The following is a 46,065-nucleotide window of genomic DNA, read 5'->3' on the forward strand; positions in this document are numbered from 1 at the left end:
GGCATGACCGCCCACCGCGTTGAGTTCGGCCCGCGCGGTACCGCGCTGTGCGCGCAGCGCCTCGGTGACCTCCGGTACGGGCGACCCGTCGAGCCAGGCCAGTGCCTCATCCTCGGGGTGGTGCGGCGTGTGCAGATGCACGTGATGACCCAGCACGCGCAGCGTGCCCGGATGCCGCTCGGCGCTCAGGGCGGACCGCAGCGAGGCGGCGATCGTCAGGACGTTGCCCGTCCCGCAGAACACCGGTAGGCCGAGCGCGTCCAGGACGGGATTGACCGCGTCGGGGAAGCAGGCGTTCACCAGCAGGGCCTGTGGACTCACCTCGGCGATCGCCTCCGCCAGGGTGAGGGCGGGCACCGACTGCAGCGGCAGGGTCACGCCGAACCCGGCGCGGGCCACGAGATCGCTCCACGCCGACGGGGCGCGGGTCCCCTCCCACGGCGACTGGTGCGAGGCGCAGTTGAGGACCACGGCGGGCTGGACGCGTGCCAGCACGTCACGGAACACCTCGGCGGAGTACTCCGGCGCCGGCAGCGCGCGGAACCGCGTTCCGGTCCCGCTCAGCGCGGCGCGGGTGTTCGCGATGTAGCAGACCTCCGCCGCGTTGCGCGGTGTGCCGGACAGCAGCGTCACGGTGCACCGCTCCGCGGCGGTCGTGGCGAGGGACGAGCAGATCGCCCGGGTGAGCGATCCGACTCCGACGATCAGGATGTCGCGACTGGCCAATGGAATTCCTCGGGGATCGGCCCGCGCCCGGGCGGGCGCGGGCCCCGGACCCACGACGAGCGGGGTCCGGGGCCCGCACGGCGGTTCCTAGTGCCGCTGCACTAGCGTGCGGCGGGGTGCGGAGCGGAGGGGTGCGGTTCCTTCAGCTGGTCGCCGCGGAAGGTGCCCGTTCCCTCGGGAGCGGCGGCAGGGTCGGTTCCCTCGTGAATGATCTTGTTCGAGCCGTCGACGAAGAGGACCCGGGGCTCGTGTGTCTTGGTCTCCTCCTCGGTGACGCTGGCGTACGCCATGACGATCACGAGGTCGCCGGGCAGCGCGAGCCGGGTGGTGGGGCCGTTGATCCCGACGACACCGCTGCCGCGGGGGCCGGGAAGGGCGTAGGTCGTCCAGCGCGCGCCGTTGTTGAGGACGACGACGTCCACCTTCTCGTGCGGCAGGATGTCCGCCTTCTCCATGAGGTCCGGGTCGAGAGTGATCGAGCCGATGTAGTGCAGGTCCGCCTGGGTCACGGTCGCCCGGTGGATCTTCGACTTCAGCAGTTCACGCTTCATGGTCGTCAACTCCTTCTTCGTTTCCCGTCCGAGGGGTTCTTCGTCGAGAAGCTCTGCGTCCAGTGGTTCTTGGCCCAGTGGTTCTTGGCCAGTGGTTCCTCGTCCAGCGGTTCTTCGCGAGACGGCGGGGGAGGGGTCAGCGGGCGGCCTCGGAGACCAGCCGGGCCATGTGCGGGGCGTCGGTCACCACCTGTACCTGGTCCGGTCGTACGCCTTCGTCCGTGGGCCGGTGGTAGACCCCGGAGCCGTGGACCACGAGGTCGTCGAAGTCATCGGCCAGCTTCCGGTCGACGGCGTTGAAGACACCGGTGAGCGCCATGACCAGCGACCACTCCCCGAGCGTGCGCGGGTCGTCGGGCAGCTCGCAGCCCGTGCCGCGCAGGTGCCGCCGCACCTCGCCGTAGCGGGCCAGGCACTCGTGCAGCGACACGATGACGCCCGAGCCGCCGTGCGCCTTCATCAGCCCCGTCATCTCGGGCGCGGTGGGGGGCTCCTTGGTGTAGAACGTGGGCTCCAGGTTCTCCCGCTCGGACCAGGTGGTCCGCGGGAAGTGGGGCGAGACGTCCTGTTCCAGCAGTCCGGTGCGGCTGTTGTGCCGGTACTCGACGCGGGGCTCCTGGCCCGTCCGGGCGCGCAGGAAGTGCCGCACCATGTCGCTGGTCGCGGAGTGCTGCACCAGCAGGAAGCCGGGCTGACGCACCGGCAGGCCCAGGCCCGCCAGCAGGTCGAGGCCGCGCTGGTAGCCGAGCAGTCCGTAGGCGCTGGACACCGAGTGGGCGTGCAGCCGCCGGCCCGGACCGCCACCGAACTCGTACTCGAAGAAGGCACGGCAGCAGTCCGCGGCCTGGTAGTTGGCGATGTTCAGGGACTGCCAGACACGCCACGGCCCGCGCCCGGGGAGGGACACGATGCGCGCGAACTCCGCGCCGATCCTCTTCACCGCGGCAGGCTCGTCGCCGTCGTACACCATCAGCGGGTTCAGCCGCCGCAGCTCGTCGGAGTCGATGAGCGGGTCGCGGCGGAACTTGTAGAGCGTCTCACGCGGGGTCAGCGTCACGATGCGCAGTTCGTCGGGGTCCGCGAGCCCCAGCCGCAGGGCCCGCCCGACCGCGTCGCGCAGGGCGATCGCCTTGTTCCCCGACGACGGCGTGAAGAGCAGGACCGGCTCGCCGGTGCGCCGGATGTGGTGGACGGCCCGCGCCACCATCAACAGCGAGGCGGGGGTCTTGCCGGTGCGGGTCGCCGGATTCCCCGTCAGGTCGAGCAGCGTCAGCCGCTTGTCGCCGTAGTCGTCGAGCCCGGTCCAGGAGGCCCGCGCGACACCGAAGAACTCCTCCCAGGTGTCGTTCAGCTCCGGGTAGTCGAACGCCGGGGCGAAGGTGTCGCCGGACACCGTGTCGCGCAGCCTCTCCGACACCAGCCGGATCCCGCGGTAGTACCGCACGATCAGACTGTCCGACGAGGTGGTCCTGATCTCCGAGTCGAACAGCGCGTCCGACGTGAGGGCGGTCGTCATGCCTCCACCTTTCGTGGACCGGTCATCCAGGCGCGGAAGCGCAGGAAGTTGGCCGCGGGATCCACTGTGATCCGCGGACTGCTCCCCGCGGGCGCTGGCTCCGTGGGGACGTACACCAGATGCGGGCCCCGGGGCGCGTGCATGAGCTCTGGTAGCCGCCGACGCAGATCCACCGGGTCGTCGATCCGCGTGCACGCGCGGTAGCCCATGGTCATGGCCATCAGGGGGATGTCGAACAGGGCGCTGGACGACTCCTGGCCGCCGGTCGACTCGTAGCCGCCGTTGTCGAGGACCAGGTGGAGCAGGTTCTCCGGCCGGTACTGCTTCACGACCATCAGCGCCCCGGGGTTCATGAGGAAGGCGCCGTCCCCGTCGACCACCACCGTCGTCCGGTCCGTCCGCCGGGCGATCCCCACACCGATCACCGAGGCCATCCCCATGGAGCCCGTCATGTACAGGTGATTGGGCGCGTCGCCCACGGCGAAGGCCTCCCGGCACGTGTAGCCCGTCGTGAACACGAGAGGGCTGTCGTGGCCGTGCTCGACGACCGTCTCCAGGACGTCCGACCGCCGGGTCACCGGGCCGCGCTCCAGCCGAAGGACTCCGGCGGCACCAGCAGGGCCACGGGCCCCGTCCGGTCGGCCAGCATGGTCTCGAACCACGCCACCGCGTCGCGGTCGCCGTCAGTTCCGAGCATGCGCCAGGGCACCCCCAGACGGTCGAGCACGGGCACGGTGACCTCGCCCATGCCGCGGTTCTCCCGGGTGCCGTCGACCCCGGTGCCGCGCATGCTGACGACCAGTCCGAGCGGCACGTCGAAGGGCTCGACCAGGGACGCCATGACGTTGACCGACTGTCCGAAGCCCGAGTTCTGCATGAGCACGGCGCCGCGCCCGCCGGCCAGGGCGGTGCCCACGGCCAGCGCGACGGCGTTGTCCTCACGATGGACGTACCGGAACTGCGGGTGGTGCTCCTCCAGTCGGCCGAGCAGCGGAGCCAGCACACCGCACGGGGTCGCCGCGCACAGGTCGGGACACCACGTGGTCAGCACGGACGCGAGGTCCGCGACGCGACGGCCGGGGGAGTTCAGCCGGTCCGGTTCCAGGGGTGTGCTCGTGTTCACTGTCATGTGTCTTCTTTCTCTCGGATCGAGGCACCGCGCCGGGACTCGCGGGGGAACGCGGTCGTGCGAGCGGTGGGAACGCGGCGGTGAGAGCGGAGAGGGAAGTCCGTGGGGCGGCGTCGACGGGCGATGTCCTCCACGGCACACCAGACTTCCCGCCTCCCGGTGCCGGGGACGAGGTGTGAGGGACACACCCCTGTGGCCCGGTCGTGGTGGCCCGGTCACCACCCGGGGCCGGCCCGGGACACGGCAACCGCCCGAACCGGGCGGCCGGAGGGTGACCGGGCCACCACCCCTCGGCCCTGACGCCCCGGCCGGTGCCCCGGTGAGAGACTGTCCACCACGTACCGGCACCGGATCTCTCCGGTCGTCCATGCCTGGTGAGGGCGGGAAGGAACCGACCGTTGCACGACTGGGAATTGCCCGAGGCCTTCGAGAGCAGGTCGGGGACGGTCCGCTGGAACCGGCTGGGCCCGCACGACGGTGCCCCCGTCGTGCTGCTGCACGGCACCCCGTTCTCCTCGTACGTGTGGCAGGAGATCGCCACCGCGCTCGCCGACCGGGGCCACCAGGTGTTCGTCTGGGACATGCCCGGCTACGGCGCGTCCGAGAAGACCGAGGGACAGGACGTCTCCCTCGCGGCGCAGGGCGAGGTCTTCGCCGAGCTGATGGCGCACTGGCGGCTGTCGGACCCGTCCGTGGTCGCCCACGACTTCGGTGGCTGTGTCTCTCTGCGGGCCCATCTGCTGCACGGCGTCCCCTACCGGCGCCTGGCCCTCGTCGACCCGGTGGCCCTCGCGCCGTGGGGCTCGCCGTTCTTCCGGCTGGTCGGCGAGTACGCCCATGTCTTCGAGCAGTTGCCGCCCGCGCTGCACCGGGCGCTCGTCCACGAGTACATCGCCTCGGCGAGCCACACGGGGCTGCGCCCCGAGGCGGCCGAGGCCCTGGCCCGGCCCTGGACGGACGGGACGGGGCAGGCTGCGTTCTACCGGCAGATCGCCCAGGCCGACCAGCGCCACACCGACGAGATCCAGGGGCTGTACCGGGACATCGAGGTCCCCGTCACCGTGTGCTGGGGCGAGGAGGACTCCTGGATCCCCGTCGCCAAGGCCCACGAACTGGCGTCACTGATCCCCGGTGCGCGGCTGCGGCTCATCCCCGGCGCGGGCCATCTGGTGCCGCTCGACGCGACCACGCCGCTGCTCACCGCGCTGGTGGCGTTCCTCGGGGAGGACGGCCGTGGCGCGGCGGCCCCGCATGGTGGCCCGGCCACCACCTCGCCGCCCGATTCGGGTGGTTGACGGGCCCCTGACCGGCGCCCGGTGGTGACCTGAGCACCGTGGGCGGGCGACAGCGGTGTGTTCCTCTCACCTCGTCCTCGGCACCGAGGACGAGAAGCCTGGTGTGTCATGGAAGACATCGCCACCGAGCTGTGCGCCGTCCTGTTCACGGAGTTCCGCCGCTACGACCAGCGCATCCGGGCACGGCAGTACGTGGACGGGCTGCTGAGTGCCGACGGACGCAAGTCCATCGCCAACATCGCGTCGGCGGTCGGCGTGCCCCGTGACACCCAGCGGCTGCACCACTTCGTCAGCAGCTCGCGGTGGGAGTGGACTCCGCTGCGCCGGGCCCTGGCCCGTTTCCTGGAGACGACGGGGCCCGCGTCCGCCTGGGTGCTGAAACCGGTGTCGATCCGCAAGACGGGCGAACACAGTGTGGGGGTGGGCCGGCACTTCTCGCCCGACACCCGTCAGCTCGTGAACGGCCAGCAGGCGTACGGCATGTGGTTCGCGTCCCCGCGGGTGACCGCGCCGGTCAGCTGGCGCCTCCGGCTGACCGGGCGGTGGTGCGACGAGGCGGCGGCGGACGCCGGTCCGCGCGACAGTGTGGCCGGGCTCCTGGAGGACGTACGGCGCTGGGGCGATCCGCTGCGGCCCGCACTGCTCGACGTACGCGGCGTTCCGGAGGAAGAGCGTCTCGTGGCACGGCATCTGGCGGACGGGTTCCCGCTCGTGACGCGGATCGGCGGCCGTGTGAGGGTCACGGCGGATCATCCGGCGCTGGGAGGTCACGGCCGGCGCGCCGCCCCCGCGCAGCGGATCCTCGACAGGGCGCTGCGGCTGCGTCACACCCGGCCGGCCACGGGGGCGGGCGGGCCGGAGACGGCGTTCGTGACCGCCCCCGTGCGTCTGGCCGGCCAGGGGCCGGGCGGCGGGCGGCCGCTCACCGCCCTCGGCGTGTGGCACGACCTGCGCCGCCCGCCCGCGCAGGTGTGGCTGACCAATGTGCGCGCCCTCTCCGCGCCAGCGTTCCTGAACCTCACCCGGCTCTCCGGGAGGGTCGAGCAGGGCTGGCGCACCCGTGGCGAGGCGGTCGGGCTGCGCGACTTCGAGGGCCGGTCGCTGGAGGGCTGGCACCGGCACATGACGCTGGCCTCCTGTGCGTACGCGATCTCCGCGCTGAGGTCGGTGAGCGCCGTCGGTCAGCCGGTGTACGGCGAGGGCCCGGAGGTGTGCGGGCTGTCCGCCTGAGGGGAGGGCTCCGTCGTCCGGCCGGTCCGCCGCTGGTGGCGCAGTACGTGGTTCGTCCGGTGGAGCCGCAGAGCCAGCTGCACGTCGAGTGCCTTCTCCGGCTTCGACCAGTCGGCACCGAGGAGTTCGGCCACGCGTTCCAGGCGCCGGGAGACCGTGTTGGGGTGCACGTGCAGCAGTTCGGCCGCGTTGGTCGGGCTGGCGCCCGAGGCGAAGAACGCGTCCAGCGTTCTCGTCAGATCGGTCAGCCGCTGTGCGTCGTAGTCGAGCACGGGCCCGATCGTCGCGTCGACGAAGGCGGCCACGTCGCGGTCGTCCGAGAGCAGCACGCCGAGAAAGCCAAGGTCCGCCGCCGACGCGCTGGCTCCCACGTTGCCCAGCGCGACGAGCGCCTCCATGCAGCGCATGGCCTCCTGATGGGCCTTGCGCACCCGCCCCAGGCCCTGGACCGGTCCGCCCGCGCCCACGGTCGCCGGGTGCCCCAGCAGTCCGTCCAGCTGGTCGGAGACCGACCGGGCGAACGAGCTCGCTCCCCAGCCGGGTTCGGGAGCGGCCGACATCGGCAACAGCAGGGAGACGCATCCGCTCTGGATGCTCCTGAGCCCGCCCACGCGGTGCGCGTACGAGGCCGCCCAGCTGGCGGCGCGCCCGGCGGTAGCGCCCTCGGGACGCACGACCACCACGACGAACGACTGGTCGTGGGCGATGCCCAGCCTGCTCGCCCGCAGTTCGAGCTGTTTGAGCGGTCGCCGCTCCAGGGCCAGGAGGTCGTCGAACAGCTCGTCACGGAAGGGGCTCGCCGCCGTCGCCTCGCTGCGCTGCACCTGGAGCAGCACGGCGACGGCCTGAGCCGCCAGCCGCATCCGGCGTACCCCGGCGTCGTCCAGAGGCTGCCGCGGGTGCAGCAGCAGTACCGCGAGTTCCTCGCTGCCCGCCATGACCGGGGTGGCCCACACCCCCCTGCCGTCACGGCCCACGCGCCGCGCGCCGGCCGTGGCGGGGGCCTGGACCGCGGCCCGTGCCTCGTCCTCGTCCGTCTCGGGCATCGTTCCGACGGAGGCGAGCGAGCGGTGTTCCATGTCCCGTATGAGCACGGCCCCGCCCAGGACCTCGGCCACCTCGGCGGCCAGGGTCTGCAGCCCGGTGCCCGTGAGGGCGAGGTCGACCAGTCTGCTGTGCGTCTCCCCGAGGCGGCGGAAGTCGGTGAGGCCGGCGACGTCGGCGTGACTGCGCTCCAGGGCGCGGGTCTTGTCTATGGCCACGGCCGCCAGGCCGCCGAGCGAACTCATCAGGGCGACGTCGTTGACGCTGAAGTGGCGTACGTTCCGGTCGGCCGCGTACAGCACGCCGAAGGTGTTGCCGCCGACCGACAGCGGAGCGGCGATGATCGCCCGGATCCCCTCCGCGCGCACCACCTCGTCGAGGACGCCGGTGTGCCGGAAACTGTCGTCGGAGAGGTAGTCGGGGGTCCAGATGGGGACGCCCTTCTCGGTGGCCGCCCGGCCGAGACCCGATTCGTCCGGCACCCGGTAGCCGACGGTGAGGGCGGAGGCGTGTCCGTCCGCGCTCTGTACGAAACTCTCGTTCCCGCCGTCGTCATGGAAGCTGACGTATGACATATCCATGCCAAGCAGGCTGCGGGTGCGTCGGGTGACGGTCTCCATGAGGGTGTCGAGCTCGTAGGGCAACGTCAGGTCGCGTGCCGTGTCGACGAGGGCGGACAGCTCCGCCTCCCGCTGCTGACGGCGGGCGAACAGCGAGTGCACCTGGAGCGCCAGGCTCTCGGCCCGCTCCAGTCGCAGGACGGCCTCGCGATCCGGCCTCGGGTCGCGGCGGCCGAAACCTCTCACGAGTTCCCGTACCCGGGCCGGCGGCGCCTCCGCCGCGAGCAGTTCGAGGACGGAGAGCATGTGCGCGGACTCGTCCGGGTGCCCGCCTTCGGATATCGGTAACTCGTCTGCGCTCACGCACTCCCCCAACCGCACCGGATCCGCTCCTTCTGCCCACGGCGGTGGGCCCGCCGTCCCGGCTGAGGCCGCCCCCGCGCACTCGCACGCCTGCCCCGCATGTGGCACACCCAACCCTGTGGCCGAGCCACCACCGAGGCGGCCGGGGCTGTCACTGGATCACCTTCCGGGGCGCGGGCCCCATCGAGAAGGGTGAGGGGAGATCGGCTCGCCGGAGCACCCCACACCTCGCCTGGAGGCCTCCATGTCGGACGTCCGCAGTCACCTCAAGTCGCTCGAACGCAGCCACCGCTCGCTGACCCGGCCGGACAGGCCCCGGGAGTTCACCCTCCTGGGCCGACGCTGGGACCTGCTCGGCGAGGTCTTCGCCCCCCTGTACTCCCCCTCGACACGCATCGGCGCCGAATTCCTCGGGCTGACCGGCACCGTCCCGCACCGGCCGCCCGCCTCCCTGCTGGAGATCGGCTGCGGCGCCGGCGTCATCGCGGTCCAGGCGGCACTCGCCGGCTGGGGCTCCGTGGTCGCGACGGACATCAACGAGCGGGCCGTGGAGAACACCCGTCTCAACGCGGAACGGCACCGGGTCACCGACCGGGTCACCGCACTGCACAGCGACCTGTTCTCCGCCCTCGACCCCGGCGCCCGGTTCGACCGGATCTTCTGGAGCTCCAACTACGTGATGGCGCCGGCCGACTACACGTACCGCAGTGTCCACGAGCGGGCCTACGTCGACCCCGGCTACCGCACCCACGGCCGGTACCTGTCCGAGGTCCTGCACCATCTGACCGACGACGGGGTCGCCCTCCTGCACTTCAGCGACCGGGGAGACCTCGGAGCCCTGCGGGAGATCGCCGCCGGATGCGGCCGGGAACTGCGCACGCTCCGGACCCGCACCGTCCACGAAGGATCCGACCCGGTGGAACACATGCTGCTGGAGATACGCCCGGCCCGGGAACGCGGGGCGCGGACCGGAACGGGCCTCGACCTCGTCCACGCCTGACGGCACCGTTCACGGGAAGGGCGCTGCCCACGTATGCGCACACTGCTCGTCGACAACCACGACTCCTTCACCTACAACCTCTTCCACCACCTGGCCGAACTGAGCGGCCGGGAACCGACCGTCGTCGGCAACGACGACCCGCACTGGCGGTCCGCCCACCTCTCGGCCTTCGACAACGTGGTCCTCTCGCCCGGACCCGGACACCCGGGCCGCGCGGGCGACTTCGGCCTCTGCCGCGAGATCGTCGAAACCGCCGGCATCCCCCTCCTGGGTGTGTGTCTGGGCCACCAGGGCATAGCCGTGGCGGGCGGGGGAGTGGTGGACCGGGCACCGGAGCCGCGCCACGGCCGTGCCTCACCCGTCCTCCACACGGGCCGGGAGATCTTCGCCGGTCTGCCGAGCCCCTTCGACGCCGTGCGGTACCACTCCCTCGCCGTCCACACCCTCCCCGCCGCCCTCGAAGCGACAGCCTGGACACCGGACGGCACACTCATGGGACTGCGCCACCGGCACCGGCCCCTGTGGGGAGTCCAGTTCCACCCGGAGTCCATCGGCACGCCGCACGGCCACCGGCTCCTGCGCAACTTCCTGCAGCGGAGCGGCACTCGGCGCCGCGGTGCCGCACCGGCGCTCGCGCCGAAACGGCCGCCGGCGAGGCCCCGGCGACGCCGACTCACCGTCCACGCGCGGCAGTTGCCGACCCGGTGGAACGCGGAAGTGGTCTTCGAGCACCTCTACGGGGCCGCCACCCACGCGTTCTGGCTCGACAGCAGCCGCACCGACGACGACTCCGGCCGCTTCTCCTACATGGGCGACGCGTCGGGCCCGCTCGCGCGCGTCGCCACCGCCGACGTGCACAGCCGCACGGTCCGGATCACCGGCCGGGACGGCCTGCGGCTGGTCACCGGCGGCTTCCTCGACTGGCTCGACGAGGACCTGCGCTCGATCCGGGTCGACGCACCGGACCTGCCGTTCGACTTCGCACTCGGCTGGGTCGGCAGCCTGGGCTACGAACTGGGGGCCGAGTGCGGCGGCCGGCCGACCCACCAGTCCGCCGAACCGGACGCGACCATGCTGTTCGTGGACCGCGCGGTGGTGTTCGACCACCACACCGGCACCACCCACCTGCTGGCGCTGACGGAGGACGACACGACGTCCACCGCGACCTCCTGGCTCGACGACACGACCGCACGACTGACCCACCTGGCGGGCAGGGAGCCGGGACCGGTGCCCGCCGCGCCCGCAGGCGCCCAGGCCGGCCGGATCGAGTTGCGCCACGACCGGGACGCCTACCTGGAACTGATCCGGCGCTGCCAGGAACAGATCGCCGCCGGCGAGTCGTACGAGATCTGCCTCACCAACATGGCCGAGGCACGCACCGCGCTGGACCCCTGGCAGGGCTACCGCCGACTGCGCCGGATCAGCCCCAGCGCCCACGGCTCCCTGCTGCGGTTCGGCGACCTGTCCGTGCTGAGCAGCTCGCCCGAGCGCTTCCTGCGGGTGAGAGCCGACGGCACGGCCGAGTCCAAACCCATCAAGGGCACCCGTCCCCGCGGAAGCACTCCCGCTCACGACCGCGCCCTTGCCGAGGAACTGCGCGCGGACGAGAAGGAACGCGCCGAGAACCTGATGATCGTCGACCTGGTCCGCAACGACCTCGGCCGCGTCTGCGAGATCGGCTCGGTCACCGCGTCCGAGGTCTTCACCGTGGAGACGCACGCCACCGTGCACCAACTGGTCAGCACCGTACGCGGCACCCTCCGGGCGGACGGCGGCGCGGTCCGCTGCGTGCGCGCCGCGTTCCCCGGCGGCTCCATGACCGGTGCCCCGAAGGAACGGACCATGCGGATCATCGACGACCTGGAGGGCGGGGCCCGCGGCGTCTACTCCGGCGCGATCGGCTACTTCTCCCTGCTCGGCACCGCTGACCTGTCCATCGTCATCCGTACGGCCGTCGTCACACCGGACCGTGTGCGGTACGGCATCGGCGGGGCGATCACGGCGCTGTCGGATCCCGAGGCCGAGTTCGAGGAGACGGCGGTGAAGGCCGCCCCGCTGCTCGCGCTGGTCGGCGGGGAGTTCCCGGGCCGACGGCCGGCGCTCATGGAGGCGGGCCTCACAGGTACTCCCTGACGCAGGGGGTGTCCCGCACGGCGTCGAGCAGTTCCGCACGGTCCCGCACCCGCTGCCGCAGCCGCAGCCGGTCCAGGTCCGCGCCCAGACGGCCGAGGTCGATGCCCCGTCGCCGCAGCGCCGCCACGGTGTCGTGGGCCGCCGGCGCCTCCCCGGACAGGGAGTCGCCGCGCGGCCTCGCACGGCGAGCCGCCTCCGCCACGGCCCGGGGCGACAGCAGGTGGGTCGTCCGCCAGGCCACGATCTCCTCCACGTGGCGCACGCCGGTGTCCGGCTCGTCGGAGTCCACGTCGTCGCCCCTGCTCGCGCCGGACCAGACGAGCCGCTGGGGCCGGGCGCCGGCGTGGCGCAGCGTGCGCCAGCGGCAGGAGTCGAGCCCGCGCTCATGGAGGTCGTAGGCGACACGGGCCAGAGCCAGTGCCGTGCGGCCCCGCAGGCCGGCGGCGTCCGGCGAGTCGTCCGGCCCGCCGAGCCGCCGGTCCACCGCCGCCTCCACCGCCGCCACGTCCAGGGCGGCCACACAGGCGCCCCGGACCGTCCGCCCGGCGCGATGTGCCCGCTCCAGGCCCTCCCAACCGGCGTCGAGCACCTCCCCGTAGCGCTCCACCGAGTGCAGGGGAGCCACGTACACCCCGATGCCTTCGGCCGCGCACGCGCGCACCACGTCCAGACCGGCGTCGGTCGCGGCGACGGTCACCAGCAGGTTCGGGCGGTTGACCGCCAGGGCGAGGGCGCGCACCTCTTCGAGCGTGGACGGGCCGTCGTCCGCGAGTCGCGCGTCGAGTTCCGCGCAGACCCAGCCGTCCAGGCCCTCGGCGGCCTCGTGCACGGGGGCGAGGAGGTCGCACGCCCAGCGCGCGTCGTACGCGGACAGGGCACGCACGATCTCCTCGGGCGAGGCACGCCGCCGGGCGAGGAGGCCCAGCTGTTCGAGGTACGCGTGGTCGCCGTGCCGCCGGAGCTCACGTGTCATCGCCGACGCGGACAGCACCACCCCGGTGATGTACGCGTCGGCGACCCATGTCCTCAGCGAGCCGTCGACCAGCTCCGGCCGGCCCACCCCCGCGAGCCAGACGGACACGCCCTCCGCGGCGAGGCTCCGCAGCACCGAGCCGTCCCCGGGGACGTCGGTGCCACGGCGTTCGTCTCCCATCGGTTCTCCCGTGGTCAGCGTGTCCACCGCGGTCACCGACAGGTGGCTCGCGCCAGACGGGGGGCGAGCAGCGAGGCGACCTCGCCGCCGTACGCGGCCCCGACACGCTCCAGCAGCTCCGTCGGCGACACCGCGTACTGCTGCGGGCCGAGGGCCTCCAACGCAGTCGTGGCCAGGGCGCAGCCCAGGGGGACGGCGGCCCGCAGAGGCAGGCCCCAGCTCCGTGCGGCGAGGAAACCCGCCCGGAAGGCGTCGCCCGCGCCGGTGGGGTCCACGACCCGCGTCGTCGGCACGGCCGGGAAGTACCGCGGCTCCGCGTCCGCCGTGTCGATCCTGACGCCCTCCGCTCCCCGGGTGGTGATCCACATCCCCGTCCGGACCAGCACCTCCTCGCGCGTCCAGCCGCTCAGGCCCAGCAGCATGGAGGCCTCGTACTCGTTGGTGAAGAGCCACCCGGCGCCGCCGACGAGCCGGCGGACCGCGTCGCGGTCCAGGCGGGCCAGCTGCTGCGAGGGGTCCGCGGCGAAGGGGATCCCGAGCTCCCGGCACTGCTCGGTGTGGCGCAGCATCGCCGTCGGATCGTTCGGGGAGACCACGACCAGATCGATCGCCCCGCCGCGTTCGGCCACTCGCGCGAGATCGATGCGGGAGGCCTCGGTCATGGCCCCCGCGTAGAACGAGGCGATCTGGTTCTGGTCGGCGTCGGTCGTGCACATGAAGCGCGCGGTCTGGCGCGTGTCCGACACATGGACGTGACCGGTGTCGACGCCGTACTCCTTGAGCCGGACCTCGTACTCGTCGAAGTCGGCTCCCACCGCGCCCACGAGGAGCGGCGTCAGACCGAGTGAGCCGAGGCCGAACGCGATGTTGGCGGCGGCGCCGCCACGGCGTACGTCGAGATCGTCGACGAGGAAGGAGAGCGACACGCTGTCGAGCCGGCCTTCGATCAACTGGTCGGCGAACCTTCCGGGAAAGGTGGCCAGATGGTCGGTGGCGATGGAACCTGTCACGGCGATGCGCATCGTGTCGCTCTCCAGCCGTACTCGGGGGCGGGCGGTCGGTGGGGGACCCGGCCGGGCTCGACGTTCCGGTGGATCTCCAGGGTCGCGGTGGACTTGTTGAGGGTGATGTAGTGCAGACCCGGCGCGCCCTCGTCCAGCAGCCGTGAGGCCATCGCGGTGGCGTACGCGACCCCGATGCGGTGCCCCTCGGCGGGGTCGTCGCGCGCGGCCTCCAGACGATGGGCGAGGTCCTCGGGGAAGGCGGCGTCGCTGAGCGCGGCGAAGCGACGGATCTGCCGGACGTCGGTGGCGGGCATGATCTCCGGGATGATCGGTGTGTCGCAGCCCGCCGCCGTGATCCGGTCCCGCAGGCGCAGGAAGTCGTCGACGTGGAAGAACATCTGCGTGATGGCGTAGTCGGCGCCGGCCCGGCACTTGGCGACGAAGTGCCGGATGTCGCTCTCCCAGTCGGGCGAGCGGGGATGACGCTCGGGGAAGGCGGCCACTCCCACGGAGAAGTCCCCCAGGGAGCGCACCAGTTCGACGAGTTGGTGGGCGTGACGCAGACCCTGCGGGTGGGGCACCCAGGGACCGCGCGGATCTCCGGGCGGGTCACCGCGCAGGACCAGGACGTCCCGTACGCCCGCGTCCGCGTACTGGCCGATGACGCCCCGCAGTTCGGCGACCGAGTGCCCGACGGCCGTCAGATGGGCGACGGGCCGCAGCGTGGTGTCGGCGGCGATCCGCCTGGTGACCTCGACGGTGCGGTGGCGGGACGAACCGCCGGCGCCGTAGGTGACGGAGACGAACGCCGGCGACAGCGCCTCGACGCGGCGGACCGCTTCCCACAGGGTGCGGGCGCCCGCTGCCGTCTTCGGGGGGAAGAACTCGAAGGAGAAACTGGGCCGTCGGCGGTCCGCGGGGCCGCCCGGCAGACGCGGGCTCCCTGTCCCGCTCCTCTCCAGGGTGCCCACCGCGCGCCCGCTCGCACCGGTCACCGTGCGAGGAGCGCACGGCGCCGGAGCTCGTCCGCGCGGTCGGTGCGTTCCCAGGTGAAGTCCGGGTGCGTACGGCCGAAGTGCCCGTACGCCGCCGTCCCCGAGTAGATCGGTCGGAGCAGGTCCAGGTCACGCACGAGGGCGGCCGGGCGGAGGTCGAAGACCTCGGTGATGGCGCGTTCGATGAGTTCGGCGTCGACGGTGTTCGTGCCGAAGGTCTCCACGAACAGACCGACCGGCTGGGCCTTGCCGATGGCGTAGGCGACCTGGACCTCGCAACGACGCGCCAGACCGGCCGCGACGACGTTCTTCGCCACCCAGCGCATCGCGTACGCCGCCGAGCGGTCCACCTTGGAGGGGTCCTTGCCGGAGAAGGCGCCGCCGCCGTGGCGGGCCATGCCTCCGTACGTGTCGATGATGATCTTCCGCCCGGTCAGGCCCGCGTCCCCCATGGGCCCGCCGATCTCGAAACGGCCGGTCGGGTTCACCAGCAGCCGGTAGCCCTCGGTGTCCAGCTTGACGCCGTCGTCGGCGAGCCCGGCGAGGACCTGCTCCACGACGTGTTCCCGCAGGTCGGGGGCGAGAAGGGCATCCAGGTCGATGTCCCGCGCGTGCTGCGAGGAGACGACGACGGTGTCGAGGCGGACCGGCCGGTCCGCCTCGTACTCGATGGTGACCTGGGTCTTGCCGTCCGGACGGAGATAGGGCATCGTCCCGTCCTTCCTGACGTCGGACAGCCGCCGGGAGAGCCGGTGCGCGAGATGGATCGGCAGCGGCATCAGCTCGGGCGTCTCGTCGGTCGCGTAGCCGAACATCAGGCCCTGGTCGCCCGCGCCCTGCGCGTCGAGCCCGTCGTCCTCCCCACCCGCGGCCGCTCCTTCGACGCGCTTCTCGTACGCGGTGTCCACGCCCTGGGCGATGTCCGGCGACTGCGAGCCGATCGACACCGAGACCCCGCACGAGGCCCCGTCGAAGCCCTTCGCCGACGAGTCGTAGCCGATGCGGAGGATCGTCTCGCGCACGAGTGCGGCGATCGGGGCGTACGCCCGTGTCGTCACCTCGCCCGCCACGTGGACGTGGCCCGTGGTGATGAGCGTCTCCACCGCGACGCGCGACAGGGGGTCCTCGCGCAGCAGGGCGTCCAGGACGGCGTCGCTGATCTGGTCGGCGATCTTGTCGGGGTGGCCTTCGGTGACCGACTCCGACGTGAACAGGCGGCGGGACATGGGCTCTCCTTCGGGCAGCGGGGGCAGCGGGGGCGAAAGTCGCGCAAGGGGGTCGGGCGGAGGATCAGACGGGCTGGTTCTCCTCGCTCGGGTCGCGGGGCGGCACCCCGTACGGCGCACTCGACCTCGACAGCGACAGGCCGCTGGTCTCCGGGGCCCAGGCCACCGACACCAGCGCACCCACCAGGGACAGGGCGCAGCCGCAGAGCACCACGGCGCTCACCCCCCACTCCTGAAGGCCGACGGGGACGAGGAACGTGCCGACCGCGCCACCGACGCGGCTGGTGGCGGCGGCGAAGCCGATGCCGGTGGCCCGGATCTCGGTCGGGAACACCTCGCTGGGGTAGACCGCCTGGAGCGTGCTGGACGCCGCGTGGAACAGCGCGAAGACGGCGAAGCAGCCGGCGATCGCCCACTGCGGGCCGTGCGGCCACAGGCCCAGCACCAGCAGGGCTCCGGCGGTGACCAGGAACGGGTGGATGAGCAGGTGCCTCCGGCCGACCCGGTCCATCAGCCAGACCCCGCTCACACAACCGAGCAGCAGGAACAGATTGAGCGCCACCTCGCTGGTGCCGTCGTCGCCCGCGCCGAGAGAGGCCAGCACCTGCGGGGCGAAGGTGGAGATGGCGAAGAACGGGGTGATCTGGCAGAGCCAGAAGAGGCTGGTGAACGCGGTCCTGCGCCGGTAAGGGCGGGAGAACAGTGTCGCGAGGCCGGTCCGTGCGGCCGGCGTCCGCTCCGCCCCCGTTCCGTCGTGGCCCGTGCCGAGCCATCGCCGGCTGATCGCGTCGGCCTCGGCGTACCGGCCCTTGCTCGCCAGCCAGTGAGGTGACTCGGGGGTGCCCAGCCGGGCCAGCAGCACCACGAGCGAGGGCACGGCGCTGCTGGCGAGGATCCAGCGCCACAGGGAGGGGTCGGTGCTCCAGGAGGAGAGGGCGAGGCCGACGGTCGCCGCGAGCGTGTAGCCCACGTACCAGAACGCGATGAGCGAGGCCAGCAGCCGCCCTCGTCGCGCGGGTGGGGCGAACTCCGCGACGAGCGCCCCCGCGATGGCGTAGTCGGCGCCCACGGCGACACCCATGAGCAGCCGTACGGCGAAGAGCTGCGGGGCGCTGTCGACGACGAGTTGGAGCACCGAGCCCACGAGGAAGACCAGCAGGTCGAACAGGTACATCTTCTGGCGTCCGAACCTGTCGGTGAGCCGGCCGAAGACGATCCCCCCGAAGAAGATGCCGATCAGGGTGGCGGCGCCGATCAGCCCGGTCTGGAGCGAGGTGAGGGCGAGGTCGGCGCGGGCGAGCGGCAGGGCGGTGCCCACGACGCCGAGGATCCATCCGTCGCACACCTCGCCGCCTCCGGCGCAGACCGCGATACGGGTCTGGAAGCGGTGGACGCGGCGTTCCTCGGGAGTGGTCGGGGCGGAGGAGGCACGGGGGCGGGGGGCCGGCATCGCTGACTCTTCTCTCGTGGGTGCGGCGGCTCTCGCTTGCGTGGGTCGGCTGTCTCGCGGTCGGTCGCTCTCTCGCGGGTATGGGCGTTTCTCGCGAGTGGGTCGTCTCTCGTGGCCGCGCGGGCGGACGGTCCGTCAGCGGCTGGCGACGAGATCCAGGGAGAGCCGCAGGTTCTGCGGGGGCCGCACATCCAGTTCCGCGTTCTCCGTCAGCACGGCGGTCTGCAGCTTGCGCAGCTTGTGCGACGGCTCGATGCCCAACTCGTCGGCGAGATGGCGGCTCAGCAGGTGGAAGACCTCCAGGGCGTGCGCGGTGCGCCCGCACCGGTAGAGGGCGATCATGTACTGGGCGTGCAGGTTCTCGTGCATCGGATACCGGGAGACGAGCAGTCCCAGCTCGGACAGCAACTGGTGGTGGAGACCGAGCCTCAGCTCGGCGTCCAGGCACTGTTCGAGGACCGTCATCCGCATGCCCTCGAGGCGGGCGACCTGCGCCTGGATGTGCGGGCCGGCCTGGACGTCGACGAGGGTCCGGCCGCGCCACAGCCCGAGTGCCGAGCGCAGCGAGGTGGCGAGGAGCATGTCGTCGTCGAACGCCTGGGCGCGGCGGGCCTCGGCCAGGTGACCCTCCAGCGCGTGGAGGTCCAGGCCGCCCTGGCGCACGCGCAGTACATAGCCCTGGTAGCGCGTCTCCAGGACGCGCTTCGCGGCCTCGGCGGAACCCACGGACGGCCACGCCGCGAGTGCCCGGCGCAGTTGGAAGACCCGGGTGTGCACGCTCTGCACCGCGCTGCGCGGTGAGTCGTCGCCCCACAGCTCCTGCACGCAGGTGTCGAGCGAGACCTGGTCGCCCGCGTGCAGGAGCAGCAGCGCGAGCAACTGCCGTGTCTTGGGCGCGGACGGCAACCGGCCCCCGATGTCGCGCGGACCCTCGCCCGCCGCGGCGCGGGCCGGGGAAATCACCGTCGAATCCGTCACGGAAAGCGGGCCGAGAACTCCGAACTCCATAGGAATTCCTCTCGTGTCGAAGTTTCCGGTGCTCCAGAACGTAACTCGGACACCACAACCGCTCCACGTTCCGACCCGAATCACTCAGGACTCTGTCAACCGCGCCCGATTTCACCCTCTTTGGCCGCGCTGATCCCCGTGATATCCAACGAGGAGTGAATCGTGAGACGGCCGTGGTGCTCTGGGATTCGTTCGCATCTCGACGAAAGGCCCTGGCCGTGGAAAAGAGTCTGGTCATCTTCGACTGCGACGGCGTGCTGGTGGACAGCGAGAAGCTCAGCTCACAGGCCATGCTGGAGATGGCGGCCGACGAGGGCCTCGCCCTCACGCCGGCCGCCGCGCTCGCCTTCATCCGTGGCCGCAAGGTCGCCACCTGGGTCTCCGAGCTCGAAACGGAACTCGGCAGGCCGCTGGCACCCGACTTCGTGCCGGAGTTCCGCCGGCGGGCGGCCGCCCTGTTCACCGTCGCCCTGCGGCCGGTGCCCCAGGTGCCGCAGATGCTCGACCAGCTGACCGTGCCGATCTGCACGGCCTCCAGCGCACCCCGCGACAAGATCGAGCACACGCTCGGACTGACCGGCCTGCTGCCGCGGTTCGCGGGCCGCATCTACAGCGCGTACGAGGTCGGCGCCTGGAAGCCCGACCCGGGGCTGTTTCTGCACGCCGCGCGTGATCTGGGCGTTCCGGCCGACCGGTGCGTCGTCGTGGAGGACAGCCTGGTCGGCGTGCAGGCCGCGGTCGCCGCCGGCATGACCGTGTTCGGCTACGCGCCGCCCGAGAACGGCACGGCCACCGCTCTCACGGCGGCCGGCGCGGTCACCTTCGAGTCGATGGACGCGCTTCCCGCTCTGCTCGCGACGGGGCCGGCGGGACGGCCCGTGAGCGGTTCGATATCGGCTCGCTAGAACGGCCTGCTTCAGTATGTGTGCCGTCTTTCCCCGGGTTCGGGGATCAGACCGGAAGGTACTCCTCACATGCCCATCGTTCTCGAAGAACTGCAGCGCGTCAGCCCTGCCGCCGAAATCTGGTGGGACTCCTCACCGCTCGATTTCCCCCGGTGGCGGAAGCATTTCCTGGACGGCGCGCCGGACAAGGAATCGCGCTACCGCTGGAGTCGTCAACTCGACCGTTTTCTCTGTCCGGAGGAACCCGGCACCTCGCTGGTCCGCGGAATCACGACCAACCCCTCACTGGTGGCGAAGAGCATTCTCGCCTCGCCCGAGATGTGGCGGGCGGAGATCAGGGAGACGATCCGCAGCCAGAGCCTCCCCGACGTGGAGAGCACCTTCCGTCTGGTGTACGAGGAGGCCCTGCGCCGAGCGGCCGCGCGGATGCTGCCGATGTGGGAGGCCAGCGAGGGCCGGTACGGCTGGGTCTCCGGCCAGCTCGATCCACGGCTGATGTTCAACGCCGACCCGATGCTCGAACAGGCACTGCGGATCGCGCGGATAGCACCCAACCTGATGGTGAAGGTCCCCGGCTCCGCGGCCGGCTACGAGGTGATCCGGAAGCTGGTGGCCCGCGGGACCTCCGTCAACAACACGCTCTCGTACACCGTTCCGCAGTTCCTCGCCTGCGCCGAAGCCGTCGAGTCCGGGCTCGCCGAGGCTCGCCGCCGGGGCATCGCGACCGACCGGTGGCGTGCCGTCTTCACCCACATGACCGGGCGCTTCGGCGCCAACACCGATCTCCGGTGCGAGGCCGCCATCCGCGGCATGGACCTCACCTCGAGCGAGATCCGCTGGGCCGAGGTCGCCATCCTCAAACGTGTCCACCGCCGGATCGCGGAACACGGCCACCCGGTGAAGCTGCTGCTGTCCAGCCTGGAGGTCGAGGACCCGGCAGCGGGTTCCGGGGCGCTGAGCATGCACCTGGAGGAGAGCGCGGGCGGAGCGATCGCCTACACCTGCAAGCCGCGGTTCGTGGCCGATGTGATGCGCCGTGACCACGAGCTGCCGGCCTTCGCCGCCGACGCCATCGAGCGCGAGGTCCCGGCGCGGGTGCTGGAGAAGCTGATGTGGCTCCCCTCCTTCCACCGGGCCTACGACCCGCAGGGCATGGGCGTGGACGAGTTCTCGCACTACGGCTCGTTCATCGAGACCTACGCCGAAGTCCTCGGCAACACCAGGAAGTTGCTCGACTTCATCGCCCACCAGCTGCAGACGATGTCCGACTCCGCGCAGCCGCTGCTGCTGTCCGGAAGCACCCGCTGACACGGCCCGAGGAGAGTGAGCCCCCATGCACCCGTCCATCGCGCTGTGGAGTCATCCCAGGTCGATGTCTACGGCGCTCGAACGGTCCTTCATCGAGCGTGGCGACTTCAAGGTCTTCCACGAGGAGTTCGCCTACGTCTTCTTCATGCACGAGAAACGCGCCGCGATCCCCCACAAGAATCCCCAGCCGGGACACCCGCTCACCTACCCCGAGATCAAGAGGGCGATGGAGGAGGCGCGGCGGGAACAGCCCGTGTTCCACAAGGACTTCCCCTACCACTGCCTGGACCACCTGCTGGCCGACCCCGCCTACCTGCGGAGCCAGGTCAACACCTTCCTGATCCGGGACCCGGAGGAAGCGGTCCTCTCCCATGCCACCGTGCACCCCGACGTCACGCGCGACGTACTGGGCTACGAGGAACTCGCCCGGCTCTTCGACCACGTGAGGGAACTGACGGGCACCGTACCGCTCGTCCTCAACGCCGCGGACCTGGCCGACCGGCCGACGCAGACCATCGCCGCCTACTGCGAGGCGATCGGCGTGCCCTTCCTGCCCGAAGCCCTCCGCTGGTCGGCGGGGGAGCGGCCGGAGTGGACCACCTGGAGCGGATGGCACACCGACGTCTCGGCGAGCAGCGGCATCCGGGCCCCCAGCCGTAACTACCGGTTCGGCTACGCCGACATGCCACACCTGCGGGAGTTCGTGCGCCACTGCGTGCCCTTCTACGAACACCTGGACCAGTTCCGGCTCCGGCCGGCGAAGGAGGTGGCGCTGTGAGCGCCCACACCGTGATCGTCACCGGCGGAGCCGGAGGAGTGGGCCGGGCCCTGGTGGGCCGGCTCCTCGACGAGGGCAGGACGGTCGTCACCTGCGACATCGACGAGGCCGGACTGAAGTCCCTCGCCGACGAACACGACGGCCGACCACTGGAGACGCACGTCCGCGACATCGCCTCGCACGAGGACTGCGACGCGTTCATGGACGCGGTCCTCGCGGCCCACCCGGACGTCGACGGGCTCGTCAACAACGCCGGCCTCTACCTCGGACAACCGGTGTGGGAGTACGACGACGAGACGATCGACCGGGTCATCGGCGTCAACATCAAGGGCCCGGTGTGGCTCTCGCGCCGCTTCGCCGGCCATCTCCTGCCCGCCGAGCGGCGCGGCGCGATCGTGAACCTGGCCTCGGTCGCCGGAGAGGTGGGCAGCTCCGACGCGCTGTACGGCACGGTCAAGGCGGGCGTCATCGGGCTCACCAAGTCCAACGCCATGAACTTCGCCCCCTACATCAGGGTCAACGTGGTCTCGCCCGGGCTGATCGTCCGTACGGCCATCGCGGACCGCATCCCCGACTACCGGTACGCCGAGTACAAGCGGCAGGAGCTGCTCGACGGCGACATCCTGCCCGAGTACGTCGCCGACGTGTGCGCCTACCTGCTGAGCGACCGGTCACGGACCCTGACCGGTGCCCTGCTGCGCGCCGACAACGGCTGCTACCCGCGCTGACCGCTGACCGCTGACCGCTGACCGAGAAAGGCTGAAGACGGTGAGCCGACACTCCCGCACCCGGGGCACGGCGCAGAGCCCCGCGAAGAAACCCCTCATCATGCTCGTCGGCATGGGGGACCTCTCGGCCAAGGTCCTCACCATGCTGCTCGCCGACCCGGCGACCGACCGGGTCGTGCTGGCGGGGCGAGACACCGAGACCATCCGCAGGCGGGGCAACCTCGCCCTGTTCACCGCGACCAACCTGGGCCGGCACGGCAGCGTCGACACCGTGCACATGGACCTGAGGAACGTCGAGGCCACGGCCGAGACCCTCGCACGCGTGCGCCCGGACATCGTCTTCATGGGCGGCTCCCTCCAGTCGTGGCGGGTCATCACCCAACTGCCCAAGCAGACGTTCGAGGAGCTGGACGAGGCCCAGTTCGGGCCCTGGCTGCCCATGCATCTGACGCTCAACCACCTGCTGATGCGGGCCGTGCGGGAGTCCGGCGTCGAGACGAGGGTGGTGAACGCCGCCTTCCCGGACGCCGTGGGTCCCGTGCTCGACAAGGTCGGCCTCGCTCCGACCATCGGCGTGGGAAACGTCGCCAACATCGTGCCCGCCCTCACCCACGGGGCCGCGCATCTCCTCGGCGAGCACCCGGCCGACGTTGAGCTGCGGCTGGTGGCCCAGCACTACTTCAGCCACTACGTCCCCCGCTTCGGCGACGCGGGCAAGGGCGCGTACCACCTGGACGTGCGCGTCGACGGCGGCGACACCCGAGCCGAGATCGACCACCACGCGCTGTTCGCCCAGCTCGACCACCGGCTCAAGCGGCTGGGCGGCATCGACGGCCAACTGCTCACCGCGTCCTCCGCCGTGCGGGTCCTCCACGGCATGGCGACGGACAGCGGCGTCCTCGCGCACGCCCCCGCGCCCGGCGGGCTTCCCGGCGGATACCCGGTCCGCGTCCACCGGGACGGCGGGACGCTCGACCTGCCGGACGGGCTCACCCGTGAGGAGGCCGTCCGGCTCAACGAGGACTGCCAGCGGGCGGACGGCATCGACCGGATCGACGACGACGGAACCGTGCACTTCACCGAGGCGGAGATGTCCGTCATGAACCGGCTGCTCGGATACGACTGCCCCAGCATGAAGCTCGGGGACTGCGCCGACTGGGCCGACGAACTGGGCCGCAAGTACGCCGCCTTCGCCGCCGGGTTCCGCTGAACCCGCCGCCCCGAGGTGCGCGCCCCGGGGCGATCGATCCCCCTCACACCGACAGACGACCGGGGAGACACGCATGACCACCGACACCGCCCCCTCGGCGGACGACTTCGCCGGCCAGTACGTCCGCACGCTCGTGGACCACTGGGACGACCTCATCGACTGGGACCGCCGCAGGGAGTCCGAACAGGGCTTCTTCGTCGACATCCTGGCAGGGGCCGGAGCCCGTCGGGTCCTGGACGTCGCGGCCGGCACCGGCTACCACGCCGTGACGCTGGCCCAGGCCGGCTTCGACGTCACCGCGGTCGACGGCAGCGCGGAGATGATCGAACGCACCCGTCTCAACGCCGCCCGCCACGGCAGGACGTTCCCCATCGTGCGGTCGGACTGGCGACGACTGCGGGAGAACATCGACGGCCGCTACGACGCGATCGTCTGCCTCGGGAGCTCCTTCCCCCATCTCTTCCGGGAGTCCGAGCGCCGAGCGGTCCTCGCCGAGTTCCACGAGGCGTTGAACCCCGGTGGTGTGCTCGTCGTCGACCACCGCAACTTCGACGCCATCCGCCGCCACCGGTACCGCAGCAGCGGCAACTACTACTACTGCGGTGCGGGGGCCTCGGTCTCGGTCGCGCACATCGACGACCGACTGTGCCGTTTCCGGTACGAGTTCCCCAGCGGCGACACCCACCATCTGGAGGTGTACCCGATCCTGTCCGCCGAGCTGTCGAACCTGCTCGTCGACTCCGGATTCGCCTCGGTCGAGGAATTCGGCGACTTCGACCGGGACTTCGACGAGGACGCCACCGATTTCATCATCCACGTCGCCAGGAAGCCCTGACACGACCGGCCCCCACCACGGTCGGACCGGTAGAGAAAGGCAGCGGTTGTGGCACCCGAGACATCGCCACCCACACCACGCTCACGACTCGTCGCGGCGTTCGTCATCACGGCGCTCCTGACCAGTTTCGTGGCGGCCACCTACGGATTCGGGTTCTATCTCTTCGCGCAGATCGTCACGGACATGCGCAAGGATCTCGGGTTCGGCTACACCGTGGTCGGCACGGTCACGGCGTCCGGCCAGCTCGGATTCCTGCTGTTCGCGCTGCTCGGCACCTGGCTGTCGACCCGCGTGGGCGGCGGCCAGGTGACCATCGGCTCGGCCGCCCTGTGCGGTCTGTGCCTGGTCCTCATACCGCTGACGGACAGCATCGTCGTCATCGGTGTGCTGCTGACGATCATGGGCGGTACGGCGGCCTCCGTCTATGTGCCGCTGGTCGAGATCGTCGGCAGGACCATCGACTACGAACACCGCGGCAAGGTGCTGGGACTGATCTCCAGCGGCACCAGCTACGGCGTCTTCGTCAACAGCCTCCTGGTCCCCTCGTTCGTCGGCGGGGGCAACTGGCGCGGCCTCTGGTACTGCGTCGGCCTCGGCACCCTGACCTCCACCGCGATCGCGGCCTTCGCCTTCCACCGGCTGGGGCTGTTCCGGAGCGAGCGGAACCTCGAGCAGGCACAGGACCCACAGGACGCACAGGACCCCGGAACCCCGCGGACCGCGGACCGCGACGACAGCGCGCGAGCGGGCTGGCGCATGGTGCTCGTCCGGTGGGTCGTCATCGTCTGGGTGATGAAGTTCCTCAACGGGTTCGCCTGTATGCCGTTCCAGAACTATCTCTCGCCCTACCTGCGGGAGGGACTCGGCTTCGACATCGGGTTCGCGGCACAGGTGTGGGGCGTCATCGGCGTCATCGGCATGTTCGCGGGATTCGCCGTCGGCTGGCTCTCCGACCGGATCGGCGTACGCACGTCGCTGGTCCTGTGCTACGGCATGTTCTTCGTCTCGGCGGTCCTGCTCGTGGTGGCGCCGATCGGCTATCTCCCCATGGTCTCCGGAATCCTCTTCGCCCTCGCCTTCTATCCCATCTACGGCCTCGTTCCCGCCTATGTGTCGAAAACCGCCTCCGGCGCCGCCGCGACCGTCATCTTCGGCGTCACGAACGTGACGCAGGGGCTCGGCGGAATCGTCGGGAACTACACGGCGGGCTTCCTCAAGTCATGGACCGGGGACTTCACCTGGTACTACGTCGTGATCGCCGTGACCACCCTGGTCCTGGGCGCGCTGACTCTGCAGCTCCCCCACGAGGGGTCACCCGAGAGCGCCATCGGCCGCACCGGCCCGCCGCCCACCAGCGACAAGGACCTCTCCCATGCCTAGCAGCACGATGAAGACCGACGCCCGGACCACCCCAGGCATCTACTGCACCTGCCGGCCGGGCGCGACGATATGGCTGACCGGTCTGCCCAGCGCCGGCAAGACGACGATCGCCCGCGAACTGGCGCTTCTGCTGCGCTCCCGGAGCCGCCGCGTGGAAGTGCTGGACGGCGATGAGATCCGCCGCTTCCTCTCCGCCGGCCTGGGCTTCTCCCGCGCGGACCGCAACACCAACGTGCAGCGCATCGGCCTGGTCGCCGAGGTCCTCGCCCGCAACGGGGTGCTGGCAGTGGTGCCGGTGATCGCGCCGTACGCGGACAGCCGCGCCGCCGTCCGGGAGCGTCACCGGGCGAGCGGGACGCCGTACGTCGAGGTGCATGTGGCGACGCCGGTCGAGGTGTGTTCCGTGCGCGATGTGAAGGGGCTGTACGCCAGGCAGGCCGCGGGGCAGATCTCCGGGCTCACCGGTGTCGACGACCCCTACGAGGAACCGGAGTCGCCCGATCTCCGGATCGACTCGCAGCACCAGTCCGTGCGGGAGTCCGCGACGGCGCTGTACGCGCTGCTCACCGAGAGGGGTCTGGCATGACGACCGTCACCCGTGTCTCCGGGAAGACCGACAGTCCGTACACCCTGTCGCACCTGGACGCGTTGGAGTCCGAGGCGGTGCACATCTTCCGCGAGGTGGCGGGCGAGTTCGAACGGCCGGTGATCCTCTTCTCCGGCGGCAAGGACTCCATCGTCATGCTGCACCTGGCACTGAAGGCCTTCGCCCCCGCGGCGGTCCCCTTCTCCCTGCTGCACGTCGACACCGGACACAACTTCCCCGAGGTGCTGGCGTATCGCGATCGCACCGTGGCCGCGCACGGGCTGCGGCTGCACGTGGCCTCCGTCCAGGACTACATCGACCGCGGCGTCCTGCGCGAACGCCCCGACGGCACCCGCAACCCCCTGCAGACCGTGCCGCTGACCGAGAAGATCCAGGCGGAGAAGTTCGACGCCGTCTTCGGCGGAGGCCGCCGCGACGAGGAGAAGGCGCGCGCCAAGGAGCGGGTGTTCTCGCTGCGGGACGAGTTCTCCCAGTGGGACCCGCGCCGCCAGCGCCCCGAGCTGTGGAACCTCTACAACGGCCGCCACACACCGGGCGAGCACGTCCGCGTCTTCCCGCTCTCCAACTGGACCGAGCTGGACGTCTGGCAGTACATCGCCCGCGAGGGCATCGAACTGCCGGAGATCTACTTCGCCCACGAGCGCGAGGTGTTCCGGCGGGCCGGGATGTGGCTGACGGCCGGTGAGTGGGGCGGCCCGAAGGAGGGGGAGACCGTCGAGAAGCGCCAGGTGCGGTACCGGACGGTCGGCGACATGTCCTGCACGGGCGCGGTCGACTCGGACGCGACCACGCTGGACGCCGTGATCACCGAGATCGCCGCCTCCCGGCTCACCGAGCGGGGTGCCACGCGCGCGGACGACAAACTGTCCGAGGCCGCGATGGAAGACCGCAAACGGGAGGGGTACTTCTAGCCATGAGCACCACCACCATCGACACGCTGCGGTTCGCCACGGCCGGGTCGGTCGACGACGGCAAGTCCACCCTGGTGGGCCGCCTGCTGCACGACTCCAAGTCGATCCTCACCGACCAACTGGCTGCCGTCACACAGGCATCCGCCACCGCCACCCCGGATCTCGCCCTGCTGACCGACGGCCTGCGGGCCGAGCGCGAACAGGGCATCACCATCGACGTCGCCTACCGCTACTTCGCCACGCCCCACCGCCGCTTCATCCTCGCCGACACCCCCGGCCACGTGCAGTACACCCGCAACATGGTCACCGGCGCCTCCACCGCCGACCTCGCCGTGGTCCTCGTCGACGCCCGCAACGGCGTCGTCGAGCAGACCCGCCGCCACGCCGCCGTCACCGCGCTGCTGCGGGTCCCGCACATCGTGCTCGCCGTCAACAAGATGGACCTCGTCGACCACCAGGAGTCCGTCTTCGCCGCGATCGCCGAGGAGTTCACGGCCTACGCCCGCGCTCTCGGCGCCGACGAGGTCACCACCATCCCGATCTCCGCGCTGGCGGGCGACAACGTGGTGGAGCCGTCCGCGAACATGGACTGGTACGGCGGCCCCACCCTCCTCGAACACCTCGCCTCGGTCCCCGTGGAGCGGGACACGGCACGCGAACCCGCCCGTCTTCCGGTGCAGTACGTGATCCGTCCGCGGACCGACGAACACCCCGACTACCGCGGCTACGCGGGCCAGATCGCCCGCGGCACGCTGCGCGTCGGCGACCGCGTGACCGTCCTGCCCGCCGGCCGTACCTCGACCGTGAGGGCCATCGACGAACTGGGCGGGCCGGCCGAGGTCGCCTGGGCACCCCAGTCGGTGACCGTTCTGCTGGAGGACGACATCGACATCGCGCGCGGTGACCTGATCGTGGCGAGCGAGCAGGCGCCCGCCCTCACCCGGAGCGTCGAGGCGACCGTCTGTCACGTCGCCGACCAGCCACTCACCGTCGGTCGGCGCGTCCTGCTCAAGCACACCACCCGCACGGTCAGGGCGATCGTCGAGGAGATCCCGTCGCGGCTCACCCTCGACACTCTCGCGCAGCACCCCGCCCCCGGCAGTCTGGTCGCCAACGACATCGGGCGCGTCAGGATCCGCACCGCCGAACCGGTCGCTCTCGACTCCTACGCCGACTCCCGCCGCACCGGCTCCTTCCTCCTCATCGACCCGTCCGACGGCACGACGTTCGCGGCCGGCATGGCGGACCCGCGCTGACTGGACCGACCGGTAGTGCTGTGCACCCGTCAGACGTCGAAGCGACGGCGGGCTGCCTCGATGTGACCGAGGTACTGGTGGGTCCAGTCGCACATGCCATCGACCGTGGCGCGCAGAGCTCGGCCCGGCTCGGTGAGGGTGTACTCCACCCGCGGCGGCACGGTGGGGTGCACCCTCCGCTCGACCAGTCCGTAGCGCTCCAGCATGCGCAGGTTCTGGGTCAGCATCTTGTGGCTGATGCCCTCGACCTCGTTGCGCAACTCACTGAAGCGCAGGGTGCGTTCTCCGAGCCCCTCGATGATCAGGAGCGCCCACTTGTTGGCGACGTCCGAGAAGATCTCTCGCGCCAGCGAGTCCGCGCGCCTCAGGTCCGCGTCTTCGGGCGAGCCCGTGTACTGCTTGGCCACCATCAGGTTCCCCAGTCACTGAAAAGTGCGTTCTTCCAGGTCAATGCCACTCCCTTAAAGTTTCATAGTAACCACGAGAGAGCGCGTGGGTCCTGGTTCCGCGGAAGCGAACCGACGCCGACCCCCGCGAGCGGAAATCGAGGTGCCGGTACCGGAGGCGCGTCCCTACCCTCGTCCCCATGCGCCACGAATCCGCCCTGCTGAACGTCATCGATGTGGAAGCCACTTGCTGGGACGGACAACCACCGCCCGGCTCCGTGAACGAGATCATCGAGATCGGTCTCACCGTCGTGGACGTGTCGAGGCGGCGCCGTCTGTCCCGGCACCGTGTCCTGGTCCGCCCCGCGAGGTCGGCGGTGAGCGACTTCTGCACGGAACTGACCGGCCTGACCCAGGCAGAGGTGGAACGGGGCGTCACCTTCGCCGAGGCATGCCGGATCCTCGTCGAGGAGTACGGGGCGGGGGAGCGCCCCTGGGCGAGCTGGGGCGAGTACGACCGCCGGCAGTTCGCTCGCCAGAGCCAGGCCGACAGGGTGGCCTACCCGTTCGGCTATCCGACGGAACGCACCCACACCAATGCCAAGGCCGTGTTCACCGCGGCGTACGGGCTGCGCAGGAAACCCGGCATGAGCCACGCCCTACGCATCGCCGGACTGCCGCTCGAAGGACGCCATCACCGCGGTGAGGACGACGCGTGGAACATCGCGGCACTCGTCCTCGAACTGTCGGCCCGCGGGGCATGGCCCTCACCGCCACAGGTGTCCAGACCGAGCGACCATCGTGAGCCGTAGCGGGCGCACGCGACCACCCCGTACCCCGCAGCCCGAGACGGCGGTACTTGTAGAGGCGCCCGAGACCCCACCGACGATCGGCGCCCGGAACGACAACCGGAACGGACACCATGGACACGGCCCTCACCGAAGGCCATTCACCCTCCTGCCGGGACCTGGTCGGTCTCCTCGCCCAGACCGACCGGCGCGCCGCCTACGCGGCCCTCGCCCTCGGCGCGACCTCCGTGGCGGAGGTCGCCGAACTGACCAAGCTCCGCCCACCGGCCGCCGCCGCGGCGCTGCGGAAGCTGACGGACGGCCGGATCGCCGCCTACGACAGCGAGAAGCGCACGTACACGCTGCTCGACGACACTTTCCGGCTCGCGGTCCAGGCCGAGGTCAACGTCTCCGGTCGCGGCAGCGGAGACGGGGCGGGCTCCTACTTCCGCCGAGGTCGGCTCACGTCCATTCCGGGCAAGGCGGAGGTACGCAGCCGGGTTCTGGCCGTGGTGCAGGACTCCTTCGAGCCGGGCGTGACGTACTCCGAGGCCAAGGTCAACGCGATCTGCGGCGAATGGTTCGACGACTGGGTGAGCCTGCGCCGTGCCCTGGTGGACGAGGGTCTGTTGCGCAGAAACGAGTCGGGCACTGCCTATCGACGAGTCTGACGGTCGAGGGCGGGTCCGCGTCGCGGTGACGGCGCCCGTCGGCGGCTCCCCCTACACCGGCGGCCTCGCTCCGACGGATCGTGGTCACCGGCCGCGCGGACAGACGCCTCGCCCGTGAAGTGGCGGGCTCCGGCTTCAGCGTTCCGAGTCCAGGGCGCTGAGTAGCGGAGGCCCCGGGGAGGTAATTCGCGGCTCAGTGCCAGGGACCGGAGCCGAGCTGTGACCCGTCGGTCACGGCTCTGGACGGCCGGAGGGGCATCCGTGTCCCGCCATCGGTCCGGAGTCCCCGATGGCCGTGCCGCCGTGGGCGGTGATCAGCCCCTCGGCCACGGCCGGCCAGATGCCGCCGCCGTCTCCGGGACGAGCGCGGGCCCCGTGCCACAGACGGGCGAAGGCGTACGGCAGTTCGTCGGCAGGAGCGCCGGGGCCGGTGTCGGGCCCCTCGGCCAGCGCTTCGGAACGCGCGGCGGAGGTGTGACGGGTGACGGCGTCGCCCGGGGCGGCAGTGGCGGGTGGCGTTGCTCAGCGCGTCGCCGAGGGCCTGGTGCCGCCGGTCGGCGTCGGTGCGGACCGGCAGGGGAGCGAGGCCGGGGACGGTGCGTACGCTCAACCCGGCGGCGCGGAGCTCGGCCCGGCGCTCGGCGACGGCGGCGCCGGTCAGAGTGGTCGCCTCCACCTCGACCACGTGCAGCCCCGCCGGCGACGAGGCCGGGGGGCTGCGCGGTTCATGGGCGACGTCGGCGGCGAGCCGGTGGTGAGCGCCACCGGCCTGGCTCTGAACCCCGACCCCGCGCCCGTCGCCGTACGGGTGCCGGCGTTGCCGTGTGACCCGCGTGGGCTCGGCCTCGTGCCGAGCCCACGACGCCGGCTCCGTACCGGGGCCGGGCTCGTGTCACGCTGTCAGCGCTGCAATGTCAGCAGCCCCGGGCGGTAGGGCAGGAGACCGTAGTCGCCGCCGGAGTTGGGGCTGCGTCCCTGGTAGAGCAACTGCAGATTGCAGGGATCGACGGTCATGGTCTGGTCGGCGCTGGTGCGGATCAGCTCGCCGTGGCTGATGTCGTTGGTCCAGGTGGCGCCACTGTTGGCCTTGCCCGCGAAGGGATTGCTCTCGGTCGCGGCCTGGGGGGTCCATGAGCCGTTCAGACTGGTGGCCGTGAACGAGCGGAAGTAGCGGCCCTGCGAACCGATCGCCTCGACGATCATGAGGTAGCGGTTCTGGCCCTGGAGCTTGTAGACCTGCGGGGCTTCGAACAGGTTGTTCGTCGTATCGCTCATGACCACGGTCGAGGTCGTGCCGAAGCTGCCCGGGAAGTTCCCGATCGGCATGCTGGCCCGGTAGATCTTGCCGTTGTCACCGGCGAAGAACAGGTACATGTTCGTCCCGTCACCGATGAGCGTCTGGTCGATGGGCCCTGTTCCGGAGTCGGAGATGCTTCCGGAGAAGAGCACCTGCTGGGATGACCAGCCATTCGGGTTGGTGGGGTCGCTCGACGTCCGGTAGGAGAAGGCCGTCCCGCCCCACTGGTAGGCGAGCACCCAGATGTTCTTCGGCGCGAAGTGGAAGAGCGTGGGCGCGACGGTCGAGGCGGACATCGTGTTCTGGCTGGCCGAGGCCATCTCCGACCAATTGGTGAACAGGCCGAAGTTCATCGAACCCCAACTGGTCCCCGTGTCGTGCGTCGTCGCATAGACGAGTTGCCTGCCGTTGTAGGGAGCGACGGTGAAGTCCTTGAGCGAGACCCACCCCGGCTTGGGCTGCGCCAGCGCGCCCGTAGATGTCCAGCGGTAGGTCGACGGAAGATCGCACGTGCCGGGGGTGTCGCCGCCGACCCTGACGAGCTGCCACTGCTGGTTGGTGCCGCCCCAGTCGTCGTACTGGACGACGTTCGCGTTGTCGGCGGTGGAGGCGCCTTGCACCTCGAGGGCCTTGTTGCTGTGGCGCGAGACGAGTCTGACGTAGCCGTCCGAGCTGTCGGCCAGCCGCCACTGCTGGTTGGTGGCGTTCAGGTCGGCCCACTGGACGATCGAGCCGCCGTTCGCGGTGGACCAGTTGTGGACATCCAGGACCTTGCCCGAGTGCCGGGACTTGATGCGGTAGTAGCCGCCCCCGGAGTCGACGAACTGCCACTGCTGCTGGGCCTGATTGTTCCTGGTCCACTGGGTGATCCGGGCGCCGTCGTTCGTCGCCAGGTTGTAGACGTCCAGGGCCTTGCCGCTGTTGCGGTTGACCAGCACGTACGAGGCGTTGGGGTCGACGGTCGCCGCGGCGGCGGGCTGCGCGCCGAGGAAGGTGGCCACGAGCAGCAAGGGCGCGAGAACAGCGAGTAAGCGTCTCAGGCGAACGGGGGGCGAGTGGCGAAACCCCATCTGAGGGCCTCCTTAAGGGGGGAGAGATGACCCTGATGCACCACGTAGCGGACGGGCCGGGGGCGCTGGGCCAAGCTCGAAACTTTCGAAGAAATCCCGGATGCTTCGACGCCACAAGCTAGGAATGCGGAGTCCTTCGGTCAAGGCCTGGCGCCGAACTGTCTACAAACAGCGCTTCCCTCTTGGGCTTGCCAAGCTGCCGCGCCGGCCGGAGTCGCTTCGACTTTTCCGGGCCGACTCGCCAGCCGAAGCGTCCCCGTGCAGGAGGGAAGCCGAGCGAGCGGTGTCCGTGCGATCGCCCCGGTCCGGCCCTCAACCCCCGTCGATGGCGGCACCGGGGCAGGACATCCGGCTCGCCGGGTTTCAGAATGTTTCGGACCAGAAACCGAAACTTCTTCTGCGGAGAGTATTGACGATGCATCGTCAACGCCTCAATCATCCCTGTCTGAGTAACCGGCCTTGGTTCGAGATGTCGAACCTGTGTATGGGTCCTGCGAGATCTGTCCTGCACGGCAGGTCCATGCGCAGCCGACAGGGCTGATCCGCGCACCAGAGCACCCGCGCCACCCCCCTTTCGTTCCGGGAGGTTCGCACCAGCGCATCCTGGCTCTTCGCGCAGTCGGAGAGGGATGCGGCGCCGTGCGGCGATCCCCGGTCGAGCCGCGATGGAGTTCCGCCATGTCTGTGCCGAAGCGCCGCCGCCCGCCGTACGTCCCCCGACGGCCGGCCGAGTGCCGTCCGGGCCGGTTGAGATCGTCCCGCTCCCGTGACCGCGGCACCCGGTGATCGCGTGCTGCCCGGATTCCGACCCGCCCCGTCCGTCCGCCGAACGGGAGCGGACCACGTCTTCCTCTGCGCTCTTGTCCTTGCGTGATGTCCATCTTGGAGGCACAGTCATGGGCTCGTATGCCTTGGCCAGACCCGTTCACCGCCGGAAGATCCGCAGCCTGCTGTTGGCGCTGGTCGTCGGCGTCCTCGGTGCGGCCGCCGCACTGGTCGGGCCGCCGACCGCGCACGCCGCCGAGTACACGCTCGGCGCCGCGGCGGCGCAGAGCGGCCGCTACTTCGGCACCGCCATCGCCTCGGGCAGGCTGGGCGACTCCGCGTACACGACGATCGCGGGCCGTGAGTTCAACTCGGTGACGGCCGAGAACGAGATGAAGATAGACGCCACCCAGCCACAGAGGGGCCGGTTCGACTTCACCGCCGGTGACCGCGTCTACAACTGGGCGGTGCAGAACGGCAAGCAGGTGCGCGGTCACACCCTGGCCTGGCACTCCCAACAGCCCGGGTGGATGCAGAGCCTCAGCGGCGGCACACTGCGCCAGGCGATGATCGACCACATCAACGGCGTGATGGGCCACTACAAAGGCAAGATCGTCCAGTGGGACGTCGTGAACGAGGCCTTCGCCGACGGCAGTTCGGGAGCCCGACGCGACTCCAACCTGCAACGCACCGGCAACGACTGGATCGAGGTCGCCTTCCGCACGGCGCGCGCCGCGGACCCGGCCGCCAAGCTCTGCTACAACGACTACAACGTCGAGAACTGGACCTGGGCCAAGACCCAGGCCATGTACGCCATGGTCCGGGACTTCAAGCAGCGCGGCGTGCCGATCGACTGTGTCGGGTTCCAGTCGCACTTCAACAGCGGCAGCCCCTACAACAGCAACTTCCGTACCACCCTGCAGAACTTCGCCGCCCTCGGCGTCGACGTGGCCATCACCGAGCTCGACATCCAGGGCGCATCGGCCACGACCTACGCCAACGTGATCAACGACTGTCTGGCCGTCCCGCGCTGCCTCGGCATCACTGTCTGGGGGGTGCGCGACACCGACTCCTGGCGACCGGAGCACACGCCGCTGCTGTTCAACGGCGACGGCAGCAAGAAGCCCGCCTACACCGCCGTCCTCAACGCACTCAACGGTGGCTCCCCCACGCCCCCGTCCGATGCCGGACCGGTCAAGGGCGTCGCTTCGGGCCGCTGTCTGGACGTGCCCGGCTCCACCACCACCGACGGCACCCAGCTCGACCTGTGGGACTGCCACAGCGGCACCAACCAGCAGTGGACGTACACCGCTGCCGGTGAGCTCAGGGTCTACGGCAACAAGTGCCTGGACGCCGCCGGCACCGGCAACGGCGCCAAGGTCCAGATCTACGGCTGCTGGGGCGGCGACAACCAGAAGTGGCGCCTCAACTCCGACGGATCCATCGTCGGCGTCCAATCCGGCCTCTGTCTCGACGCCGTCGGAGCCGGCACCGCCAACGGCACCCTGATCCAGCTCTACTCCTGCTCGAACGGCGGCAACCAACGCTGGACCCGCACCTGATGGGACCTGCCTCGAACGAGAGGGTGAATCGATGAAGACCTACGGTGCGGCTTCCCCCGCCCCTCCACGCGGACACCGCTGGTGGTCCCGAGTCGCCGCCGTGGTGGCCGCGACCCTCGCGATCGGCATGCTCGGCGCGGTGAATCCGGCGCCCGCCGAGGCGGCGACGGTGGACCCCAACGCCTGGTACGTCCTGGTCAACCGCAACAGCGGCAAGGCGCTGGACATCTCCGGCGCGTCCACCGCCGACGGCGCTCGGGTCAACCAGTGGACGCGCGACGACGGAGCCGACCAGCAGTGGCAGTTCGTGGACTCCGGCGACGGCTTCTACCGCCTCAAGGCGCGGCATTCGAACAAGGTCCTCGACGTTGCCGGTGCCTCGACCGCGGACGGTGCCGCGATCCAGCAGTGGGCCGACCACAACGGGGCCAACCAGCAGTTCCGTCTGGCCGACTCCGACGGGGGTCACGTCCGGCTGATCAACCGCTCCAGCAGCAAGGCGGTGGAGGTACAGGGCGCCTCCACCGCCGACGGCGGCAATGTCGTCCAGTACACCGACTGGGGCGGCGCCAACCAGCAATGGCAGATGGTCAAGCTGTCGTCCGGTGGCGGCGGCGGATGTGGCAGCGCCCCGACCCTGGCGAGCGGTACGCACACGATTCAGAGCGGCGGCAAGAGCCGCAGCTTCATCCTCAGGGTTCCCGCCAACTACGACAACAGCCGCCCCTACCGGTTGATCTTCGCGTTCCACTGGCGGGGCGGAACCGCCGGCGACGTCGCCTCGGGCGGCACGAGCGGGAACGCCTGGTCCTATTACGGCCAACAGGAACAGTCCAACAACAGCGCGATCCTCGTCGCCCCCCAAGGCCTCGGTAACGGCTGGGCCAATTCGGGCGGTGAGGACGTCACCTTCGTCGACGACATGATCCGGCGCATCGAGGCCGGCCTCTGTGTCAACCCGGCCCAGCGTTTCGCCACGGGATTCAGCTGGGGCGGCGGTATGAGCTACGCACTCGCTTGCAGCCGGGCGAACGTCTTCAGGGCCGTCGCGGTCATCTCCGGCGCTCAGATCAGCGGATGCAGCGGTGGCACCCAGCCCATCGCCTACTTCGGGATCCACGGCATCAGCGACTCCGTCCTCAACATCGGGCAGGGACGGTCACTGCGCGACAAATTCGTCAGCAACAACGGCTGCACGCCCCAGAGCCCGCGCGAGCCCGGCCCCGGCAGCCGGACGCACATCACCACCACCTATTCGGGCTGCCGTGCCGGATACCCGGTCCAGTGGGCCGCGTTCGACGGAGGCCACATCCCCGGTCCGGTCGACGGCTCCTCCGGTGAAAGCGGCGTCACCACCTGGACCAAGGGAGAGATCTGGAGGTTCTTCGCGCAGTTCCAGTGACACACCGGCACCACGGAGTGGAGCCAGGACGATCCTGGCTCCACTCCGACGATGGCCGTCACGGCGGGTCGGGGACCGCTGGGCGGTGGGATCGTCCCTGCGTCGGACGAACACCCGGAACTCCCCTGTGACCCGCTCGGCGGCGTCGGCCGAGCCGGTGAGCCCCGTGAACCGAGGGCAGACGCGCAGGAAGTCCCGTAGGACCCGCGGAGTGTCCCGATCGGGGTCGACCGTGATGTAGAGAGGGGCACAGCTCATCGGCCTCCTCCCCCTGCAACTGTGTGGCATCGCACGGGGACAGGGGTGCAGGTTCTTCGCCGCCCGGGCGGCTTTCCGTACAGAGGTGCGAGTGGTGTTTCCGTGGCTCTGGCCGATCGGCTGGCCGGCCTTCGCTCCGCCCCTGGTCGTCACCTCGCTGCGAGGCTGGGTGCCCAAGTGAGTCCGCCGCCGGACGAGCCCCGCGGGGGAGCGGCCTGGACAGCGAGGACGCCGGCTTTCTCGCTTCCGTGGTGCAGGCGGAGTCCTGGTGCAGGGACGTCTGTCCGAGCAGTCGACCCGCCGCAGGAAGGCACTCTCCGGTGCGGCATACTCTCCCGATGAGTTCACGCACTTCCCCGATCAGCCGGCCGATCACGATACGGAGGGCCGTCGCGCGGGATGCCAAACGGCTCACGCGGCTCGTGCGTGGCTCAGGCGCCTACGCGGGTAAGTACGCGGCCGCAGTGGCGGGCTACAGGGTTGGCCCTGATTACATCGAGGCCCACCGCGCCTTTGTGGCCGTCGGCGCCGACGAGCATGGAGGCCGGATCCTCGGGTTCTACTCGCTCGTCCTCGCGCCACCGGAGCTCGACCTGCTGTTCGTCGCCGACGAAGCGCAAGGACGGGGTATCGGACGGCTGCTCGTGGCGCACATGCAGTCGGAGGCCCGTGCCACCGGGCTCGACCGTGTCAAGGTCGTGTCGCACCTTCCCGCCGAGGACTTCTACCACCGTGTCGGTGCGGTGCGGACCGGGACCGCGTTGGCGAACCCGCCCGCCGTGCCGTGGGACCGTCCCGAATTCGAGTTTCGCATCCCTTCGGAATGACAACGGTGCCGGTCGGCGGGGCGCCGGCTTCGTCTGCATGGTGGCCGGCAAAAGAGCGTAGGGCGGAAGTTTCAGCGGCGGCCGAGCAACCCGGGGCGGAGGCGGCTCGATGTGGTTCGCTTCAGCCGACACGAACTGCGCACTGCCCACCGGCCCTGAACCCCTGATCGCTCCGTGGAGGCGAGGTTTCTCGGAGCCGTCAGTGGACTCGCAGCATGTCGAGAGCCGTGAGGGCCACGTGCAGTTCGGTGCGCTGTGCCCCGGATTCGAGGTCACAGCCGAGGAGGCGTTCGATGGTGCGCAGGCGTTGGTAGAACGTCTCGCGCGACAGACCGCCGCGGCGGGCGGCGCTGGTTTTGTTGCCGGCCGCGTCGAGGTAGTGGCGGAGGGTCGTCAGCAGGTCGGTGCCGTGTCGGGCGTCGTGATCGAGGAGCCGGCCGAGTCGTCGTTCGGCGTACTCCTGGATCCGGGTGTCCTCGCGGAGCGCGTACAGCAGGCGGCGCAGGTCGACATCGCGGAGTTCGTGGAAGGAGCGGCCCGGGGGGAGAGGCTGGTCGGGTGGGGTGGCCTCGGCCACGCGGCTCGCCTGGTGGAAGGAACGGGGAGTGTCGGTGAGGTGGTCGACCTCCAAGCCGACGCTCACGACGGCCCGCGGGGAGAGGTCGCGCGCCACGAGGCTCAGCCGTTCGACCACGGGTTGCCAGGGGTGTGAGGGGCTCAGGGCGAGCAGTACTCCCAGGCGGCCGGGGTTCAGTTCGCCGATGAGTGCCGGGATTCCCGTGGCGCGCAGGACTTGGGAGAGATGGGCCTCGGGACGCGCTGTGGTGTCTGTCGCGGGGAGGTCCACCACGACCGTGAGGAAGCGGCTGTTCTCGGTGGGCAGGCCCAGTGCGGCCAGCCGGGCGCAGGCGTCCGCTGCGGAGCGGTGGCGCTGCTCGACGAGATCGCGCAGGGCGTTGCGGTGAGCGGTGCTTTCCCAGGGGGTCGGGTGGGTGAGGCGCGCGACGGTCAGGGCCATCGCCGTCCTTTCCAGGACGGTGAGGTGCTCCGGTCCGAAGGCCGGTTCGGTGGTGGGGACGGGCAGCATGGTCACGCGGCCCCAACGTTCACCTTGATACTCGACCGATGCGGTGAGCCAGCCTTCCGGCCCGCATCGGTTCGTGCGGTCGCCGGGCGGGGTCGCTCTGGAGCGCTGCTCCCAGTCGGTGAGCGCTTCCTCCAGGGTGGCGCCGGAGGGTTCGCAGATCAGTGCCTGGTGGACCAGATTTTCCAGGACTACCGTGCGGCCGCTCATCTCGGCTGCCGCGCGCATGACGTCCTCCGGTCCGGCGCCGCGCAGCGTCAGCGTGGTGAACGCCTCGTGTATGCGCTGGGTACGGCGCATCGCCTCGGCCTGGTGGCCGAGGATGAGGCCGTGGACGACCTGGGTGACCTCGAGGAAGTTGACGTCCTTGGCGAGGGTGATCAGGGGCAGCCCGCGGGTGCGGCAGGCGTGGACGAGTGCGTCGGGCGGGCGGTGGTAGCGCCGTACGAGTTCGATGACCAGGGCGGCCGCCCCGATGCGGGCGAGTTCGTCGACGTAGCGTTGGATGCCCGCGGACTCCTCGGGCAGGGGCATGCCGGTGGTCAGGACGAGTTCGCCGCCCTTGAGGAAGGACGCGGGATCCGTCAGCTCGGTGATGTGGACCCAGCGGACCGGTCGGTCGAGCGAGGTCACGCCGGTCACGACCTGGGGCCGGCCGGCGGCCAGGACGGGCAGAGCAAGGACGTCGGCGACGCTGAGGGCGCGGGCGGGCGGGGTGCGGTCCGGGCCGCCCGTGTCCGGCGGTAGTGCCGTCGAACGGCTGTCGTTCACGGTGTCTCCATGGGGGTGCCCCGCCCGAGCGAAGCCGGGAGGGGGAGTGCCCGGTCACTGTGACAAGCCTCGCTGACCCGCGCAAGGGCGGTCCTGGCTCGGTGGGTGAGGCAGCGAGCGCCGCATGTCCGGCCCGTGCTTGACAGAACGTCCGAACAGCGGGCCCGTACCGGACAGATCGCGCGTTGGCTCGCCGCCGGGCGGCGGAGATGCTCGGGATACCGCAGCAGACCGAACACCGAGGCCGGGAGACGAACATGACCGCACTGTCGCCGCACCTTCGCCAGGCCACGCCAGTGGTGGCGGTCCGGGGCGAGGGCGTCCATCTCCACGGTGAGGACGGCCGCCGCTACCTCGACTTCACCGCCGGTATCGGCGTCACCAGCACCGGCCACTGCCACCCCAGGGTCGTGGCGGCGGCGCAGGAGCAGATCGGCACGCTGATCCACGGCCAGTACACGACGGTCATGCACCAGCCCCTGCGTCGCCTCGTCGACAAGCTCGGCGAGGTGCTGCCGGCCGGCCTGGACAGCCTGTTCTTCACCAACTCCGGCAGCGAGGCCGTCGAAGCCGGGCTGCGCCTCGCCCGCCAGGCCACCGGCCGGCCGAACGTCATCGTCTGCCACGGCGGCTTCCACGGTCGTACGGTGGCCGCCGCCTCCATGACCACCTCCGGCACCCGCTTCCGGTCCGGCTTCTCCCCGCTGATGAGCGGTGTGGTCGTCACGCCGTTCCCGTCGGCCTACCGCTACGGCTGGGACGAGGAGACGGCCACCCGCTTCGCCCTGCGGGAGCTCGACTACACCCTCCAGACGATCTCCTCGCCCGCCGACACGGCCGCCGTCATCGTCGAGCCGGTGCTCGGCGAGGGCGGCTATGTGCCCGCCACCCGCGCCTTCATGGAGGGTCTGCGGGAGCGCGCGGACCGCCACGGTTTCCTCCTCATCCTGGACGAGGTGCAGACCGGCGTCGGCCGCACCGGCCGCTTCTGGGGCCACGACCACTTCGGCGTCACCCCGGACATCCTCGTCACGGCCAAGGGCCTGGCCAGCGGCTTCCCGCTGTCCGGCATCGCCGCCTCCGAGGAACTGATGGCCAAGGCGTGGCCGGGCTCGCAGGGCGGCACGTACGGTGCCAACGCCGTGGCCTGCGCGGCGGCCGTCGCCACCCTCGACGTCGTACGCGACGAGAGGCTCGTCGAGAACGCCGAGGCCATGGGCAAGAGGCTGCGGCACGGCCTGGAGGCGGTGGCCGACCGGACGCCGGGCATCGGCGACGTGCGCGGCCTCGGGCTGATGCTGGCCACCGAGTTCGTCACCGAGGACGGCAGCCCCGACCCCGAGACCGCCGCCCGCGTGCAGCGCGCCGCCATCGACGAGGGCCTGCTCCTGCTGCTGTGCGGCGCATGGAACCAGGTCGTACGCATGATCCCGGCGCTCGTCATCGACGAGACGGCCGTGGACGAGGGCCTCCAGGCGTGGGCGACCGCGGTGGAAGCCGGTACCTCAGGAGCATCGCCGCGATGAGCGACAGCGTGGCGCGGTTGACCGACCGCCTCACCGAGACGGCTCCCGGCCTGCGGGTGGAGTCCGGCCAGAGCGCCCTCGGCCAGTACGCCTACGACGCCTCCAACTACCGTGTCCCCCCGCAGGCTGTGGCCTTCCCCCGCAGCGCCGACGACGTGGTCGCGGTGTTGCGGGCCTGCAAGGAGACGGGCGTCCCCGTCACCGCGCGCGGCGGCGGGACCAGCATGGCCGGCAACGCGGTCGGGCCGGGCGTCGTCCTGGACTTCTCCCGGTACATGAACCGGATCCTGGACATCGACCCGGCGAGCGGGACCGCGCGTGTCGAGGCCGGAGTCGTCCTCGACGCGCTGCAGAGCGCGACCGCCCTGCACGGGCTCTCCTTCGGCCCCGACCCGTCCTCGCACAGTCGCTGCACGCTCGGCGGCATGATCGGCAACGACGCGTGCGGCAACCGGTCCGTGCGGCACGGGCGTACCAGCTCGCACATCGAGGCGCTGGAGATCGTGACGGCCGACGGCGTGCGCGCCGTCGCCGACCGCACCGGACTGCACGCGGTGGATCCGCGGGACGCCGGACCCGTCGCCCGTCTCGAGGCGGACGTACGCCGTCTGATCGCGGACAACCTGGCGCCGATCCGTACCGAGCTGGGCCGCATTCCCCGTCAGGTCTCCGGCTATCAGCTGCACCACCTGCTGCCCGAGCACGGCTTCGACATGGCCCGCGCCCTGGTCGGCACCGAGGGCTCCTGTGCGGTCGTCACCGCCGCGACGGTCCGCTTGGTGGCGACCGCACAGGCTTCCACGCTTCTCACCCTCGGCTACGACGATGTCGTCGACGCGGCCGAGGACGTGCCGGAGATCCTGCGCTGGAACCCCACCGCCGTGGAGGGCATGGACGAGGCGATCGTCGCCACCATGCGCGCCCGCCGCGGCCCGGACTCCGTGACCGGACTGCCCGAAGGGCGGGCGTGGCTGTACGTCGAACTCGACGGCGACGACGAGGCCACGGTCAACACCCGCGCGGCGCAGCTCCTCGACGTGCTCAAGGCACAGGGCCGGATGACCGGCGGGCGGGTCGTGGAGAGCGTGGCCGAACGGCGCTCCTTGTGGCGCGTCCGCGAAGACGGGGCCGGCCTGGCCGCCCGCCTCGTCGACGGTGGGGAGTCCTGGCCCGGCTGGGAGGACTCGGCGGTCGCGCCCGAGAACCTCGCCGGCTATCTGCGGGACTTCCGCAAGCTGCTCGCCTCCCATGTACTCACCGGCGTGATGTACGGGCACTTCGGCGCGGGGTGCGTCCACGTGCGCATCGACTTCGACCTCGCGACGGACGTGGGCCGCGCTGCCGCCCGCCGCTTCCTGCACGAGGCGGCCGAACTGGTCGTCGCGCACGGCGGGACCCTGTCCGGCGAGCACGGCGACGGGCGGGCGCGCGGTGAGCTGCTGGAGGTCATGTACAGCCACCGCATGATCCGGGCCTTCACCGCTTTCAAGGACGTATTCGACCCCGACAGGCTGCTCAACCCGGGCGTGATCGTGGCCCCGGCCCCGCTCGACGCCGATCTCGCGCTGCACCAGATCCAGCCTTTGGCGACGGAGTTCTCCTTCCCGCATGACGAGGACGGCTTCGCGGGCGCGGTACGCCGCTGCGTCGGCGTGGGCCGCTGCCGCAGCGACGCGGGCGGTGTGATGTGTCCGAGCTACCGGGCCACCGGGGAGGAGACCGACTCCACCCGGGGCCGTGCCCGACTCCTTCAGGAGATGGTGCGGGGCGACATCGTTCAGGACGGCTGGCGCTCGGCGGAGGTACGGGACGCCCTCGATCTGTGCCTGTCCTGCAAGGCGTGCTCCAGTGACTGCCCGGTCGGCGTCGACATGGCCACGTACAAGGCGGAGTTCCTGCACCAGCACTACAAGGGGAGGATCCGGCCTCGCTCCCACTACTCGCTGGGCTGGCTGCCGCTGACCTCGGCCCTGGCCGGATGCGCCGCCCGCCCCCTCAACGCGCTGCTGCGCGGACCGGTCGGCAAGCTGCTCGCCCGGCTGGGAGGGGTGACCACGAAGCGCCGGATCCCGGCCTTCGCCTCCCGGCACGCGCTTCGCCGGGCCCTGCGCGGGGCGAGGACCGGCGAACCGGCGAAGGCGCTGCTCTTCGTCGACAGCTTCACCCGTGCCTTCCGCCCCGAGGTGGCGGGCGCCGCGAGCCGCGTCCTCGCCGACGCGGGAATCCCCTGCACGGCGGAGGACGGCCTGTGCTGCGGCCTGACCTGGGTCAGCACCGGCCAGCTGTCCGTCGCCCGCCGCGTCATGGCTCGTACGGTCGCCCACCTCGACAACGGTGACGAGCGGCCCATCATCGTGGCCGAACCCAGCTGCGCCGCCGCACTCAAACGCGACGTGCCCGAGCTCCTCGGCACGGACGCCGCCCGTCGGGTCGCGGAGCGCGTCCACACCTTCACCGGCGCCCTGACCGACCTGGCCGCCCCCGACTGGACGCCCCCCGAGCTGCCGGCCGATGTCGTCCTGCAGACCCACTGCCACGAGTACGCCACCTTCAAGGGCAGCCGCCCCACCGACCTGCTGCGCCGATGGGGCGTGGTCAAGGTCGACGAGGCCGAGGGCTGCTGTGGACTCGCCGGGAACTTCGGCTTCGAGGCCCAGCACTACGACACCTCGATGGCCGTCGCCGACCTGGCCCTGAAGCCACGCCTCGACGGCATCTCCGCCATCGAAGGAGACACGCCGACCGTCGTCGTCGCGGACGGCTTCAGCTGCGCCACCCAGATCGACCACCTCGCCGGTGACCGGGGCATCCGCGCCCTGCACCTCGCGGAACTCCTCGACCCTGCCGCCGATCGAACCGTTCAACCAGGAGAGACGTCATGACCGACACACCCACGCAGTTGTTCATCGGCGGGGACTGGGCGGACGCCGCGGACGGCGCCACCATGCCCGTCGACGACCCCGCGACCGGTGAGATCATCGCGCACGTCGCCGACGCGGGCGCCAAGGACGCCCAGCGCGCCGAGGAGGCCGCCGTCCAGGCGCAGGAGGAGTGGGCCCGTACGGCGCCCCGGGTGCGCAGCGAGATCCTGCGCCGGGCGTACGAGATCATCGTCGAGCGCACCGACGAGTTGGCCCACCTGATGACGGCCGAGATGGGCAAGCCGCTGGCCGAGGCCAGGGGAGAGGTGGCGTACGCGGCCGAGTTCTTCCGCTGGTTCTCCGAGGAGGCCGTGCGCATCGACGGCGGTCACGGTGTCCTGCCCGACGGCCGCAACCGTATGCTGCTCTCCCGCCGCCCGGTCGGCCCCTGTCTGCTGATCACCCCGTGGAACTTCCCGCTGGCCATGGGCACCCGCAAGATCGGCCCGGCGATCGCCGCCGGCTGCACGATGATCCTCAAGCCGGCCCCGCAGACCCCTCTGTCCAGTCTGGCTCTCGCCGCGATCCTCAAGGAGGCCGGGCTGCCGGACGGCGTGCTCAGCGTCGTCACCACCTCCCGTGCGGGGGAGGTGTGCGAACCGCTCCTGCGCGGCGGGAGGATTCGCAAGCTCTCCTTCACCGGCTCCACGGGCGTCGGACGCCTGCTGCTCGCCCAGAGCGCGGAGGCGGTCGTGCGGACGTCGATGGAGCTGGGCGGCAACGCGCCGTTCGTCGTCTTCGAGGACGCCGATCTGGACAAGGCGGTCGACGGCGCGATGGTCGCCAAGATGCGCAACATGGGCGAGGCCTGCACCGCCGCCAACCGGTTCTTCGTCCACTCCTCCGTGGCGGAGGAGTTCGGGCGTCGCCTGGCCGAGCGCATGGGCGCGCTGGTCGTGGGCCCCGGCACCCGGGACGGCGTCGACGTCGGCCCGCTGATCGACCGGACCGGACGGGCCAAGGTCGAGGAACTGGTGGCCGACGCGGTGGAGCGCGGCGCCCGGGTGCTCGTCGGCGGCCGTACGCCCGAAGGTCCGGGCTGCTTCTACCCGCCGACCGTACTCACGGATGTCGCCTCCGACAGCCGCCTGATGGACACGGAGATCTTCGGCCCGGTCGCGGCGATCCTCACCTTCGACGACGAGGACGAGGTGATCCGCCGGGCCAACGACACCCCCTGGGGCCTCGTCGGCTACGTCTTCACCGAGGGCCTGGACCGCGCCCTGCGGGTCAGCGAGCGTCTGGAGGTCGGCATGGTCGGCGTCAACACCGGCCTCGTCTCCAACCCGGCCGCCCCCTTCGGCGGTGTCAAGCAGTCCGGGCTCGGCCGCGAGGGCGGCCGCGTCGGTCTCGACGAGTTCCTGGAGTACCAGTACCTCGCGGTGCCTGTGCGATGACGGCGGTCCTGCCCTGACATACGCTTCCTCGCGCACCGCGCGGGCCGGGCCGAAGGCGCCCTCAGCGCAGGTGGCGCGCGGTGATCTCCGCCGCCGTCTCGGTGACCAGTCGCCCCAGCTCCGCGAGCCGACCGGGCTCGAAGCGTGAATCAGGCAGGGAGACGGCCACGGCTGCCAGTGGGACGCCGTCACCGTCCAGGACGGGTGCGGCGATGGCGCAGATCCCCTGGAGGTACTGGTTGTGGTTGACGGCGTAGCCGCGCTCCCTGACCCGCTGGAGTTCCGTGCGCAGTTCCTCGGGGTCGGTGATGGTCTCCTCGCCGTACCCCTCGAACGTGCCCGTGGCGAACTCGTCGACCTCGGGACGCGGGAGATGGGCGAGGATCGCGTGCCCGGTGGCCGTGGCGTGCAGGGGTGAGGTGTCGCCGATGGTGTGGAAGGTCCGTACGGGATGGTCGCAGTCGACGCGGTCGACGACGACCATGCTGTGCAGTGCGTCGGGCACCGAGAGGTGGATGGTCTCGTTGACCGTGTCGCGGAGGTGGATCATGGGTTCGCGGGCGGCGGCGAACAGGCTGGAACCCTGCAGGGCTGCGGGCCGTACGGCCAGTACCCGGGCGCCGATCTCCCAGCGGGTGGTGTCCTTGCGGTGGGCCCGCAGCCAGCCCGCCTCGTTGAGGGTGACCAGGGTGCGCTGAACCGTCGACTTCGGCAGTCCGAAGAGTTTCGTCAACTCCCCGACGGTGACCGGCTGGTGCCGGGCGACCGCCTCCAGGATGCGCAGTGACCTGATGACGCTCTTCATCTCCATCCGGGGCCCCCATCAGTCGCGTGGCTTCGTCGCTCACCTCTGACTCCCTCCCCGGAGCCGTGGGCACGATTCATGCCGCATTTTAGCATGGTGTTCCACGATGCGGCATGGGGTGGAATGAGGCCCCGATGGCCTTCCCGGCGATGAGCGCCGGGAGCGCCTCTGCCCCCGTCGCGACGGCTGCCCTGACATGCGGAGAGGGGCGGCTCGCACGCTTGGAAGCCTGCG

At 70.9% G+C, this 46,065-nt stretch carries 38 protein-coding genes and 1 pseudogene (1 of these 39 cut by a window edge); 22 read left to right on the top strand and 17 right to left on the bottom strand.

Annotated features, from left to right (window positions below):
* The 5 genes from RM704_RS34980 to RM704_RS35000 form a co-directional block, all read right to left on the bottom strand.
* Positions 1 to 726, bottom strand: the 5' portion of a protein-coding gene (locus RM704_RS34980; RefSeq protein WP_052146089.1) for a hypothetical protein. Its footprint begins 363 nt before the window's first position; only the first 726 of its 1,089 coding nucleotides appear in the window; it begins with the start codon at positions 724 to 726; the stop codon falls past the left edge of the window.
* A 101-nt stretch (positions 727 to 827) separates the two neighbouring features.
* A complete protein-coding gene (gene panD, locus RM704_RS34985; protein ID WP_033527844.1) occupies positions 828 to 1,277 on the bottom strand; it encodes an aspartate 1-decarboxylase in 450 nt (149 codons plus the stop codon).
* 136 nt (positions 1,278 to 1,413) lie between these two features.
* Positions 1,414 to 2,793, bottom strand: a complete 1,380-nt coding sequence (locus RM704_RS34990) for a DUF6002 family protein (protein WP_052146088.1) — start codon at positions 2,791 to 2,793, stop codon at positions 1,414 to 1,416.
* Positions 2,790 to 3,371, bottom strand: coding sequence for a thiamine pyrophosphate-dependent enzyme (locus RM704_RS34995; protein WP_052146087.1), 582 nt, complete (start codon positions 3,369 to 3,371; stop codon positions 2,790 to 2,792). The genes RM704_RS34990 and RM704_RS34995 overlap by 4 nt, the downstream gene beginning before the upstream one ends.
* The gene (locus RM704_RS35000; protein WP_052146086.1) at positions 3,368 to 3,922 is read right to left on the bottom strand and encodes a hypothetical protein; all 555 of its coding nucleotides are present in this window, start codon (positions 3,920 to 3,922) and stop codon (positions 3,368 to 3,370) included. The genes RM704_RS34995 and RM704_RS35000 overlap by 4 nt, the downstream gene beginning before the upstream one ends.
* Before the next feature lie 398 nt (positions 3,923 to 4,320).
* On the opposite strand from RM704_RS35000, the gene RM704_RS35005 reads away from it, so the two are divergent.
* Both RM704_RS35005 and RM704_RS35010 read left to right on the top strand, forming a co-directional pair.
* The gene (locus tag RM704_RS35005; protein WP_052146085.1) at positions 4,321 to 5,217 is read left to right on the top strand and encodes an alpha/beta fold hydrolase; all 897 of its coding nucleotides are present in this window, start codon (positions 4,321 to 4,323) and stop codon (positions 5,215 to 5,217) included.
* Between the two features lie 108 nt (positions 5,218 to 5,325).
* A complete protein-coding gene (locus RM704_RS35010; protein ID WP_052146084.1) occupies positions 5,326 to 6,447 on the top strand; it encodes an IS701 family transposase in 1,122 nt (373 codons plus the stop codon).
* Here the strand turns inward: RM704_RS35010 and RM704_RS35015 are convergent.
* On the bottom strand, positions 6,399 to 8,414 hold the full coding sequence (locus RM704_RS35015; protein ID WP_311591990.1) for a helix-turn-helix domain-containing protein: 2,016 nt from the start codon (positions 8,412 to 8,414) through the stop codon (positions 6,399 to 6,401). The two genes, RM704_RS35010 and RM704_RS35015, sit on opposite strands and share 49 nt — an antisense overlap.
* A gap of 244 nt (positions 8,415 to 8,658) precedes the next feature.
* On the opposite strand from RM704_RS35015, the gene RM704_RS35020 reads away from it, so the two are divergent.
* Both RM704_RS35020 and pabB read left to right on the top strand, forming a co-directional pair.
* Positions 8,659 to 9,414: a methyltransferase domain-containing protein gene (locus RM704_RS35020; RefSeq protein ID WP_052146083.1), complete on the top strand. Its 756-nt coding sequence runs from the start codon at positions 8,659 to 8,661 to the stop codon at positions 9,412 to 9,414.
* A 33-nt stretch (positions 9,415 to 9,447) separates the two neighbouring features.
* Positions 9,448 to 11,547 carry an aminodeoxychorismate synthase component I gene (gene pabB / locus RM704_RS35025; protein ID WP_033527842.1) on the top strand — a complete coding sequence of 700 codons (2,100 nt, stop codon included), beginning with the start codon at positions 9,448 to 9,450 and terminating at the stop codon, positions 11,545 to 11,547.
* On the opposite strand, the gene RM704_RS35030 is transcribed toward pabB, so the two are convergent.
* From RM704_RS35030 to RM704_RS35055, 6 genes are all read right to left on the bottom strand, one after another.
* Complete coding sequence (locus RM704_RS35030) at positions 11,531 to 12,700, bottom strand: transaldolase family protein (RefSeq protein WP_063774490.1); 1,170 nt, start codon at positions 12,698 to 12,700, stop codon at positions 11,531 to 11,533. The genes pabB and RM704_RS35030 overlap by 17 nt on opposite strands.
* 32 nt (positions 12,701 to 12,732) lie before the next feature.
* Complete coding sequence (locus RM704_RS35035; protein WP_033527841.1) at positions 12,733 to 13,722, bottom strand: carbohydrate kinase family protein; 990 nt, start codon at positions 13,720 to 13,722, stop codon at positions 12,733 to 12,735.
* Complete coding sequence (gene metF, locus RM704_RS35040; RefSeq protein WP_052146098.1) at positions 13,707 to 14,636, bottom strand: methylenetetrahydrofolate reductase [NAD(P)H]; 930 nt, start codon at positions 14,634 to 14,636, stop codon at positions 13,707 to 13,709. Before metF ends, RM704_RS35035 begins: the two co-directional genes overlap by 16 nt.
* A gap of 59 nt (positions 14,637 to 14,695) precedes the next feature.
* Entirely contained in the window at positions 14,696 to 15,925 is a 1,230-nt protein-coding gene (gene metK, locus RM704_RS35045; RefSeq protein ID WP_033527840.1) for a methionine adenosyltransferase, read from the bottom strand.
* Between the two features lie 64 nt (positions 15,926 to 15,989).
* Positions 15,990 to 17,375 carry an MFS transporter gene (locus tag RM704_RS35050; RefSeq protein WP_063774487.1) on the bottom strand — a complete coding sequence of 462 codons (1,386 nt, stop codon included), beginning with the start codon at positions 17,373 to 17,375 and terminating at the stop codon, positions 15,990 to 15,992.
* A 135-nt stretch (positions 17,376 to 17,510) separates the two neighbouring features.
* Positions 17,511 to 18,383: an AfsR/SARP family transcriptional regulator gene (locus tag RM704_RS35055; RefSeq protein WP_033527839.1), complete on the bottom strand. Its 873-nt coding sequence runs from the start codon at positions 18,381 to 18,383 to the stop codon at positions 17,511 to 17,513.
* A 218-nt stretch (positions 18,384 to 18,601) separates the two neighbouring features.
* Here RM704_RS35055 and RM704_RS35060 point away from each other — a divergent pair, with 218 nt between their 5' ends.
* The 10 genes from RM704_RS35060 to RM704_RS35105 all read left to right on the top strand — a co-directional run bounded on the left by RM704_RS35060 (position 18,602) and on the right by RM704_RS35105 (position 28,301).
* Complete coding sequence (locus RM704_RS35060) at positions 18,602 to 19,288, top strand: HAD family hydrolase (RefSeq protein WP_157856707.1); 687 nt, start codon at positions 18,602 to 18,604, stop codon at positions 19,286 to 19,288.
* Positions 19,289 to 19,357: 69 nt separating this feature from the next.
* Positions 19,358 to 20,596: a transaldolase family protein gene (locus RM704_RS35065; protein ID WP_033527838.1), complete on the top strand. Its 1,239-nt coding sequence runs from the start codon at positions 19,358 to 19,360 to the stop codon at positions 20,594 to 20,596.
* 25 nt (positions 20,597 to 20,621) lie between these two features.
* Positions 20,622 to 21,374, top strand: coding sequence for a sulfotransferase-like domain-containing protein (locus RM704_RS35070; protein ID WP_033527837.1), 753 nt, complete (start codon positions 20,622 to 20,624; stop codon positions 21,372 to 21,374).
* Positions 21,371 to 22,102, top strand: a complete 732-nt coding sequence (locus RM704_RS35075; RefSeq protein ID WP_033527836.1) for an SDR family NAD(P)-dependent oxidoreductase — start codon at positions 21,371 to 21,373, stop codon at positions 22,100 to 22,102. Before RM704_RS35070 ends, RM704_RS35075 begins: the two co-directional genes overlap by 4 nt.
* Positions 22,103 to 22,142: 40 nt before the next feature.
* Positions 22,143 to 23,312, top strand: a complete 1,170-nt coding sequence (locus tag RM704_RS35080) for a hypothetical protein (RefSeq protein ID WP_052146081.1) — start codon at positions 22,143 to 22,145, stop codon at positions 23,310 to 23,312.
* A 73-nt stretch (positions 23,313 to 23,385) separates the two neighbouring features.
* Positions 23,386 to 24,147, top strand: a complete 762-nt coding sequence (locus RM704_RS35085) for a class I SAM-dependent methyltransferase (RefSeq protein ID WP_033527835.1) — start codon at positions 23,386 to 23,388, stop codon at positions 24,145 to 24,147.
* Positions 24,148 to 24,195: 48 nt separating this feature from the next.
* Positions 24,196 to 25,527 (top strand): MFS transporter, encoded by a 1,332-nt coding sequence (locus RM704_RS35090; RefSeq protein WP_078937159.1) that lies wholly within the window; start codon positions 24,196 to 24,198, stop codon positions 25,525 to 25,527.
* A gap of 7 nt (positions 25,528 to 25,534) precedes the next feature.
* Entirely contained in the window at positions 25,535 to 26,113 is a 579-nt protein-coding gene (cysC, locus tag RM704_RS35095) for an adenylyl-sulfate kinase (protein WP_052146079.1), read from the top strand.
* Positions 26,110 to 27,045, top strand: coding sequence for a sulfate adenylyltransferase subunit CysD (gene cysD, locus RM704_RS35100; protein ID WP_033527834.1), 936 nt, complete (start codon positions 26,110 to 26,112; stop codon positions 27,043 to 27,045). The genes cysC and cysD overlap by 4 nt, the downstream gene beginning before the upstream one ends.
* A 2-nt stretch (positions 27,046 to 27,047) precedes the next feature.
* Positions 27,048 to 28,301: a sulfate adenylyltransferase subunit 1 gene (locus tag RM704_RS35105; protein ID WP_052146078.1), complete on the top strand. Its 1,254-nt coding sequence runs from the start codon at positions 27,048 to 27,050 to the stop codon at positions 28,299 to 28,301.
* A 29-nt stretch (positions 28,302 to 28,330) separates the two neighbouring features.
* On the opposite strand, the gene RM704_RS35110 is transcribed toward RM704_RS35105, so the two are convergent.
* Positions 28,331 to 28,711: a winged helix-turn-helix transcriptional regulator gene (locus RM704_RS35110; RefSeq protein WP_033527833.1), complete on the bottom strand. Its 381-nt coding sequence runs from the start codon at positions 28,709 to 28,711 to the stop codon at positions 28,331 to 28,333.
* A 176-nt stretch (positions 28,712 to 28,887) separates the two neighbouring features.
* Here RM704_RS35110 and RM704_RS35115 point away from each other — a divergent pair, with 176 nt between their 5' ends.
* Together RM704_RS35115 and RM704_RS35120 are read left to right on the top strand one after the other, a co-directional pair.
* The gene (locus RM704_RS35115; protein WP_033527832.1) at positions 28,888 to 29,499 is read left to right on the top strand and encodes a 3'-5' exonuclease; all 612 of its coding nucleotides are present in this window, start codon (positions 28,888 to 28,890) and stop codon (positions 29,497 to 29,499) included.
* Positions 29,500 to 29,609: 110 nt separating this feature from the next.
* On the top strand, positions 29,610 to 30,146 hold the full coding sequence (locus RM704_RS35120) for a DUF2087 domain-containing protein (protein WP_033527831.1): 537 nt from the start codon (positions 29,610 to 29,612) through the stop codon (positions 30,144 to 30,146).
* Positions 30,147 to 31,046: 900 nt separating this feature from the next.
* Here RM704_RS35120 and RM704_RS35125 read toward each other — a convergent pair.
* Positions 31,047 to 32,513, bottom strand: coding sequence for a non-reducing end alpha-L-arabinofuranosidase family hydrolase (locus RM704_RS35125; protein ID WP_033527830.1), 1,467 nt, complete (start codon positions 32,511 to 32,513; stop codon positions 31,047 to 31,049).
* A gap of 896 nt (positions 32,514 to 33,409) precedes the next feature.
* Between RM704_RS35125 and RM704_RS35130 the strand changes: the two genes are divergently transcribed.
* Both RM704_RS35130 and RM704_RS35135 read left to right on the top strand, forming a co-directional pair.
* Positions 33,410 to 34,840, top strand: coding sequence for an endo-1,4-beta-xylanase (locus RM704_RS35130; RefSeq protein WP_033527829.1), 1,431 nt, complete (start codon positions 33,410 to 33,412; stop codon positions 34,838 to 34,840).
* A 31-nt stretch (positions 34,841 to 34,871) separates the two neighbouring features.
* Entirely contained in the window at positions 34,872 to 36,242 is a 1,371-nt protein-coding gene (locus tag RM704_RS35135) for an RICIN domain-containing protein (RefSeq protein WP_052146077.1), read from the top strand.
* Positions 36,243 to 36,338: 96 nt separating this feature from the next.
* On the opposite strand, the pseudogene RM704_RS45225 reads toward RM704_RS35135, so the two are convergent.
* A pseudogene (locus RM704_RS45225) lies at positions 36,339 to 36,530 on the bottom strand (SCO family protein); the annotation flags it as partial.
* 308 nt (positions 36,531 to 36,838) lie between these two features.
* Between RM704_RS45225 and RM704_RS35140 the strand changes: the two are divergent.
* The gene (locus RM704_RS35140; RefSeq protein WP_078937158.1) at positions 36,839 to 37,327 is read left to right on the top strand and encodes a GNAT family N-acetyltransferase; all 489 of its coding nucleotides are present in this window, start codon (positions 36,839 to 36,841) and stop codon (positions 37,325 to 37,327) included.
* 199 nt (positions 37,328 to 37,526) lie between these two features.
* On the opposite strand, the gene RM704_RS35145 is transcribed toward RM704_RS35140, so the two are convergent.
* A complete protein-coding gene (locus RM704_RS35145) occupies positions 37,527 to 39,182 on the bottom strand; it encodes a PucR family transcriptional regulator (protein ID WP_033527828.1) in 1,656 nt (551 codons plus the stop codon).
* 257 nt (positions 39,183 to 39,439) lie between these two features.
* Here RM704_RS35145 and RM704_RS35150 point away from each other — a divergent pair, with 257 nt between their 5' ends.
* Genes RM704_RS35150 through RM704_RS35160 form a run of 3 tightly spaced genes read left to right on the top strand, consistent with a single transcriptional unit; the run spans position 39,440 to position 45,026 of the window.
* Positions 39,440 to 40,708 (top strand): aspartate aminotransferase family protein, encoded by a 1,269-nt coding sequence (locus RM704_RS35150; protein WP_033527937.1) that lies wholly within the window; start codon positions 39,440 to 39,442, stop codon positions 40,706 to 40,708.
* The gene (locus RM704_RS35155; protein ID WP_033527936.1) at positions 40,705 to 43,590 is read left to right on the top strand and encodes an FAD-binding and (Fe-S)-binding domain-containing protein; all 2,886 of its coding nucleotides are present in this window, start codon (positions 40,705 to 40,707) and stop codon (positions 43,588 to 43,590) included. Before RM704_RS35150 ends, RM704_RS35155 begins: the two co-directional genes overlap by 4 nt.
* Positions 43,587 to 45,026, top strand: coding sequence for an NAD-dependent succinate-semialdehyde dehydrogenase (locus RM704_RS35160; protein ID WP_033527827.1), 1,440 nt, complete (start codon positions 43,587 to 43,589; stop codon positions 45,024 to 45,026). Before RM704_RS35155 ends, RM704_RS35160 begins: the two co-directional genes overlap by 4 nt.
* Before the next feature lie 61 nt (positions 45,027 to 45,087).
* Here RM704_RS35160 and RM704_RS35165 read toward each other — a convergent pair whose 3' ends face one another.
* The gene (locus tag RM704_RS35165) at positions 45,088 to 45,831 is read right to left on the bottom strand and encodes an IclR family transcriptional regulator (RefSeq protein ID WP_033527935.1); all 744 of its coding nucleotides are present in this window, start codon (positions 45,829 to 45,831) and stop codon (positions 45,088 to 45,090) included.
* Positions 45,832 to 46,065 lie beyond the last annotated feature (234 nt).

Source organism: Streptomyces gottesmaniae, from assembly GCF_031845845.1.
Lineage (GTDB): Bacteria > Actinomycetota > Actinomycetes > Streptomycetales > Streptomycetaceae > Streptomyces > Streptomyces akebiae.

Excerpts from the sequence above, each read along its gene's own strand:
- RM704_RS35055 (WP_033527839.1), bottom strand. The coding sequence starts at position 18,383 with ATGGAGTTCGGAGTTCTCGGCCCGCTTTCCGTGACGGATTCGACGGTG.
- RM704_RS35140 (WP_078937158.1), top strand. The coding sequence starts at position 36,839 with ATGAGTTCACGCACTTCCCCGATCAGCCGGCCGATCACGATACGGAGG.
- RM704_RS35010 (WP_052146084.1), top strand. The coding sequence starts at position 5,326 with ATGGAAGACATCGCCACCGAGCTGTGCGCCGTCCTGTTCACGGAGTTC.
- pabB (WP_033527842.1), top strand. The coding sequence starts at position 9,448 with ATGCGCACACTGCTCGTCGACAACCACGACTCCTTCACCTACAACCTC.
- RM704_RS35160 (WP_033527827.1), top strand. The coding sequence starts at position 43,587 with ATGACCGACACACCCACGCAGTTGTTCATCGGCGGGGACTGGGCGGAC.
- RM704_RS35120 (WP_033527831.1), top strand. The coding sequence starts at position 29,610 with ATGGACACGGCCCTCACCGAAGGCCATTCACCCTCCTGCCGGGACCTG.
- RM704_RS35065 (WP_033527838.1), top strand. The coding sequence starts at position 19,358 with ATGCCCATCGTTCTCGAAGAACTGCAGCGCGTCAGCCCTGCCGCCGAA.
- RM704_RS35030 (WP_063774490.1), bottom strand. The coding sequence starts at position 12,700 with ATGGGAGACGAACGCCGTGGCACCGACGTCCCCGGGGACGGCTCGGTG.
- RM704_RS35020 (WP_052146083.1), top strand. The coding sequence starts at position 8,659 with ATGTCGGACGTCCGCAGTCACCTCAAGTCGCTCGAACGCAGCCACCGC.
- panD (WP_033527844.1), bottom strand. The coding sequence starts at position 1,277 with ATGAAGCGTGAACTGCTGAAGTCGAAGATCCACCGGGCGACCGTGACC.
- RM704_RS35105 (WP_052146078.1), top strand. The coding sequence starts at position 27,048 with ATGAGCACCACCACCATCGACACGCTGCGGTTCGCCACGGCCGGGTCG.
- RM704_RS35130 (WP_033527829.1), top strand. The coding sequence starts at position 33,410 with ATGGGCTCGTATGCCTTGGCCAGACCCGTTCACCGCCGGAAGATCCGC.
- RM704_RS35150 (WP_033527937.1), top strand. The coding sequence starts at position 39,440 with ATGACCGCACTGTCGCCGCACCTTCGCCAGGCCACGCCAGTGGTGGCG.
- RM704_RS35155 (WP_033527936.1), top strand. The coding sequence starts at position 40,705 with ATGAGCGACAGCGTGGCGCGGTTGACCGACCGCCTCACCGAGACGGCT.
- RM704_RS35110 (WP_033527833.1), bottom strand. The coding sequence starts at position 28,711 with ATGGTGGCCAAGCAGTACACGGGCTCGCCCGAAGACGCGGACCTGAGG.
- RM704_RS35135 (WP_052146077.1), top strand. The coding sequence starts at position 34,872 with ATGAAGACCTACGGTGCGGCTTCCCCCGCCCCTCCACGCGGACACCGC.
- RM704_RS35165 (WP_033527935.1), bottom strand. The coding sequence starts at position 45,831 with ATGAAGAGCGTCATCAGGTCACTGCGCATCCTGGAGGCGGTCGCCCGG.
- RM704_RS35125 (WP_033527830.1), bottom strand. The coding sequence starts at position 32,513 with ATGGGGTTTCGCCACTCGCCCCCCGTTCGCCTGAGACGCTTACTCGCT.
- RM704_RS35085 (WP_033527835.1), top strand. The coding sequence starts at position 23,386 with ATGACCACCGACACCGCCCCCTCGGCGGACGACTTCGCCGGCCAGTAC.
- RM704_RS35050 (WP_063774487.1), bottom strand. The coding sequence starts at position 17,375 with ATGCCGGCCCCCCGCCCCCGTGCCTCCTCCGCCCCGACCACTCCCGAG.
- RM704_RS35000 (WP_052146086.1), bottom strand. The coding sequence starts at position 3,922 with ATGACAGTGAACACGAGCACACCCCTGGAACCGGACCGGCTGAACTCC.
- cysC (WP_052146079.1), top strand. The coding sequence starts at position 25,535 with ATGAAGACCGACGCCCGGACCACCCCAGGCATCTACTGCACCTGCCGG.
- RM704_RS34990 (WP_052146088.1), bottom strand. The coding sequence starts at position 2,793 with ATGACGACCGCCCTCACGTCGGACGCGCTGTTCGACTCGGAGATCAGG.
- RM704_RS35070 (WP_033527837.1), top strand. The coding sequence starts at position 20,622 with ATGCACCCGTCCATCGCGCTGTGGAGTCATCCCAGGTCGATGTCTACG.
- RM704_RS35035 (WP_033527841.1), bottom strand. The coding sequence starts at position 13,722 with ATGCGCATCGCCGTGACAGGTTCCATCGCCACCGACCATCTGGCCACC.
- metK (WP_033527840.1), bottom strand. The coding sequence starts at position 15,925 with ATGTCCCGCCGCCTGTTCACGTCGGAGTCGGTCACCGAAGGCCACCCC.
- cysD (WP_033527834.1), top strand. The coding sequence starts at position 26,110 with ATGACGACCGTCACCCGTGTCTCCGGGAAGACCGACAGTCCGTACACC.
- RM704_RS35115 (WP_033527832.1), top strand. The coding sequence starts at position 28,888 with ATGCGCCACGAATCCGCCCTGCTGAACGTCATCGATGTGGAAGCCACT.